55 protein-coding genes, 4 pseudogenes and 1 riboswitch (1 of these 60 only partly in view) are annotated in these 55452 nt (G+C 60.5%); of the genes and pseudogenes, 29 read left to right on the forward strand and 30 right to left on the reverse strand.

The window, feature by feature from the left end:
* Positions 1–928: pseudogene (locus BLO50_RS17120) on the reverse strand (IS3 family transposase); the annotation flags it as partial.
* Positions 929–1561: 633 nt separating this feature from the next.
* Positions 1562–1675: pseudogene (locus BLO50_RS21715) on the reverse strand (IS5/IS1182 family transposase); the annotation flags it as partial.
* On the opposite strand from BLO50_RS21715, the pseudogene BLO50_RS17130 reads away from it, so the two are divergent.
* A pseudogene (locus tag BLO50_RS17130) lies at positions 1675–2091 on the forward strand (integrase core domain-containing protein); the annotation flags it as partial. The pseudogenes BLO50_RS21715 and BLO50_RS17130 overlap by 1 nt on opposite strands.
* Before the next feature lie 356 nt (positions 2092–2447).
* Here the strand turns inward: BLO50_RS17130 and BLO50_RS17135 are convergent.
* The 6 genes from BLO50_RS17135 to BLO50_RS17160 form a co-directional block, all read right to left on the reverse strand.
* Positions 2448–2876 carry a TetR family transcriptional regulator C-terminal domain-containing protein gene (locus BLO50_RS17135; protein ID WP_090255195.1) on the reverse strand — a complete coding sequence of 143 codons (429 nt, stop codon included), beginning with the start codon at positions 2874–2876 and terminating at the stop codon, positions 2448–2450.
* Positions 2873–4771: a site-specific integrase gene (locus tag BLO50_RS17140; RefSeq protein ID WP_090255197.1), complete on the reverse strand. Its 1899-nt coding sequence runs from the start codon at positions 4769–4771 to the stop codon at positions 2873–2875. The genes BLO50_RS17135 and BLO50_RS17140 overlap by 4 nt, the downstream gene beginning before the upstream one ends.
* The gene (locus BLO50_RS17145; RefSeq protein WP_090255199.1) at positions 4768–6444 is read right to left on the reverse strand and encodes a hypothetical protein; all 1677 of its coding nucleotides are present in this window, start codon (positions 6442–6444) and stop codon (positions 4768–4770) included. The genes BLO50_RS17140 and BLO50_RS17145 overlap by 4 nt, the downstream gene beginning before the upstream one ends.
* Positions 6444–7592 (reverse strand): tyrosine-type recombinase/integrase, encoded by a 1149-nt coding sequence (locus BLO50_RS17150; protein ID WP_090255201.1) that lies wholly within the window; start codon positions 7590–7592, stop codon positions 6444–6446. The genes BLO50_RS17145 and BLO50_RS17150 overlap by 1 nt, the downstream gene beginning before the upstream one ends.
* Before the next feature lie 139 nt (positions 7593–7731).
* A complete protein-coding gene (locus BLO50_RS17155; RefSeq protein WP_090255203.1) occupies positions 7732–8184 on the reverse strand; it encodes a type II toxin-antitoxin system RatA family toxin in 453 nt (150 codons plus the stop codon).
* 34 nt (positions 8185–8218) lie between these two features.
* Positions 8219–9622 carry a sodium-dependent transporter gene (locus tag BLO50_RS17160; protein WP_090255205.1) on the reverse strand — a complete coding sequence of 468 codons (1404 nt, stop codon included), beginning with the start codon at positions 9620–9622 and terminating at the stop codon, positions 8219–8221.
* Positions 9623–9788: 166 nt separating this feature from the next.
* Between BLO50_RS17160 and smpB the strand changes: the two genes are divergently transcribed.
* The gene (gene smpB, locus BLO50_RS17165; protein WP_090255207.1) at positions 9789–10271 is read left to right on the forward strand and encodes an SsrA-binding protein SmpB; all 483 of its coding nucleotides are present in this window, start codon (positions 9789–9791) and stop codon (positions 10269–10271) included.
* A 62-nt stretch (positions 10272–10333) separates the two neighbouring features.
* Here smpB and BLO50_RS17170 read toward each other — a convergent pair whose 3' ends face one another.
* Positions 10334–10963 (reverse strand): LysE family translocator, encoded by a 630-nt coding sequence (locus BLO50_RS17170; RefSeq protein WP_090255209.1) that lies wholly within the window; start codon positions 10961–10963, stop codon positions 10334–10336.
* A gap of 82 nt (positions 10964–11045) precedes the next feature.
* Here BLO50_RS17170 and BLO50_RS17175 point away from each other — a divergent pair, with 82 nt between their 5' ends.
* The 4 genes from BLO50_RS17175 (at position 11046) to BLO50_RS17190 (ending at position 14417) form a co-directional block, all read left to right on the forward strand.
* Complete coding sequence (locus tag BLO50_RS17175) at positions 11046–12011, forward strand: 2-hydroxyacid dehydrogenase (RefSeq protein ID WP_090255211.1); 966 nt, start codon at positions 11046–11048, stop codon at positions 12009–12011.
* Positions 12012–12039: 28 nt separating this feature from the next.
* The gene (locus BLO50_RS17180) at positions 12040–13038 is read left to right on the forward strand and encodes a class I SAM-dependent methyltransferase (RefSeq protein ID WP_090255213.1); all 999 of its coding nucleotides are present in this window, start codon (positions 12040–12042) and stop codon (positions 13036–13038) included.
* Positions 13039–13068: 30 nt separating this feature from the next.
* Positions 13069–13207: riboswitch (yybP-ykoY riboswitch) on the forward strand.
* Positions 13208–13283: 76 nt separating this feature from the next.
* Complete coding sequence (locus BLO50_RS17185) at positions 13284–13868, forward strand: TMEM165/GDT1 family protein (protein ID WP_090255215.1); 585 nt, start codon at positions 13284–13286, stop codon at positions 13866–13868.
* Positions 13869–13973: 105 nt separating this feature from the next.
* Positions 13974–14417 carry a ketosteroid isomerase-related protein gene (locus BLO50_RS17190; protein ID WP_090255216.1) on the forward strand — a complete coding sequence of 148 codons (444 nt, stop codon included), beginning with the start codon at positions 13974–13976 and terminating at the stop codon, positions 14415–14417.
* Positions 14418–14471: 54 nt separating this feature from the next.
* Here the strand turns inward: BLO50_RS17190 and BLO50_RS17195 are convergent, their stop codons facing one another.
* The gene (locus BLO50_RS17195; protein WP_090255218.1) at positions 14472–15284 is read right to left on the reverse strand and encodes a M48 family metallopeptidase; all 813 of its coding nucleotides are present in this window, start codon (positions 15282–15284) and stop codon (positions 14472–14474) included.
* Between the two features lie 1291 nt (positions 15285–16575).
* Here BLO50_RS17195 and BLO50_RS22365 point away from each other — a divergent pair.
* Both BLO50_RS22365 and BLO50_RS22370 read left to right on the forward strand, forming a co-directional pair.
* Positions 16576–16740: pseudogene (locus tag BLO50_RS22365) on the forward strand (HAMP domain-containing protein); the annotation flags it as partial.
* A 15-nt stretch (positions 16741–16755) separates the two neighbouring features.
* Positions 16756–17598 carry a methyl-accepting chemotaxis protein gene (locus BLO50_RS22370; RefSeq protein WP_372239961.1) on the forward strand — a complete coding sequence of 281 codons (843 nt, stop codon included), beginning with the start codon at positions 16756–16758 and terminating at the stop codon, positions 17596–17598.
* 63 nt (positions 17599–17661) lie between these two features.
* On the opposite strand, the gene BLO50_RS17205 is transcribed toward BLO50_RS22370, so the two are convergent.
* The 3 genes from BLO50_RS17205 to BLO50_RS17215 are packed head-to-tail and all read right to left on the reverse strand — an operon-like array spanning position 17662 to position 18781.
* Positions 17662–18279: an SOS response-associated peptidase gene (locus BLO50_RS17205; RefSeq protein ID WP_090255222.1), complete on the reverse strand. Its 618-nt coding sequence runs from the start codon at positions 18277–18279 to the stop codon at positions 17662–17664.
* Between the two features lie 59 nt (positions 18280–18338).
* The gene (locus tag BLO50_RS17210; protein WP_090255225.1) at positions 18339–18599 is read right to left on the reverse strand and encodes a putative signal transducing protein; all 261 of its coding nucleotides are present in this window, start codon (positions 18597–18599) and stop codon (positions 18339–18341) included.
* Complete coding sequence (locus BLO50_RS17215) at positions 18599–18781, reverse strand: CPXCG motif-containing cysteine-rich protein (protein WP_090255227.1); 183 nt, start codon at positions 18779–18781, stop codon at positions 18599–18601. The genes BLO50_RS17210 and BLO50_RS17215 overlap by 1 nt, the downstream gene beginning before the upstream one ends.
* A 128-nt stretch (positions 18782–18909) precedes the next feature.
* Between BLO50_RS17215 and BLO50_RS17220 the strand changes: the two genes are divergently transcribed.
* Complete coding sequence (locus BLO50_RS17220) at positions 18910–20076, forward strand: 1-acyl-sn-glycerol-3-phosphate acyltransferase (protein ID WP_167354477.1); 1167 nt, start codon at positions 18910–18912, stop codon at positions 20074–20076.
* A 63-nt stretch (positions 20077–20139) separates the two neighbouring features.
* Here BLO50_RS17220 and BLO50_RS17225 read toward each other — a convergent pair whose 3' ends face one another.
* Complete coding sequence (locus tag BLO50_RS17225; RefSeq protein WP_090255232.1) at positions 20140–20427, reverse strand: hypothetical protein; 288 nt, start codon at positions 20425–20427, stop codon at positions 20140–20142.
* Positions 20428–20700: 273 nt separating this feature from the next.
* Here BLO50_RS17225 and BLO50_RS17230 point away from each other — a divergent pair, with 273 nt between their 5' ends.
* Complete coding sequence (locus tag BLO50_RS17230; protein WP_090255234.1) at positions 20701–20907, forward strand: hypothetical protein; 207 nt, start codon at positions 20701–20703, stop codon at positions 20905–20907.
* 65 nt (positions 20908–20972) lie between these two features.
* Here the strand turns inward: BLO50_RS17230 and BLO50_RS17235 are convergent, their stop codons facing one another.
* Entirely contained in the window at positions 20973–21557 is a 585-nt protein-coding gene (locus BLO50_RS17235; protein ID WP_090255237.1) for a YajG family lipoprotein, read from the reverse strand.
* Between the two features lie 231 nt (positions 21558–21788).
* Here BLO50_RS17235 and BLO50_RS17240 point away from each other — a divergent pair, with 231 nt between their 5' ends.
* Positions 21789–22022, forward strand: a complete 234-nt coding sequence (locus BLO50_RS17240; RefSeq protein WP_090255238.1) for a hypothetical protein — start codon at positions 21789–21791, stop codon at positions 22020–22022.
* Between the two features lie 454 nt (positions 22023–22476).
* Entirely contained in the window at positions 22477–23979 is a 1503-nt protein-coding gene (mqo, locus tag BLO50_RS17245) for a malate dehydrogenase (quinone) (RefSeq protein ID WP_090255240.1), read from the forward strand.
* A gap of 85 nt (positions 23980–24064) precedes the next feature.
* On the opposite strand, the gene BLO50_RS17250 is transcribed toward mqo, so the two are convergent.
* The 3 genes from BLO50_RS17250 to BLO50_RS17260 form a co-directional block, all read right to left on the reverse strand.
* The gene (locus tag BLO50_RS17250) at positions 24065–24427 is read right to left on the reverse strand and encodes a PilZ domain-containing protein (RefSeq protein WP_090255242.1); all 363 of its coding nucleotides are present in this window, start codon (positions 24425–24427) and stop codon (positions 24065–24067) included.
* A gap of 60 nt (positions 24428–24487) precedes the next feature.
* Complete coding sequence (locus BLO50_RS17255; RefSeq protein ID WP_090255244.1) at positions 24488–24910, reverse strand: DUF4124 domain-containing protein; 423 nt, start codon at positions 24908–24910, stop codon at positions 24488–24490.
* Between the two features lie 210 nt (positions 24911–25120).
* The gene (locus tag BLO50_RS17260; RefSeq protein ID WP_090255246.1) at positions 25121–25495 is read right to left on the reverse strand and encodes an outer membrane protein assembly factor BamD; all 375 of its coding nucleotides are present in this window, start codon (positions 25493–25495) and stop codon (positions 25121–25123) included.
* Positions 25496–25644: 149 nt separating this feature from the next.
* Between BLO50_RS17260 and BLO50_RS17265 the strand changes: the two genes are divergently transcribed.
* Positions 25645–26442, forward strand: a complete 798-nt coding sequence (locus tag BLO50_RS17265; protein WP_090255248.1) for a tetratricopeptide repeat protein — start codon at positions 25645–25647, stop codon at positions 26440–26442.
* Positions 26443–26530: 88 nt separating this feature from the next.
* Positions 26531–27982: a pyruvate kinase gene (gene pyk / locus BLO50_RS17270; protein ID WP_090255250.1), complete on the forward strand. Its 1452-nt coding sequence runs from the start codon at positions 26531–26533 to the stop codon at positions 27980–27982.
* Positions 27983–28043: 61 nt separating this feature from the next.
* Here pyk and BLO50_RS17275 read toward each other — a convergent pair whose 3' ends face one another.
* Genes BLO50_RS17275 through BLO50_RS17285 form a run of 3 tightly spaced genes read right to left on the reverse strand, consistent with a single transcriptional unit; the run spans position 28044 to position 30925 of the window.
* Positions 28044–28817 carry an enoyl-CoA hydratase gene (locus BLO50_RS17275; RefSeq protein ID WP_090255253.1) on the reverse strand — a complete coding sequence of 258 codons (774 nt, stop codon included), beginning with the start codon at positions 28815–28817 and terminating at the stop codon, positions 28044–28046.
* Between the two features lie 46 nt (positions 28818–28863).
* Positions 28864–29805 (reverse strand): iron-sulfur-binding ferredoxin reductase, encoded by a 942-nt coding sequence (locus BLO50_RS17280; RefSeq protein ID WP_090255254.1) that lies wholly within the window; start codon positions 29803–29805, stop codon positions 28864–28866.
* A complete protein-coding gene (locus BLO50_RS17285; protein ID WP_090255256.1) occupies positions 29798–30925 on the reverse strand; it encodes a GGDEF domain-containing protein in 1128 nt (375 codons plus the stop codon). Before BLO50_RS17285 ends, BLO50_RS17280 begins: the two co-directional genes overlap by 8 nt.
* 287 nt (positions 30926–31212) lie before the next feature.
* Between BLO50_RS17285 and BLO50_RS17290 the strand changes: the two genes are divergently transcribed.
* Complete coding sequence (locus BLO50_RS17290; RefSeq protein ID WP_090255258.1) at positions 31213–32736, forward strand: fumarate hydratase; 1524 nt, start codon at positions 31213–31215, stop codon at positions 32734–32736.
* Between the two features lie 60 nt (positions 32737–32796).
* Here the strand turns inward: BLO50_RS17290 and BLO50_RS17295 are convergent, their stop codons facing one another.
* Complete coding sequence (locus BLO50_RS17295) at positions 32797–34515, reverse strand: cation:proton antiporter domain-containing protein (RefSeq protein ID WP_090255260.1); 1719 nt, start codon at positions 34513–34515, stop codon at positions 32797–32799.
* 539 nt (positions 34516–35054) lie between these two features.
* Between BLO50_RS17295 and BLO50_RS17300 the strand changes: the two genes are divergently transcribed.
* Positions 35055–35708 carry a TIGR04211 family SH3 domain-containing protein gene (locus BLO50_RS17300; RefSeq protein ID WP_090255262.1) on the forward strand — a complete coding sequence of 218 codons (654 nt, stop codon included), beginning with the start codon at positions 35055–35057 and terminating at the stop codon, positions 35706–35708.
* Between the two features lie 85 nt (positions 35709–35793).
* Here BLO50_RS17300 and BLO50_RS17305 read toward each other — a convergent pair whose 3' ends face one another.
* The 3 genes from BLO50_RS17305 to BLO50_RS17315 form a co-directional block, all read right to left on the reverse strand.
* Positions 35794–36828 carry a sensor domain-containing diguanylate cyclase gene (locus tag BLO50_RS17305; protein ID WP_090255264.1) on the reverse strand — a complete coding sequence of 345 codons (1035 nt, stop codon included), beginning with the start codon at positions 36826–36828 and terminating at the stop codon, positions 35794–35796.
* A 124-nt stretch (positions 36829–36952) separates the two neighbouring features.
* On the reverse strand, positions 36953–37294 hold the full coding sequence (locus BLO50_RS17310; protein ID WP_090255266.1) for an FKBP-type peptidyl-prolyl cis-trans isomerase: 342 nt from the start codon (positions 37292–37294) through the stop codon (positions 36953–36955).
* A 51-nt stretch (positions 37295–37345) separates the two neighbouring features.
* Positions 37346–37858: a MarR family winged helix-turn-helix transcriptional regulator gene (locus tag BLO50_RS17315; protein WP_090255268.1), complete on the reverse strand. Its 513-nt coding sequence runs from the start codon at positions 37856–37858 to the stop codon at positions 37346–37348.
* 82 nt (positions 37859–37940) lie between these two features.
* Here BLO50_RS17315 and BLO50_RS17320 point away from each other — a divergent pair, with 82 nt between their 5' ends.
* Both BLO50_RS17320 and BLO50_RS17325 read left to right on the forward strand, forming a co-directional pair.
* Entirely contained in the window at positions 37941–38876 is a 936-nt protein-coding gene (locus BLO50_RS17320; RefSeq protein ID WP_090255270.1) for a DMT family transporter, read from the forward strand.
* A gap of 5 nt (positions 38877–38881) precedes the next feature.
* Positions 38882–39892: a DUF4917 family protein gene (locus tag BLO50_RS17325; protein WP_090255272.1), complete on the forward strand. Its 1011-nt coding sequence runs from the start codon at positions 38882–38884 to the stop codon at positions 39890–39892.
* Here BLO50_RS17325 and BLO50_RS17330 read toward each other — a convergent pair.
* The 3 genes from BLO50_RS17330 to BLO50_RS17340 all read right to left on the reverse strand — a co-directional run bounded on the left by BLO50_RS17330 (position 39889) and on the right by BLO50_RS17340 (position 41564).
* Entirely contained in the window at positions 39889–40191 is a 303-nt protein-coding gene (locus BLO50_RS17330; protein ID WP_090255274.1) for a ribbon-helix-helix domain-containing protein, read from the reverse strand. The genes BLO50_RS17325 and BLO50_RS17330 overlap by 4 nt on opposite strands.
* A 188-nt stretch (positions 40192–40379) precedes the next feature.
* Positions 40380–40961 (reverse strand): DJ-1/PfpI family protein, encoded by a 582-nt coding sequence (locus BLO50_RS17335; protein WP_090255276.1) that lies wholly within the window; start codon positions 40959–40961, stop codon positions 40380–40382.
* Between the two features lie 189 nt (positions 40962–41150).
* Positions 41151–41564 (reverse strand): hypothetical protein, encoded by a 414-nt coding sequence (locus BLO50_RS17340; protein WP_090255278.1) that lies wholly within the window; start codon positions 41562–41564, stop codon positions 41151–41153.
* Between the two features lie 212 nt (positions 41565–41776).
* On the opposite strand from BLO50_RS17340, the gene BLO50_RS17345 reads away from it, so the two are divergent.
* Genes BLO50_RS17345 through BLO50_RS17375 form a run of 7 tightly spaced genes read left to right on the forward strand, consistent with a single transcriptional unit; the run spans position 41777 to position 48215 of the window.
* Positions 41777–42466, forward strand: a complete 690-nt coding sequence (locus BLO50_RS17345; protein ID WP_090255280.1) for a thermostable hemolysin — start codon at positions 41777–41779, stop codon at positions 42464–42466.
* Positions 42450–43922: an AMP-binding protein gene (locus BLO50_RS17350; RefSeq protein WP_090255282.1), complete on the forward strand. Its 1473-nt coding sequence runs from the start codon at positions 42450–42452 to the stop codon at positions 43920–43922. The genes BLO50_RS17345 and BLO50_RS17350 overlap by 17 nt, the downstream gene beginning before the upstream one ends.
* A complete protein-coding gene (locus BLO50_RS17355) occupies positions 43922–44575 on the forward strand; it encodes an iron-containing redox enzyme family protein (RefSeq protein ID WP_090255284.1) in 654 nt (217 codons plus the stop codon). Before BLO50_RS17350 ends, BLO50_RS17355 begins: the two co-directional genes overlap by 1 nt.
* 9 nt (positions 44576–44584) lie before the next feature.
* Positions 44585–45376 carry an SDR family oxidoreductase gene (locus BLO50_RS17360; RefSeq protein WP_090255286.1) on the forward strand — a complete coding sequence of 264 codons (792 nt, stop codon included), beginning with the start codon at positions 44585–44587 and terminating at the stop codon, positions 45374–45376.
* A gap of 13 nt (positions 45377–45389) precedes the next feature.
* A complete protein-coding gene (locus tag BLO50_RS17365) occupies positions 45390–46040 on the forward strand; it encodes a tetratricopeptide repeat protein (RefSeq protein ID WP_090255288.1) in 651 nt (216 codons plus the stop codon).
* A gap of 44 nt (positions 46041–46084) precedes the next feature.
* Positions 46085–46741 carry a response regulator gene (locus BLO50_RS17370; RefSeq protein ID WP_090255290.1) on the forward strand — a complete coding sequence of 219 codons (657 nt, stop codon included), beginning with the start codon at positions 46085–46087 and terminating at the stop codon, positions 46739–46741.
* A 1-nt stretch (position 46742) separates the two neighbouring features.
* Positions 46743–48215, forward strand: a complete 1473-nt coding sequence (locus BLO50_RS17375) for a sensor histidine kinase (RefSeq protein ID WP_090255293.1) — start codon at positions 46743–46745, stop codon at positions 48213–48215.
* Here the strand turns inward: BLO50_RS17375 and BLO50_RS17380 are convergent.
* Complete coding sequence (locus tag BLO50_RS17380; RefSeq protein ID WP_090255295.1) at positions 48212–48982, reverse strand: FCD domain-containing protein; 771 nt, start codon at positions 48980–48982, stop codon at positions 48212–48214. The two genes, BLO50_RS17375 and BLO50_RS17380, sit on opposite strands and share 4 nt — an antisense overlap.
* A 325-nt stretch (positions 48983–49307) precedes the next feature.
* Here BLO50_RS17380 and BLO50_RS17385 point away from each other — a divergent pair, with 325 nt between their 5' ends.
* The 4 genes from BLO50_RS17385 to BLO50_RS17400 all read left to right on the forward strand — a co-directional run bounded on the left by BLO50_RS17385 (position 49308) and on the right by BLO50_RS17400 (position 55372).
* Positions 49308–51002, forward strand: a complete 1695-nt coding sequence (locus tag BLO50_RS17385; protein WP_090255297.1) for an L-lactate permease — start codon at positions 49308–49310, stop codon at positions 51000–51002.
* Between the two features lie 75 nt (positions 51003–51077).
* The gene (lldD, locus tag BLO50_RS17390) at positions 51078–52232 is read left to right on the forward strand and encodes an FMN-dependent L-lactate dehydrogenase LldD (protein ID WP_090255299.1); all 1155 of its coding nucleotides are present in this window, start codon (positions 51078–51080) and stop codon (positions 52230–52232) included.
* Between the two features lie 14 nt (positions 52233–52246).
* A complete protein-coding gene (locus tag BLO50_RS17395) occupies positions 52247–55054 on the forward strand; it encodes an FAD-binding and (Fe-S)-binding domain-containing protein (protein WP_090255301.1) in 2808 nt (935 codons plus the stop codon).
* 72 nt (positions 55055–55126) lie between these two features.
* On the forward strand, positions 55127–55372 hold the full coding sequence (locus tag BLO50_RS17400; protein WP_090255302.1) for a hypothetical protein: 246 nt from the start codon (positions 55127–55129) through the stop codon (positions 55370–55372).
* Positions 55373–55416: 44 nt separating this feature from the next.
* Here BLO50_RS17400 and BLO50_RS17405 read toward each other — a convergent pair whose 3' ends face one another.
* Positions 55417–55452: the 3' end of a hybrid sensor histidine kinase/response regulator gene (locus BLO50_RS17405; RefSeq protein WP_090255304.1), read on the reverse strand. Its footprint extends 2880 nt past the window's final position; 36 of the gene's 2916 nt are visible here — the last part of the coding sequence; its start codon lies off the right edge, out of view; the stop codon is at positions 55417–55419.

Consider the following 55452-nt stretch of genomic DNA (forward strand, 5'->3'; position numbering starts at 1 on the left):
CGGCTCATGCTTCCAAGCAAGTTGTTGGCTTTTAGGAAACTCTGCCAGTCACCACTGCTGAACTGACTACCCTGGTCTGAGTGAATCATCACTTCCTGCTTGGGCTTACGCCGCCAAACGGCCATCAGCAATGCATCAATAGCCAGATCGCTGGTCATCTGCGGCTTCATCGACCAGCCAATTACCTGCCGTGAAAACAGATCGAGCACCACCGCCAAAAATAACCAACCCTCATAGGTGCGGATGTAGGTTATGTCCGTGACCCAGACTTTGTTGGGTTCGGTGACGTTGAATCGACGCTCAAGATGATTCGGCGAAGCGACTGGAGGCTTGCCACCATAACGACCCGGTCGACGCCGGTAACCCGTCTGCGAACGCAGTCCTTCCTGACGCATTAATCGAGCAACTCGGTGCCTGCCGCACTGTTCGCCAAGCTCACGCAGATCGTCATGGATTTTTCGGTAACCGTAGATGCCACCGCTCTCTAGCCACGAATGCTTGATCAGGCCTAGCAGCCGCTGATCATCCTTGGCTCGCGCCGACTTCGGCTCTGCCAGCCAGGCGTAGTAACCGCTGGCATGTACTTTTAGAGTCAGGCACAGACGGCGAACCGGATAGTCTGCGGATAGATGATTGATGAAGGCGTACTTCAGCCGCACTCCTTGGCAAAGTACGCGGCGGCCTTTTTTAAGATGTCTCGCTCTTCGGTCACGCGCTTGAGTTCAGCACGCAAACGACGCAGTTCAGCATGCTGGTCGTCTTCTTGCGCCCGCTGCTCTTGAGGCTTGCTGTAGCGCTTCACCCAGGCATAAAGGCTGTGTGTCGACATGCCCAAACGAGCAGCTACCTCAGCCACCGGAAGACCTCGCTCGGTCACCTGTTTGACTGCTTCGATTTTGAATTCTTCGGGATAACGCGGGTTGCTCATGGCACCTCCTAATGGGCCGTATTATGAGGCCTAGAGGTGTCTACGAAACTAGGGGCGATTCAGTTCTTGCACTGTTAGTGGGGGCAAAGTCACGACATGAGATTGTTCAATAGGCGCAGGAGAGGCATACCAAAGGGCTGCATAGGCAGCCACTAAAGCAGAAGCAAGGGAGACAATGAGGTAGCGAAGAATAGGCATGATCGAGTTCCTTTCGAAAGTCTGGCCGTCCTAGCCAGCTGTAATGTGAGTGCAGAAGTGACTGTAGCCTAGGTTAAACCGAAATTCATGCAGGCACTGTGGCCGGTACCACAGCACGCCACCGGCCTTTATCTACCAAGGTGAAAACTCAGTGGCAGTGAACACTCCCTGCCTTGTTGTCCATGTGACAGCACTGCCCTGGCGGAGAGCTTTTGCGGCAGCCACCGCCGTGCTCAACAATCACGGTTCCGCCTTGCGACAAACCATGACTCGCTGAGCTGGCCGCTAGGGATGGTCTGAAGTAGCCATGTATTTCTGGCTGACTTCAGCCCCCGCCGATTTTGAAAGCGGCAACTCGATCAAAAACGATCAGGTCATCCGCTCATTTCTGTGTTTTTCGCCGTCGCGAGCACCTCGCGGCAGCCATTCCCCGCACTACAGGCGCACCTCTCCCGTATTGCTCAGTAAGTATCGGCGTGCCATCCACAGATTCGACAGCGCAAACAGTGTCACCAGTTGCGCGGTGTTCTTCGCCAGACCACGGAAGCGCGTCGACCATGCTGGCGGCCATGCAGAACCTGGGTGTGATGCCCTCGTTCAGCCGCCCGCGGGTGAGCAATGACAACGCCTATGCCGAGGCCTTGTTCCGCACGGCGAAGTACTGCCCGCTGTGGCCGGAGCGGCCCTTCGACACGCTGGAGCAGGCCAGGAACTGGGTGAACAGCTTCGTGGCCTGGTACAACCATGAACATCGCCACAGCGCCCTGAAGTTCGTGACCCCGGCGCAGCGACATACTGGCCAGGCGGAAGAGTTGCTGCGCAAGCGTATCGAGCTGTACGAGGCGGCGCGTGCACGGCACCCGGAGCGCTGGAGCGGCAACATCAGGAACTGGGTGCTGGCACCAATCGTGTGCCTGAACCCGGAGCGGGAAGCGGTACTGCAGCAAACATCAAAGGCAGCGTGACACGCTCACGCGACAACTACCTTGAAAATCGCCGGGCGCAGCGGAACTTTTTCAAAAGAATCGGCCAAGAGCGGTCATCGACTATACGCCAGGGCCTGATCAGACAGCATTCACAGCAACAGTTTTTGAGGCTGATAATGCCGCATAGAGCCGTCTTCGATTACCAGGCGTTCGCCCCTCGTTGCCTCTACCAAGCGAACAAACCAAAACCAGCAATCCTCACGGCTATGTGGTGCGCTATCAATAATTTGGAGACTCATCAAGTGAGTCTGCAGGTTAAGTCAGATGCTATTAATTACCTGCAAAGTGAAAGTGACTGTTCTGATAGTTCCACTTGCGCACCATGCGAAACCAATTTATTTAATCGACTTCTTAGTAGCCAGATCGACTATTTTGAGATCGCTCAGCTTATCTTTAAGTACACGCACTTCGTCCAGCAGCACTTCGTTGATAGACGCGAGATTGGCGATCCTGGCTCGCAACTCCTCGAGCTCGTGACGGTACGCTGAGGACTTCTTGCGCTCGGCAATTAAGTCTTGGCGCTTGCCATCGCGTGAGGCACGGCTCGAGCGCCCCAGAACCTCTCGTATCGCCTCGGCGATGAGGGGATAGTGGTTGTGGATCAGGGCAGTCGAGACGCCTGCCTCCCGCGCGACAGCGGCAATGGTGACCTTAGTCTCCCCTGAGTGAGCACGGCCTTTCTGGATGCGGAAAAGCGCGAGCCGTAGGTCTTTTTCACGATCCTCAGCCGGCTTATAGTTGGCTTTCTTATCGGTTGGCTTCATGCGATCAGAGTCTCTGGCGCGATCCCCAGCTGGGCTAACACATCCCGACATCGATTCAGGTCACGTTCAAGACGCTGTCGGCCACCTTCGCCGATATCTGGGCAATGCAGTAGTTCCTTTAAATTGTTATAAAGATGATGATAGATGCGTGCATGGCCGCGACCGATCACAGCATTGTCACAGTCGCCGCAGCGGGTGCGCTCAAGTGTATTACCGATGCAGCCGTCATTGTCGGCCGTGCACCAAGCGTGACCGTTGCTGCGAATCGCTGTGCTCTCAGCGATGGATTTCAGCATCGATCCGCGGTCCTTGAAAATAAGCAGGTTCTGGGGCTCGCGCTGCCATTCCTTGAGCGAGCGGCCATAGCCACCCGAGAGTGGTTCGTTGCCCAGCCAAGTATCGACGACGCCAAGTTTGATGTCCTCCAACTCGTCCTGAATGTCCATGAAAAGGTCAGTATCCAGGTGCTGACCCCAAGTCTCATCCATCCCATAACCCAAGGTCATATCCAGCGACCAGTGGGCAAAATGCTCCTTGAGGTAGCGCAGGTCACCGAACTTGCTGTGCGCGGCGTAGTTGGCGAACTTGCGGCGAAACTGGTGGCTGCTGAGGCTCCAGCTCAGCTCGCAGTCCTGAGCGAATGACTTGAGGTTTGAGTTCCATGCCCAGCCGGAAAGCGTGCGTACCTGATTGCCGTCTCCCGGGCTCACACCCAGAAAGAGCGCATGGCGGTGCTTTTGCGCCTCGGTGATCTGCGGATCATGCGGGTTGGCGCGGCGCCGCCTCCCAATTTCGGAGGCGATCATGGCTTGATAAGGCACGGCCCAGCGCCCCATCAGGCGCAATGCCCGCACGGAGGCCTCGGGGATCATCCAGTCGTGCACGCCTATATCTGTCTTGTCCGAACACGAGCGCATCCAGTGGTACACGTTGCCATCATCATCCTCGGTGCGGTGGTGCGCATTGGATTGCAAGTTAGCCAGCTCGTGGTTGCGGCACCCGGAGGTGCTGGCCAGTACGATGTAACAGGCCGTGCGAAGGTCGCCCAGCGCCTTGTTGAATGCCCTGAGACCGCCCGCCCAACCAAGGGAGTTCAAGTAACATCTCTTCGCATGAACAATGGATGATACCGACTGTCCATTCCGCTGCGACGTGACAGCACCTAGAGCATCCCGCAGATCAAGCAATTGCGGGCCACTCTCGACATGCAGGGAGGCCCGCTCGAACAGGGTGCAGAACACATCGTCCGGTATCAGCAGCGTCTTGCCGCCCTGCTTACGGTGGGAACTGCTGCCCGTAAGCCCCGCCATCGCCGCTGCGGAAGTCTCGAGCCACGGGGGCTGTGGCATTGGGTCGTCGGTGTACTGGCTGAGTTCGTATAGTGCTTCGACGCCCCTGAAACGGTTATGTAGCCCAGCCTGCGACAGCAGCTTCCCCTTGTGCTGGCGCGTCTGACGGTGTTCCTTACAGGCCGCAACATAGGTCGCGCAGACCATCGGCGTCACCTCCCCAAGATGGTCGAGCTTGAGCGCCTCCAAGTAGTGTAGGAATGGCAATACATTACTAAAACAGTTTTTCACTGCCCCGCCTTTCGGCCTGCCCCACCCGTGATTCCCACGGTTTAGGTAGCGGTAAAGAATGGCCTTCATCACCGCCCGAAACGCCGGCGGCACTTTGCTGAAGTTCAGCCGCTTCTTGCTAGTCTGAATGTTGCTGGTAAAGCCGCTGAGCTGCCAAGTGTCTTCGCCATAGTGGCTGAGGATGACCCACTGCCCATCGACCTTTGTGGCGCTGACGATAAGCGTGTCACGTTCGGTTGCGGGCAATCCACGCACATCGTCGGGCTGACCGTTAAGGTACGCCAAGGGTAGTGCTGCCAGAGTATTGTCGCTCATGCAAAGACCTCAAGGGTGGAGACCAGGTCAACCGACCAGAACGGGTGCGGTTTGCTGCGTGCAAGCTCGCGCGCGGCCTCCACGGCAGCCGCCTTGAAAGTTTTCCGCCGCAGCCCCTCGGCCACAATGTAATGGTCAATCAAGCGGGGGATGTGAGCGTACTCCCGCGCCCAACGCCGCTTGTCCATGCGCGAGCGTTCGGCCAGCACACGAAAGTAGAAGCTAAATAGCTTGTGCAGGTCCTCGGCGGTCACCGCGTAGTGCTTGCAGCGCAGGCAGTTCATGAAGTTCATGCAGGTCGCTCCCTCGCGCTTCGGCGCGTACTGGCCGTTCATCGGGTCGGAGCAGCGACCCATGGGGGTCTTCCAGTAGGTCGCTCCGATGCTCCGAGTCAGCAACTCCTTCACCAAAACCTCGCCCATGAACCGCCAGTTACGGCGGGCGTCCTCGCCGGGTGCCAAGTAGTTGCGGTCGACTACTTGTGGGGTATTGCCGAGTGCGGCAGCGGTGGTGACCAAGTCACCCTCGGTCAGTTCGAAAATGCGATTGGCGAAGGTCTTGCGCAGGCGAGAGATGTTAATCCGCAACGGCTTGCCGTCGGTGTTGGTCAGACCATGCTCGGCCACGAGGCGCTCTATCACCAAGAACAACATGGAGCTACTCAACCCCGTGACTTGACCGACAACCTTGCTTCCGCTGCAGCGGTACAGCCACACGCGACCCTTGAGGTCTTCAGGGGCGTCACCTTGCAGCGGGTCAGTGAGAGCCATCACGCGGCGGATAAGACGCTCCACGCTCACTCTCACGCTCGGCGTGGATTCCAGCAGGCGCTCGACGTCCGAATCGGCGCGCAGGGCCACTTTGTTGGAGTTGTAACCGCGGCGTTTCCAGAGCACTAAGAATACGGTGTTCTCTTTGGGGTGGGGCCGCAGGCAGTAGCGATCCATTTCCAGCAGCGGCGTTGTGTTGCACCCGGTGTGCAGCGCCACGATCAGCAGGGCGACGGCCAACAATTCACTGGTCGGTGACGCATCGTCGGCCCAGAGCGGCTTAATCGCCTGCCGCAGCGCCACGACGAACGCCTGCCGCTCGCGCTTGGAAAGCGCCGTTTCACCCTTGTGTTTACGGCCAATGTTGGGGAAAGGGTTGCTCGGAAAGGTGGCGGCATCACCGGATGCGATCAGGGGGAACAACCCACGCCGTCCCAGAGCAAGCAGCGTGGGTTTGGTGTGCGAGTAGAATGACTTCTGAGCGGTAGTCGCCACGTTCAGCCCGGCTAGATGGCCGAGATAGCCGTCGATCAGTTCGCGATTCAGGTCGGCTAGGGCCAGTTCACGGCCAAAAGCCGTCGCCCGGAGCATACAGTAGTCGAGGAAATAGCCCAGCCCATTGCAGTAGCCAGCAACCGTGCTGAGCGCAACCGCGCCCTCCTGGCCGGCAAGGAAGCGTTCGATCTGACGCTGGCATGCATAAGTAATGGTATCGATGCCGGCACCATACCAGCGAGCAAAGTCGCAGAATCGCCGTAAAGTGGCGTTACGTCCGAACTCGACCCTGGTTCTCTTCGGGGGGATGGCCTCGGGCAGAACGACCACATTCCCCGCTGCGTCATGGCTGTGCTCGACCATTGGGACGCTGAGATCTGTCCGAGCGAATATCTTGCGCTTGCCCATCAGACCAGCCCTGCCAGTGCGTTCAGCTCGTCGTCATAGGCTAGCACCGCCTCGTCAGCAAGCTCGTTGACCAGATGCAGGTACACCATGGTCGTCTGAATCGAGCTGTGGCCGAGCTGCCGCTGAACGAACACCAATGGCTCTATCCCGGTGACCCGGTTGCGCTGAAGGCTGACCAGCGTATGGGTGGCGTAGCTGTGCCGGAGCATGTGGGTATGAACCTTGATTCCAGCCCGTTTACCAGCATTACTGATGATCCGGTTGAGGCTCTTGCCGCCCTCGCCATAGGACTCACCGAGCTGATTGAGGAACAGCGCCTTTTCCGGGGTCTTGCTCAACGAGGCACGCGCGCCGCGCACTTTCGACACATAGCGGTAGAGTTCGGCCATAAACCGACGGCTTACGTATATGTTTCGCGGCTTGCTGCCCTTGGTCACCATACCGGTGCCATCGAACGGATCAAGGTGAATGCGCAGGTTCAGCTCGGTTCGTACCGGCTTGGCCGGGTCAAAGACATAGGTCACCGGGAAGGTGGCGATTTCCTCACGGCGTAGCCCCATATGCAGTGCCAGGCGCATCATCATCTGGTGGTGGGGGTTCTCTGCAGCGGCCAGGAGCGCCTTTATCTCGGCCATGCTCAGGAATTTGGGCAGAACCTTGCGGACGCGCGGCATGACATCGTTTGCCATGACCTTGCCGCCACTGGCATCGATATGAGCGAAGAAGCCTGTTTCGCGCTTCACTCTGCGCTCTTCATAACTGAAGGGCAGGCGGTAAACCCATTTCTGGCTCAGGGCGTACTCGTAGAATTTGCAGATGAAATGCAGGCGCTGGCGAGTAGTGCTAGGGGCTAGCTGGGACTCTCCCAGGCAGTAGTCTCGATAAGCCGCCACAAGACTCTTGGCCTCGCCACGATCAACGTCGCGCCAGTCCAATTCATGGGCCTGAAGAAAGCTGAAAAAGTCGAATAGAGCACGTCCGGTGCTGGGCCAGGATCGTTTTGAACCAATTGCCCCGCGAAGAAGATAGTGACGAAAGAACTGGTTGGCGGGGCCACAGCTTTCCATCGAAGCCCAAAGCAGAATCGGGAACCCCGGATAGGGTTGCCCGGAGATCACCAAATCTTCAGTAGCCCACACAAGCTCCATCTGACTTCCCCTGCACTGACCAGACGCCCAACCCCTTTGTCTGCTCTTACAGAGTGAGGGCCTTAAGATCGGCCCAAGGGCACCTTCTCGGCACCATACCTATGATTTTATAAGGGCTTGTTTCTACTATAGATTCAATCTAACGCTTGCCAAGCACCGGATCATAGAGTTGCTTGGCCCTTTGGCAGAAAGCATCGACCAGAGTATTGGTGGCCTGATTGAACAGCGGCCCGAGGGTCGCGCGCACCAGAGGCCCGGCGTAGTCGAAGGTCAGATCCAGGCTGATCTTGCATGCCTTGTCGCCCAGCGCCTTGAACTCCCAATGCCCATATAACTGGGTGAACGGCCCCTCGACCAGAGTCAGCTTGATCAGCTCGCCCGGCACCAGGGTGTTGGCCGTGACAAAGCGCTGGCTCAAGCCACCTTTAGCCACCGCAAGGCTGGCGCGCATATGCGTATCGCTGACCTCAAGCACTTCACTGGCCGAACACCAGGGCAGAAACTGCGGGTAACTGGCCACATCATTGACCAGATCAAACAGCGCCCGCGCGGGATAAGGCAACAGCGCCGAACGCTGAATATGAGTGCTCATAACCCAACCACTTGGTTAAACAGGATGCAGGCGATCATTTGCTCAGCTCTGCGACAAACACGATCAGCACGCCAATTGGCGCGACCACACGAATCAACCAGTACACCACGTTGAACAGTAGCGGGCTTTTTATCGCCAGCTCTTCGCGCACGGCTTCACGCTTAAGCACCCAGCCGGCGAATAGGGCGAACGCCAGGCCACCGAGCGGCAACAGAATACGACTGGTCAGGTAGTCGATGGTGTCGAAGAAATTCCGCCCACCTTCGGCGCCCCATTGGAATAGGTGGAAACCATCCTCGCCAAAAACAAAGAACTTAGCTTCAGCCCCCAGGTTAAAGGACAGCACCGTACCCATACCGACTACCCAGCAGAGGAACGCCAGCACGCTGGTGACCAGCACCCGGCTGCGCTTGGTGCGCTCGACCAAATAGGCCACCGCCGGCTCCAGCATGGAGATCGATGAGGTCCAGGCAGCGATCAGCACCAGTATAAAGAACAGCGTGCCCATCACCTGGCCAAAAGCGATATTGCCGAACGCCACCGGCAAGGTGACAAACATCAGACCCGGCCCTGCGCCAGGCTCCAGACCACCGGCGAAGACGATGGGGAACAGCGCCATACCAGCAGTGAGAGCTACCAGGGTATCGAGAATACCGACGGTGAGAATTGTGCCGCCAATCGAGGCGTTCTTCGGCATATAAGCGCCGTAGACCATGATCGAACCCACACCGACGCTTAGGGTAAAGAATGCATGGCCCATGGCGGCCAGCACACCATCGAGCACGCGGTCCGGCTGGAAATCGAAGAGAAAGTGAAAGCCCTGCATAAAGTGCCCGGTGGTCATGCTGTAACCCAGCAGCACCAGTAGCAGCACGAAAAGCAGCGGCATCATGATGCGCAGGCTGCGCTCAAGGCCGGCCACCACGCCACGTGCGATGACAAAGCCGGTCAGCAGCATAAACAGCGTATGCCACAGAGTCAGCCGCCATGGGTCCGCCGTCAGCGCACCAAACGCCGCGCCAGCCCCTTCGGCACTCACGCCAGCAAACTGCCCGCCGCCCATGCTGAGGATGTAATCCAGCGACCAACCGGCGACCACACTATAAAACGACAGAATCAGCAACGCCGCGATCATGCCCATCAGCGCTGCCCAGGACCATTTCGGCGAAGCACCCGACTCGATGGCCAGGGTCTTGAGGGTATTCACCGGGCTCTGCCGGCCGCGCCGACCGATCAGGGTTTCGGCGAGCATGATCGGCAAGCCGACCATAAAAATGCACACCAGGTACATCATCACGAAAGCCCCGCCGCCGTACATGCCGGTCATATAGGGGAACTTCCAGATATTGCCCAAGCCAACAGCCGAACCAGTCGCAGCCAGAATAAACACCCAACGGCTGGCCCAGGCGCCGTGTATCGAAACCTTATCGTTCGCCATGTTCGGCTAGCCTGCTCTATTGAAAAAAGATCGCGCATTGTCGGGGATTCGCCAGGGCGGCTCAAGCACAGCCGACACCGCGCAGAGCCCAGCCTCTAAGCAGAGCCGATTTTGCCCTGCCGTACACATAGCGCCCGCGCCAGTGACTCCCTATAATGCGCGCCCTATGGCTAAACAAAAGAAACACCCGCAAGGCACCATCGCGCAAAACAAAAAGGCGATGCACGACTACTTCGTCGAATCCAGGTTCGAGGCAGGCTTGGTCCTGGCTGGCTGGGAAGTGAAAAGTCTGCGCGCCGGCAAAGCTCAGTTGGTCGACAGCTATGTGCTGCTGAAAAACGACGAAGCCTGGCTGATGGGCTGCCACATCACCCCTCTGACGGCAGCGAGCACCCATGTGATCGCTGACCCGACGCGCACCCGCAAGCTGCTGCTGAATAAACGCGAGCTGGACAAGCTGTTCGGCGCCGTCCAGCAGAAAGGCTACGCTTGCGTGGCCATGTCGATTTATTGGAAGGCGCACCTGATCAAGTGCGAAATTGCCCTGGCCAAAGGCAAGAAGGACTTCGACAAGCGCCACACCGAGAAAGAGCGCGACGCCGACCGCGAAGTGCAGCGCGCGATGCGCAGCAAAGGCAAAGACGAGTAAATCGACTCTGCACTAATGAAAACGCCCCGCAATGCGGGGCGTTTTTTGTTACTGCGCTCGACTCAGCGCAACTCGCTAAACGCCAGTTTAACGCCCAATCCCACCAGCACCGCCCCCATCAACCGATCAAACCAGTGACCCATCCGCGCAAAACCGGCACGCACCCGCTGATGACTGAACAACTGAGCGACCATGCAGAACCACAGCGCCGTGGCCACCGCCAGATAAACGCCGTAGCACGCCTGTACCGGCAGCGGCGTATGAGGGTTGATCACAACGGTAAACAGCGAGAGGAAGAACAGCGTGGCCTTGGGGTTCAGGCCATTGGTTACAAAGCCCGCCACAAAGGCTGCACGCGGCGAGCGCTCACCTTCATCCAGGCTCAACTCGGCATCGCTCGGGCTTGCCGGTTTGGCCCGCAATGCCCGAATACCGATATACAGCAGGTAAGCCGCGGCCAGCCACTTGAGGGCGTTGAACAGCACAATCGACTGCGACACGATCAAGCCGATACCCAGTAGCGAATAGGCCACATGGATAAAAATCCCGCAGCCCACGCCAATCGCACTGAAGATGCCGGCACGCCGCCCGTGCGCCACACTTTCGCGCACCACAATCGCGAAATCCGGGCCAGGGCTGGCTACGGCCAGCAAGTGGATCAGGGCCACAGCTAAAAACTCGGTCCAGTACATGGGGCGGCTCCGCGACGTCGAAATGATTCTGTTAGGCTCGCCACCTTACTCCCCGCCCAAACCCGCAGGATAGATACAGCTGATGAGTTACAGTCACCGCGCCGTCTTTCTCGACCACAGCTCACTCGACCTGGGCGACCTCGACCTGTCCAGCCTGAGCGCCTGCTTTGCCGACCTGCAGCTGTATCCACACAGCACCCAGGCGCAAACCATCGAACGCCTGCAGGGCGCGCAGGTGGCGATCAGCAACAAGGTGCCGCTGAATGCCGAAGTGTTCGCCGCCTGCCCGGAGCTGAAGCTGGTGTTGGTTGCCGCCACCGGCACCAACCCGATTGACCTGACTGCCGCACGCGCCCACGGCGTCAGCGTGAGCAACTGCCAGGGTTACGGCACGCCCTCGGTGGCGCAACACACTCTTATGTTGCTACTGGCGCTGGCCACCCGCCTGCCCGATTACCAACAGGACGTTCGCTCCGGCCGCTGGCAGCAGGCGCAGCAGTTCTGCCTGCTCGATTACCCGATCGTCGAACTGCACGGCAAAACCCTCGGCCTGCTTGGCCATGGCGAGCTGGGCGGCGCAGTGGCCAAACTGGCCGAAGCCTTCGGCATGAGAGTACTGCTCGGCCAGTTGCCCGGCCGCCATGCGCGTGCCGACCGTCTGCCACTGGATGAGCTGCTGCCTCAGGTCGATGCGCTTACCCTGCATTGCCCACTGACCAGCGACACCCTGAACCTGATCGGCGCCCGCGAACTCAGCCTGATGAAGCCCACGGCCTTTCTGATCAATACTGCCCGCGGCGGCCTGATCAACGAACAGGCCCTGGCCGACGCGCTGCGCGCCGGCCACCTGGGCGGCGCTGCAACCGATGTGCTGACCCAGGAGCCGCCGAAAGATGGCAACCCCTTGCTTGCTGCCGATATCCCTAGGCTGATCATCACCCCGCACAGCGCCTGGGGCAGCCGCGAAGCGCGGCAACGCATCGTCGGCCAGCTCAGCGAAAACGCGCTGGCCTTCTTCAACGGCGCAGCCATCCGCGTAGTCAGCTAAGCTACGCGACTTTTTTCGAGGAGCGCTTATGGACCCGCGAAGCGAAGTACTGCTGCGCCAGGCCGATCTATTCAACGGCCCACTGCTGCTTGCCGGCTTGCCGGCGGATGACTTGCTCGGTCAATTCCCCGAGGCCCACGGCTGGAGCTGGCATGCCGGCGAACACGCGCTGCTGGACGCCCGCTTCAGCAATCGCTGCCACTTTGGCACCCAGCCTGGTGAGCGTGCCTTCCAGGCAGCCGTGCTGTTTCTGCCGAAGTCCCGCGAGCTGACCGAATACCTACTCAATGCCCTGGCGGCGCGCCTGAATGGCCGCGAACTGTTTCTGGTCGGTGAAAAACGTGCCGGCATTGAGCGCGCCGCCAAGCAGCTGGCGAACTTCGGCCAAGCACGCAAGCTAGACAGCGCGCGGCACTGCCAGCTCTGGCAAGTACGGGTTGAGTACGCACCCGCCGCGCCGGACCTGCACAGCCTGGCACAACGCTACGAACTGGCCCTGACCGACGGACCGCTGCAAGTCCTTAGCCTGCCGGGCGTATTCAGCCATGGTCGCCTGGACGTAGGCAGTGCGCTGCTGCTTGAACACCTCGATGGCTTGCCCAGCGGACATATTCTGGATTTCGGCTGTGGAGCCGGCGTACTCGGCGCGGCGCTGAAACGCCGCTACCCAGACAGCCAGATCACCCTGCTGGACGTGGACGCTTTTGCCGTCGAAAGCAGCCGCCTGACTCTTGCAGCCAATGGCCTGCAGGCTGACGTGATCAATGGCGACGGCATTGATGCGGCACCCACGGGCCTGAGTGCCATCCTCAGCAACCCACCCTTTCATCAAGGCGTACACACCCACTACCAAGCCACCGAGCACCTGCTGCGCCAAGCCCGCCAGCATCTGGCTACGAATGGCGAATTGCGCCTGGTGGCCAACAGTTTTCTCAAGTATCCACCACTGATCGAACAGCACCTCGGCCCCTGCCAGACCCTGGCCGACGCCAAAGGCTTTCGCATCTACCGCGCCAGCAACAGCTAAACGGGACTTGCCCTATCAAGGATGCGCGGGCAAAATGCGCGCGTCCTAGGGGAGTAGTCTCCCGCGAGCGCCAGCTCGCCCGGCACGCGTCAACATACTTGCTCAGCAGAGCATGGCGCGTGCGACCCAAGGCCCACCCAGTGGTGGCCTGCGGTTTGACAAGACCTATGACACGCACACCTTACCCGGGGCGGGAAGGCTGTACGTGTCATAGCCATGTTGACCCGCCCCTTTAGGAAAGCCTGATGCTCGAATCCCTGTTTGTCCCCACCTTTATCGTGGCCTTGGCCGAAATCGGCGACAAAACGCAGTTGCTCGCCTTACTGCTGGCTGCGCGCTTTCGCAAACCGTGGCCCATCATTTGGGGCATCGTGGTCGCCACCCTGGCCAACCATTTTGCGGCCGGCGCCATCGGCAACTGGGTTGCCAGCTTCTTCTCCCCCGCCACCTTGAGCTGGATTCTCGCCGCCAGTTTTGTAGCTGTGGCCCTGTGGACACTGATCCCAGACAAACTGGATGACGACGAAAGCTCCAAGTTCAAGCGCTACGGACCGTTCCTGACCACCCTGATTGCCTTCTTCCTCGCGGAAATGGGCGACAAAACCCAGGTCGCTACGGTGATGCTGGCCGCGCAGTACCCGTACTTTGTTCTGGTGGTCATTGGCACAACCCTGGGTATGCTGATTGCCAACGTGCCAGTGGTACTGGCCGGCAACTTCGCGGCGGAACGCCTGCCACTGACACTGATCCGCCGTGTGGCCGCCTGTGCATTTGCGGCGTTGGCGGTGTATGCGGTGTACCAGGCACTGAAATTCAGCGGATTTGTCTGACAGCTAGTTGACGCCAGGAGACTGGCGTTTCGGCCAATACCTCGGCTTCCAGGCGGCTGCTACAGTGCGCAACATTCTGCCCACACAGCCGTCAGGGAGACGCACATGTCACTGGATGATCGGAAAAAACTGGTCCGCCACCATATCGACCTGTCCTGGAACAAAGGCCGCACGGCGCTGGCGGAACAACTGCACAGCAAAGACTTTCTCTATAAGAGTTCGTTTATTGGCAGACCGCTGACCAGCTCTGCCTTTGCCCAGATGGTGCAGGACATCCGCCATGCCATGCCGGACCTGCAGGTGGTGATCGAGGAGTGCATCGCCGAAGGCAACAAAGTGGTCACCTGGAGCACCTTGATCGGCACCATCCAGAAACCCGCACTCGGCTACCCGCCCAGTGACAAGGTGCTGAGCATCTCAGCCATGGCCTTCTGGACCATTACCTCCACTAATGAAATTCAGGAAATCTGCACCATGTTTGACATGGAGAGCTTCCGCTCACAATTGGGCCTGGCCACCCAACCCTTTGCGGCCAAAGCCTTGCCCTGATCAACAAACACCCAATAAAAAGCCTCCATTTGGGGGCTTTTTGCTTAACGCGGATTAGCGTGCCTGCTCATACAGCGGCATCACCTTGGGAATAGCTGCCTGCAGAGACGCGATACGGCTATTGGATGACGGGTGCGTGCTCATGAACTCAGGTGGCGAACCTTCACTGGCGGCGGCCATCTTCTGCCACAGGCTGACCGCAGCATTGGGGTTGTAGCCACCCCGGGCTGCGAGCTCCAGGCCAATCAGATCCGCCTCGTTCTCATTGCCACGGCTGTTTGGCAGCATCATGCCGTACTGCACGGCGGCGTCGGCGAGCGCCAAACTGTCGGAACCCAACCCCAGCAAAGCACCGGCGCCCTGCTTGGCCAGTTCAACACCATAGGCTTTGGACATGGACTCACGGCTGTGCTCGCGCAGTGCGTGGGCCATTTCGTGCCCCATGATCGCGGCGATTTCATCGTCAGTGAGTTTGAGCTTTTCGATGATCCCGCTGTAGAAAATGATCTTCCCACCTGGGCCGCAGTTGGCGTTCAGCTCAGGGCTTTTGATCAGGTTGACCTCCCACTGCCACTGCGCCGCATCCGGGCGAAACAACGGGGCATGCTTGATCAAACGGTCGGCAATGGTGCGCAAGCGCTTGGCATTGTTACTGGTTTTATCCAACACACCATTACTGGAGGCTTCACCCAGGGTCTGCTGATAGGACTGCGCATACATCTGATTGACTTCTTGGGTCGAGAGCATGCTGAACATGTACTGCTTACGCTCGACACCGACAGCGCCGCCGCTGGTGGTGTTTACGGCCTGGCAGGCCGTCAGCAGACTGCAGAGCGCCAAAGCGGCCAGACGAAATGGGGTATTCATGTCAGTTCTCCTTCACGACAGGGACCGTATGCTAGGCCGTGCACCTGGGCAACACAACCCGCAGGCGCTGCAGAATAGGCCGCCGCACACGTTGCTAAATCACAGAATCGAGCTAATGCTTTGAAGCTACACAGCCGATATACCAGGGACAGGTGTAACCCGTAGTTGAGGAGTCCCTATGCGATTCAAATCGATCCAGTCTTCCGTTGCGCTTATGGCGGGGGCCAGCATCCTGGCTGTTATCGTCGCATTGGTACTCTACGCCCTGTTCGCCGGGGGGCGCACCCAGACCCAGGTGCAAGAGCGCACCCAGGCGCTGCTCGAAACAGTGATCGATCAGCGCCTGAACGCTCTGGCTCAAGCCCAGGTTGGCCAACTGCAGCGCCAATTCGAACGCCCCATGACCGTTGCCAAATCCCTGGCCACCCTCAACAGCCAGATGGCCAGTGCCGATGGCAGCCCCGGTATCAGCCTGACTCGCGAGGAACTGAGCAAACTGGTCAGTGAGTACCTGAAGGTCAACCCAGAACTCATCGACCTCTATATCGGCTGGGAACCGAATGCGTTCGACCAGGACGACGACCTGTATGTTGACCAAAAAGAGAATGGGTACGACAACACCGGCCGTTTCATGCCCTGGTGGTACCGAGAAGGTAACCAAATCAAGCTCGACGCACTGACTGTTGAGCAAATGGAAAGTGAAGAAATTCAACCCACCGGGGTGCGCACAGGCGAGTATTACCTGTGCCCCAAGGAAACTGGCAAACCCTGCGTAATTGACCCAGCCTCCTACGATTTTGGCGGCAAGCAGGTGCTGGTTGCCGCCTTCAACGCGCCGATCATGGTCAATGGCCAATTCCGCGGCGTTGCTGGCAACGACCTGGCCCTGGACTTTATTCAGGAGCTGCTCACAACCGCCAAGGCCGGGTTGTATGACGGCGCCGGGGAACTGGCCTTGATTGCATCCAACGGCACCCTGATCGCCGCAACCCAGGACGCCACATTGATTGGCCAGCCGGCAAGCAAGGCGATTGATGCCGAGCTGCTGAGCCAGCTCAAGCAGAGCAGCAATGAGCAGCCGATCAACAAACTCGACGAAGAGCGCCAACTACTCCAACTGCTGCTGCCGTTCCAAGTGGCTGGCACCTCAACACGCTGGACCCTGGCCATCGTTCTGCCAACCAGTGCCGTGTTTGCGGACCTGAATGAGCTGCAGGCCGGCCTCACTGAGCAGGCCGAAGCAGATACATTGGGCATGGCATTGGTGGGTTTATTGGTTGCAGGCCTTGGCATGCTGGTGATCTGGTTCGTCGGCTATGGCATCGCCCGCCCACTGAGACAGATGGTGGTCATGCTTGACGACATTGCCCAGGGCGATGGCGATTTGACCCGCCGCCTGGACGTGAACCGCAGCGATGAACTGGGCGATATCGCCAGGGGCTTCAACACCTTCCTCGGTAAGCTACAAAGCATGATTACTCAGGTGGTCAGTTCGGTGCAGAAAGTCAGCGACTCTTCCGAACACACCGCCGACATCGCCATCCGCACCAACACGGGCGTGCAGAAGCAGCTGGCGGAGATCGAGCTGGTCGCCACCGCCGTACATGAAATGACCGCGACCGCCCAGGACGTGGCACGCAACGCCACCCATGCCGCCGAAGCCGCCAACCATGCAGACCGCGCCGCCAATCAAGGCAAACAGACAGTGCAACACACCGCCGAGGCAATTGCCGCCCTGGCACAAGAAATTGGTCGCGCGGTCACCGTGGTGCAAACGCTGGCCAAGGATAGCGAGAACATCACCGCCATCCTGGTCGCCATTCGAGGGATTGCCGAGCAAACCAACCTGCTGGCACTCAATGCTGCCATCGAGGCCGCCCGTGCCGGCGAACAGGGTCGCGGCTTTGCCGTGGTAGCCGATGAAGTGCGCAATCTGGCGCAGAAAACTCAAAAGGCCACCGAAGAAATCCAGACCATGATCCAGCAACTGCAACAAGGCACTCGCGATGTCGTCACGGTCATGGAAGACAGCCAGAGCAAGACCGAGGTCAGTGTGCAGCAGGCCAGCCAGGCCGCTGAGGCACTGGAGTCCATCACACAGGCGGTCTCGGTGATCAATGACATGAACACGCAGATCGCCAGCGCCGCCGAGGAGCAAAGCGCGGTGGCCGAAGACATCAACCGTAACGTCACCAACATTGGCCAAGTGGCCAATGAAGTGGCCGGTGGCGCTGATGAAGCCAGCCAGGCCAGCGCCGAATTGACCCAACTGGCCGAGCAGCAACGTCGCTTGATCAATCAGTTCAAGGTTTGACTACGCGTAAGCAAAAGGGCGGACTGCTATGCAGTCCGCCCTTTTTTGCACCTTGTTAATAATCTAGGCTGGCGTCAGACACTCCGGCGCATCCAGCTTGGGATCATTGATCAGATTGGCCAGCACCCGCTCACGCAGCGCCGGTTGCGGGCTCACCAATAAAGCCTGCAACTCAACAGCCGGTGTGTCGGCAGCTAACCAGGCCGCCTGACCCGCGTCATCGAGAATCAGCGGGCGGCGCTGGTTAGCAGCCGCCTGAGTCACCACTGCGGCGCTCAAATAGACACACCCCTCCACCGGATAGGCCTCCCATAAAGCGGCGAAATACAGCGGCGTGGCATCACCCGTAAGCCAGTACGGGCGCTTACGCGCGGTGCCACGCCACTCATAAAAACCGTTGGCTGGGAGTAGGCCGCGGCGCAGACGAAACGCCTCACGAAACATCGGCTGTTCCGCCAGGGTTTCCGCTCGCGCCTGGGCTGGGGTCTTGGTCAGATCCGTCAGCCAGGGTGGGGTCAGCCCCCAGCGTGCACGCGTCAACTGGCGCTCGCCCTCGACATTGCGCAGCAGCAACACCTGACTATGCGGCGAAATACTCCAGTGCGGTAACTGATCAGAAGGAAAACCGGGAATCGCCGCAAATGCAGGCGTCCAACGGAACAGCGCATAACGTCCACACATGGGGAAACTCGATAACACTTGAAGGAAAGGCCGCAGGGCAGAAGCGCTGCAGACCGCAATCAGCAGAGCAACGTACCTTGTAGGACATCCGGCTCATCGCCGGGCAGCGGCAGGGCAGCATTGTACGCGGCGATCAGCTGATGCGCGCGGTGCGCGTGGTCATCCTCCACCATCACACCAAGCAGACCACAGGCCGGCAATTCGCCCACGGCGCCGGCCAAGTGCTGCCCCGTGAGGTAGGCCTCGATTCCTTCACTGGCCAGCATACCCAGCAGCAGTTCGCCCTCCATCAGGTCTTGCGGCTCGTAGATTCGCTGCATCAATCATTCTCCCCGCGCACGTCCAGGCTCCAGTCCTCGCCATCCGTCAGCAGCGAAAACACAATCGGCCGGCAGCACACCGGACAGTCTTCGATGTACTCCTGATCGCCTGCCGACAGGTCGAGCAAAGCCTCAGCCTGCTCACCACAATAAGGACATTGGTAGTCCTGACTTTCCAGCATCGCTGCCTCCTTGTGACTTGGCGTTATAATCGCCGGTCTATAGCTGGCCCTGCAGTCGCGTGTTATTCAATCTCACGCCCGACGTTCAGCGCAGTGAGCATCTCCACAGCCACCCACAACAAGAGAGCATGATGGGCGAATTCGATGCCATCCGACCTTACGCCGACGCCGAAGTCCCTGCCGTGTTGGCGCGCCTGCTGGCCGACGATGCATTTCTCGGCATTCTCACTCAGTTCCGCTTCCCGCGCCTGGCGTCTTCGCTAGGCTGGCTGCTTAAACCACTTATAGCCTATCGCCTGCGTCTTGAGTTTCGCGACGTGAGTTCAGTGGCGCAATTACAGACGCGCATCGAGAGCTATGTCGATCGCACCATCGAGCAGGCCACCGATGGCGTGAGCTATTCCGGCATCGAACACTTGCAAGCCGGCAACGCCTATCTGTTCCTCGCCAACCACCGCGATATCGTCATGGACCCGGCGTTCGTCAATTACGCGGTGTACCACGCTGGCCTGCCCACGCCGCGCATCGCCATCGGCGACAACCTGCTGCAGAAGCCCTTTGTCAGCGACCTGATGCGCCTGAACAAGAGTTTTATCGTGCACCGTTCGATCAGCGGACGGCGCGAGAAGCTGGCGGCTTACCAATTGCTGTCGGCATACATCAATCACTCGATCCGCAATGATGGCGAGTCGATCTGGATCGCCCAGGCCGAAGGCCGCGCCAAGGATGGTGATGACCGTACCGATTCGGCGATCCTCAAGATGTTCCATATGAGCCGCAAGGGTGAGCCATTCGCCGAAGTGATCAATGCCCTGCGCCTGACGCCGGTGTCGATCAGCTACGAGTACGACCCCTGCGACCAAGCCAAGGCTCGCGAGCTGTTTATCCGCGCCAGCAGCGGCAGCTACACCAAAGCGGCGGGCGAGGATGACCAGAGCATTGCCCTCGGCATTACGGGCTACAAAGGTCGCGTGCATGTGCACTTCGGTGCGCCGGTCAGCCAAGGGATTGAAGACAGCAAACTGCTGGCTGCAGAAATGGACAGGCAGATTCTCACCGGCTACCGGCTATTTCCTGTGCATTACCTGGCCTACGCCATGTGGGCGGATCGCGACCCGGAACTGGCCGTACCCAGCGCCGCAGACGTATTTCCTGCCGAGGAGCTAAGTGCGGCCAAGAGTGAATGGCAGCGGCGCCTGGCCAACTGCCCGAGCGAGCAGCAGCCCTATCTGATTCTGCAATACGCCAACCCGGTGCGTAACCAGTACCGGATCAAGGCTGGCCTGCCGCTTTAGGCAAACCGCAGCAATAAAAACGGCAGCCCATGGCTGCCGTTTTTTATTGCTGCGGAGGGCGTGTTACAGCCGCGTGCTAAGCCAGGAAAGCAGCAAGGCGCACCCCAGGCAGACAGAGCCAAACCGGACGAAAAACTGATTCAGCCGCCATGTAGGTTCATCACAGGCGTAGGCCTGCTCCGCCAGCTCATTCAACTCATTACCCGCCAACACGCGGGCCTGTGCACGCTGCTCACGCAGACGGGTAGCCAACAGCAACCAGGCGCCGGCCAAGGCAAAAAACAGCGCCAGCCCATTAAGCCACTGCCCAGGCTGACCTTCGATCAGCAACCAAAGCGCTTGCAACGACATCCTCGACCTCTACTACGTCTATAAGGCATGCGACCAACATCGCGCCTAATTAGCAGCACACCCGATGCACGATCGGGCAGCCCAAATACGGTCGCGGAGTCTACCGAAGGTTGCAGCACTCGCGGATCGATTCCGACGAATCGCAGTCACTATGACCAAGCGGTCTAAACACTGTCATCTTCGTAGACTATGGTCTAACACTCGTCCCAACGCTCTGGCCAAAAAGGCTTCAAGCACGGCGACAGGTTTTAAACATCCATGGAGGAACACACCATGCTGCATGCCCAACCGCAAGACCGCGATTACCTGATCGACTCGCTGGATGAGGTGGACGATGTCGTAAACGGGCTATCTTTCAATGTGCAGGACGACCACTGGCTGATCTATTGCGCCATGGGCGGCCACGAGCATTACGCCCTGCCAGACATCGACGCACGCACGGGCATGAGCCTGCCCGAGTTCTATAGCGAAGCCGCCTGAAAGTCAGCAGCACAGATATAAAAAAGCCCGGATCAATCCGGGCTTTTTGATTACAGCGATATGGCTTACTGCCCGAGCATCTGGCCGATGGTCGGGTCCTTGAAGGCGCGGGTCAGGGCGTCGCTCAACACATCGCCAACCAGCTTGGTATTGGTCGCCTGATTCGGCGCCATGCCGAAGCGCTGGTTCAACGAGGCGCCGTAACGGCCGCTGTAGCGACGGCTGCTGTTCTGCACATCAACGCGGAAAGTCGCGGTCATGTCAGCTTCGGTTACGTACATGCCTTCTTTCGGTGACTGGTATTTCAGTTCGGCCAGGGTCAGGGTCAGCTGCGGCGCGTTGTAGGCATTCGCGCTTGGGGTAAAGCCGAGCAAGCGTACAGCCGCTTCAGCCTGGGCCTGCAGCTTGGGCAGGATATCCTGGCCGCTCACGCTGATGGCGCTGGTTTCCGGGTAGAGACCACCGCGAGTTCCCAATACTGGCGAAGGACGGCCATCGGCTACGCGCACCACCACCGGCTGGCCTTGGCCAACAGCGGTCAGCGGGCTATTGAGCTTGGGTTGTGGGCTGAGTTGTTGCGGGCTGTGGGCACAACCCACCAGAGTAAGGCTGGCAACAGCCACCAGACCAAACAGCAGACGATGCAGCATGCTCAACTCTCCATACATAAGGGGGTAGAAGTGGCGCGCAGTATAACCAGCGCGGCAAATGCCTGACAGCGCTGCTTGCCAGGGTCTGCTGCCATTTCTCACAGCAATGCGGCTCGCGATGAAACGGCGACAGAACCTAGGACGCTTATCGCGCTTACTGGTTCCCGTAACACCCCTGTAACCCACGTCAGGCATAAGACTTTAGTCTTCCCTGTTCGTGAGTGATTCGCCATGTTCTCACTGCGCAACCTGCTCGCCCCACGCCCTTCGATGCGCTCATTTGCCCTGGTCGATGCGCAAGGCATCTGCCGCGCACTGCGCCAGTCAGCCCAGGCGCCACAAGGCTCCGGCTGGATTGAGGTGCAACACAGCTGCCTGAGCTGGCTCAATCGACCGCTGCCCGCTAGCGCCAGAACTGCCCAGGTCACGCCATGCCTGCGCGTGCGGCAAACGCTGGCAGCCTGACCGGCGGAAGAAGAAAAGTCACACTAGGCGATCAATTTTCCTGCTTTGCCCTTATAATCTCGCCCCGATTATAAGGACGCCTCCTGTTCGGGCCTTGCCGTATCGCTGATGCTCCATTGCACCAGCTCCGCCCCAGAGAGTCGCCCACTTCGCGCTGCCTTCCGGCTGCCGCTTACTCCCACGTATAGCGCCTGCAATCGCTGCATGGCCGTCCTATGTCGTAGAGAAGCGTGCCCAGCAGACGTGTTTTGAGGTTCACGACTCCAAAAGAGCGTGGAAAGAACGGTTTGGAAAACTTCACAAGAGTGTGGCGAAAATGAACGATCTCGCGGTTGGCATATGCTTCCAGAAGCCTGCTTCCCTCAACCCTGAGCGTCTCGCCGACTGCTGATTGGCTGTGTGCATACATAAGCTGACGAACGTCTATTGAGTGCTGGTTTGCGGAGAAGTGGTAATGGCGCAAAACGATTACGAAACAATGGATGTGGTGCTGGTGGGTGCCGGCATCATGAGTGCGACCTTGGCCGTACTGCTGAAAGAGCTCGATCCGGCGATCAAGCTGGAAGTGCTCGAAATGATGGAATCGGGGGCAATTGAAAGCTCCAACCCCTGGAACAACGCAGGCACCGGCCACGCCGGCCTGTGTGAGTTGAACTACACGCCGGAGTCGGCGGACGGTTCGATCGACATCAAGAAGTCGGTAACCATCAATACTCAGTTCGAAGAGTCCAAGCAGTTCTGGGCCTACTTGGTCGAGAAAGGCCGCTTTGGTTCGCCCAAATCGTTCATCAATCCAGTGCCACACCTGAGCTTCGTTCGCGGCCAGAAAGGTATCGATTACCTGAAGAAGCGCTTCCAGGCGTTGACCGTGCACCATGCCTTTGCGGACATGGAATACACCGAAGACAAAGCCACCCTGGCGGAGTGGATGCCGCTGATGATGCCGGGCCGCGACCCGAACGAGCCAATCGCAGCCACTCGCGTCATGGCGGGCACCGACGTCAACTTCGGCAACCTGACCACGCACCTGCTCGCACACCTCGGCCAGCAAGCTGATGCCAAGGTTTCCTGCAACCAAAAAGTGGTTGGCCTGAAGCGCAGCGGCCAAGGCTGGCGGGTCAGCGTCAAGGACCTGCAAAGCGGCAACAACCGCGAGATCCAGGCTAAATTCGTCTTCCTCGGCGCTGGTGGCGCGGCGCTGCCGCTGCTTCAGATGTCTGGCATCCCGGAAGGCAAAGGCTTCGGCGGCTTCCCGGTCAGCGGCCAGTGGCTGCGTTGCGACAACCCGGACGTGGTCAAACAGCATCAGGCCAAGGTCTATAGCCAGGCAGCTGTGGGCTCGCCGCCGATGTCGGTACCTCACCTGGACACCCGCGTGGTAGACGGTAAAACCTCGCTGCTGTTCGGCCCCTATGCCGGCTTCACCACCAAGTTCCTCAAGCGTGGATCGTTCCTTGATCTGCCGCTGTCGATTCGCTTTAACAACATCGCCCCAATGCTGGCCGTGGCGCGCGACAACTTCGACCTGACCCGCTACCTGGTCAAGGAAGTGCTGCAATCCGAAGCCCAGCGCCTGGAAACCCTGCGCGGTTTCTATCCACTGGCCAAGGCCGAGGACTGGAGCCTGGAAATCGCCGGTCAGCGCGTGCAGATCATCAAAAAGGATGCGAAGAACGGTGGCATCCTGCAGTTCGGGACCGAACTGGTCGCGGCCGAAGACGGCTCCATCGCCGCGCTGCTCGGTGCCTCGCCAGGCGCTTCGGTCACGGTGTCAATCATGCTCGACCTGATCCAGCGTTGCTTCGGCACGCAGGCCAAATCAGAGCAGTGGCGCAGCAAGCTGAACGAGATATTCCCAGCCATGGGCGCAGTGCTCGCCAGCGATGCCGAGCGCTACCGCGAAGTGCAATCGCGCTCCGACGCGTTGCTGCAGTTGGAACAAACCGTCAGCGCCTAAACCGTACTGCAATAAAAAACCGCCTCTCGGGGCGGTTTTTTATTGCCTTTCATTCGCTGAAGGCCGTTTCAGGCTAATCGCGTATTTAAGCGGATGCGGGCATCGGCCGGAAACTGAAGTAATGCCGCAAGGCATCAACCATCTCGACGTAATCACCTGGGGGCGCGACCAGGGCGAAACCCGAGTCATAACTGCCGGGCGTTACATCCTCTCGGGACCATTGGCAGGTGGCCGAAAAGTCGATGTAGTGCGGGGCATCGTGCCCAGGAATTTTCAGACGCATATCAAAACGCGCGCCCACTAACAGGGGTAGCTGACTGATTAACATCAACCCGTCCAATGAGACATTACCGATATAGCCCATGGGCTTGTCGGTGATGCGATTGAATACCTTCAGGTAGTAGGGCAGTTGATGGCGTTCGATGCTGCGCTGAATATGCTTTTGCATAGTGGCAAATCGCTATTGATGGCCATTGAGTATGGCCTCACTACTGCGCTTAAACCAGTTTCAGGAACAGCGTTCAGACACCCGACTCTGGAGTTGCTGACGGGCGGTATCAACCTGCTCATCGCTGTAATAGCTGCGCTGACCATCCGCCTCGGTGCGGTAATAGCTACGCCCCTCAGGGATCGAGGCCAGTTTTTTGCGCAGCTCGTGACATTCCTCGGCGCGTTTGGCCTGTTTTTCCGCAGCCACAGCCGAAACCTGCGCCTGCTCGTCGCGGCGTGCATCGTAAAAACGATTGGTACGCTCTTCGCGCTCACGGGTCAGCTGATCGCGTTCGACCACCTGCGGTTTGACTTCGACCTTTTCGGCCCCCACCGCCGCTGGACGCTGACCGAAATGCACCTGGCCATTGGCATCGGTCCAGCGATAGATTTCCGCAGCCGCCAGCCCCGGCAATAACAACAGGCACAACAAGACGCGCATGGATTCCCTCCCTAAGAACCTGTTTACGATCTCGCGAGCTAGAGCCATACAAGGCAAAAACAGGCGAGGAAGCGGAGTTTACTCGCTGTAAATGAGCATTCCGAGCCTGTTTTTAACGCAGTAGGGCCGACGCGCAGCAGATCGTGAGCAGGTTATAAAACCTCAGCTTACTGCCGAGTAGAGCCTTCTATGGCCTGTAACGACCAGCGGTCAGGGCTTGACCGGGGTGACCTTGACCGCCGCACCGGCGCCTTCATGTCCCAGCTCGCGCAGAGTATCCATGCGTGCGCGGGCGCGATAAGCGTACTCGCTGGCCGGGTAATTAGTGACGATGAACTGGTAGGTATGCATGGCATCAACAAACAGCGCCTGACGCTCCAGGCATTGGCCGCGCAGCAGGGATATTTCCGGCTGCATGTAACGCCGTGAACGGCTGTTGCGCTCGGCCTTGGACAGCGACAGGATCGCTGCTTCGCACTCGCCACGGTCATAGGCCTCATAGGCACTATTGAGGTGGTGATCAAACGAGTAACGGTTGCACCCCGCCACCCCCAACACCAGCAGAACAATAAACAGTATGCGCATAAGCCTCTCCTCCGATGAGCAGTGTATCGACTGCTCAGGAAAATTCTGCAGCAACATATCCTCTGATGGGTAATGCCGCCAGCCACTTGGCCGCCGCACACACGCCTGGCTAGACTGGCGCGCAACGGCCATTGCGCCCAGGAGCTGTCATGTCGTCGTCACCTCGCCTGTTAGTGCTGCTGTGTACCGTTCTGTTGAGCGCCTGCTCGCCCACCACGCCGCTGTTTATTGCGCAGATCACCACCAACGAAGTGGTGGAATACAAAACCCTGAAGAACAACCGCATGCTCGCTGCCATTGAGGATGAAGGCGACCTGCTGACCTACAGTGCCCAGGCCATACGCGACGCCAAAAGCGAACAAGCCGAGCAGCTGTACCTCACTGGTTACCGTGACGAGAAGCTCAGCGATGAGGTGCGTGCCATCTCGCTGTACCAGATCGGTCTGCTCTATATGAACCGCTTCAACGATCAGCGCGACGACAATAAAGCGCTCAACTACTTCTATCAGGTGCTTAACCAGTTCCCATCCAGCCGGGCTGCCGAACGGGCCGAGGCGCGGATTGTGATGATCCGCGAGCGCGCAGACGAGCCCGTACACAAGACCTCGCGCGAACTGCTGGCACACTGGAAGCCCAACCAGCAACTGGACCTGTACAAGCCCAGCCTCGATACCGACATGACCCTGCTGTCGCGCCGCGCCGTACTGAAAAATCGCGTCGGTGAAGCTGAAGAGCTGTACCTGCTGGCCTTGAGCGACCCCGGCATCCCTGCAGACATCAAGGAAAAAGCCCTGTACCAACTCGGTCTGATGTACCTGGCACCAGACAACCCACAGGCCAGCCGCGACAAGGCCATCACCTACCTGCGTCGTCTACTGGTGCAATTCCCCAATAGCGACCTAAACACCAAGGCCGCCCGTCATCTGGATCAGGCACTTAATCGCTAGCAGGTGGGCCAAGGTAGTACAGAGGAACAATGACTACAGGGTTGCGGCATAGTAGCCTCATGCGCAGCTGCCACTCAGGAGTCTGTGCATGACCTTTCGCCGCACCAAAATCGTCGCCACCCTCGGCCCCGCTAGCAACAGTCCAGAGGTGCTTGAACAACTGATCATCGCTGGTCTAGATGTCGCCCGCCTGAACTTCTCCCACGGCTCGCCCGATGAGCACAAAGCCCGCGCCAAGCTGGTGCGCGAATTGGCGGCCAAACACGGCCGTCACGTAGCGCTACTGGGTGATCTGCAAGGCCCAAAAATCCGTATCGCCAAATTCGCCAACAAGCGCATTGAGCTCAAGCTGGGCGACCGCTTCACCTTCTCCACCAGCCATCCGCTGACTGCCGGTACGCAAGACATCGTCGGCATCGACTACCCGGACCTGGTCAAGGATTGCGGCGTCGGTGATGAGCTGCTGCTCGACGACGGCCGCGTGGTCATGCGCGTGATGGAAGCCACCGCAGATGCCCTGCACTGCGAAGTGATCATCGGCGGCCCGCTGTCCGACCACAAAGGCATCAACCGCCGTGGCGGCGGCCTGACTGCGCCGGCGCTGACCGAGAAAGACAAGGCAGACATCAAACTGGCTGCCGAGATGGAGCTGGATTACTTGGCCGTGTCCTTCCCGCGCGATGCCGACGACATGCATTACGCGCGCAAGCTGCGCGACGAAGCCGGCGGCACCGCCTGGCTGGTGGCGAAGATCGAGCGCGCCGAAGCGGTAGCCGACGACGAAACCCTCGACGGCCTGATCCGCGCCAGTGATGCGGTGATGGTTGCTCGTGGTGACCTGGGTGTGGAGATCGGCGACGCCGAACTGTGCGGCATCCAGAAGAAAATCATCCTGCACGCGCGCCGCCACAACAAGGCAGTGATCACCGCGACGCAGATGATGGAGTCGATGATCCAGAACCCGATGCCGACCCGCGCGGAAGTCTCCGACGTAGCAAACGCCGTGCTCGACTACACCGATGCGGTGATGCTCTCGGCGGAAAGTGCCGCCGGTGCCTACCCGCTGGAAGCCGTGCAGGCCATGGCGCGCATTTGCCTGGGCGCGGAAAAGCACCCGACCAGCAAGAAATCCAGCCACCGCATGGGCACCGAGTTCGAGCGCTGCGACGAAAGCATTGCCCTGGCAGCCATGTACACGGCCAACCACTTCCCCGGTGTTAAAGCGATCATCGCGCTGACCGAAAGTGGCTACACCCCACTGATCATGTCGCGCATCCGTTCTTCGGTGCCGATCTTCGCCTTCTCTCCGCACCGCGAAACCCAGGCCCGCGCGGCCATGTTCCGCGGCGTCTACACCGTGCCGTTCGATCCAGCCGCCTTGCAACCGGCGGAAGTCAGCCAGGCCGCAGTGGACGAACTGCTTAAGCGCGGCGTGGTGCAGACTGGTGATTGGGTAATCCTGACCAAGGGCGACAGCTACCACACCATCGGCGGCACCAACACCATGAAGCTGCTACATGTGGGTGAAGCGCTCGTGTAACTGTTTCGCCGCAACGTAAAAGGCCGCTCAATCGAGCGGCCTTTTTGTTTGCCTCAAGGCATCAGGCGAACTTGCTGAAGTCGGGCGTGCGCCGCTGCATAAAGGCGGTCAGCGCCTCGATGGCTTCCGGCGAGCGCAGACGCTGGCCGAACAATGCACCCTCCTCCTCGATAACCCGGCGCAGTTGCTCGCGATCCGGCGCACGCATCAGGCGTTTGCTGTCCGCCACTGCAGCCGGTGCCAATTGCTGGAAGCGCAGGGCCATTTCGCGGGCCTTGGCCAGGGTTGCCGCGCCGCTATCCAGCGCCTGATTAGCGATGCCCCAGGCGGCGGCCTGCTCACCGGTAAAGCTCTGCCCGAGCAGCAACAGTTCGGCAGCGCGGGCGTGGCCAAGCAGGCGCGGCAGGATCAGGCTAGAGCCGTATTCAGGACACAGGCCCAGGTTGACGAAGGGCATCTTCAGCGTGGCATCACGGCTGACATAGACCAGGTCGCAGTGCAGCAGCATGGTCGTGCCGATACCCACCGCCGGACCGTTGACGGCGGCCACCACTGGCTTGCTGAACTCGAACAGCGCCTGCATAAACTGGAACACTTCGCTGTTCAGCCCGGTGGGCGGCGCCTTGATAAAGTCGGCGACATCATTGCCGCTGGTAAAGCAGCTGTCGCCGCCGGTGATCAGCACGGCGCGCACGCTTTTATCCTGATCGGCCTGCACCAGCACTTCGGCCATACCGCTGTACATGGCGCGGGTCAGGGCATTCTTTTTGTCAGGGCGGTGCATGCGCAGAGTCAACAGCCCTTGTTCACGCTCTACCAGCAGGTGCTCGCTCATCATCAATCCTCACGGCAGGCCACCCGCGAGCTGAGAACCTGAACGGCTAGCGCGCGTGGGGCAAAAAGACGTCAGCGAAAACCTGGCTGCGCGGTAAACCCGCCAGATACAGGCGGCGCGCAAAAGTTTCGACACTGTCGGGGTGGCCGCAGAGTAAGGCGATGGTTTGCCGTGAAACAAGGCGCAGTTCGGCCAAAGCAGCCGGCAACTCGGCCGCCACCAGCAGCTCGACCTGCACCTGCGGATGGCTGGCAGCCAAAGCCTGCAAGGGCTCAGCCAGATAATGTGCGGCCGCATCATGGGCCAGGTGAATAATCCGAATGACGCCCTGATGCTCCTGACGTATTGCCTCACGCAGCACCCCATAGAGCGGCGCCAAGCCGGTGCCAGAGGCCATCAGCCACAGCGGGCGGGCTTGCCAGTCCGGGTCATAGTGCAGCGCCGCACCGCGCAATTCGCCCAATCGTAGGCTGCCACCCGGCTGAAACGCCCGCGCTGCCGTGGCAAAGGCACCGCCGTGTCGACAGTCAATATGAAACTCCAGCCAAGGATCGTCGCCCGGCAAGCTGGCCAGCGAATAGGGTCGGGCTATACCGTCCTCAGTCCAGAGTTGCAGGTGCTGGCCGGCACTGTAGCGCAGCGGCCGCTGTGGGGTCAGACGCAGACGCAGCACATCGCTGCTGAGCCAATCGCAACTGTGAATAACGGCAGGGACCGCATCGCGCAGCGGGTCGAATACCTCGATGCTCACGTCCTCGACCACACGACACTGGCAAGCCAGGCGCCAACCCTGCTCACGCCGCGCATCGTCCAGGGCTTCCGGCTTGCCATCGAGCAACTCGCCGCCCACGCAACGCACCAGGCAGGCATGACAACTGCCGGCGCGGCAGCTGTAGGGCACGGTAATGCCGGCAGCCAGTAGGCTGTCCAGCAGGTTACTGGCGGGGGCGACATCAAGGCAGCGATCAGCGGCCCGTAACTCAGGCATCCACATCCTCCCAGGTCGCCGCGCAACGGTTACGGCCGTCGCGTTTGGCCTGGTACAGCGCCTGATCGGCACGTTGCAGGGCTTCGTCGAGATCATCGTGCACGGTCAGCAACGTCATGCCGATGGACACGCTCAGGCTGGCCACCTTCACGCCCAGCGGCTCGGCGCGGCTAAAGGCCTCACGCAAGCGCTCGCAGCATGCGGTGAACTGATCGGCTTCGGTATTGGGTAACAACAACACAAATTCCTCACCGCCGTAGCGGGCTACCACATCGCCGTCGCGCAGACAGGCGCGGGCGACAGCAGCGAACGTTTGCAGAACGCGGTCCCCGGCAGCGTGACCATGGATATCGTTGATCCGCTTGAAATGATCCAGATCGAGCAGCGCCAGACCATGCTGACGCCCATGATGCAGCCCTTCCAGTTCACGACTGGCAAGACGCAGGAAGTGCCGGCGATTACACAGGCCGGTCAACTCGTCCGTAGCGGCCAGGTCTTCCAGTTGACGCATCATGCCACGCAGCGTGTCCTGATGCGCCTGCAGGGCAAAACGCCGTTGGCGCATTCGCTGACGCATAGCTTGGGCGTAACTGGCAAACAGACACAGCCACACCAGCACTACGGCCAGCACACACGCCTGCATAAAGGCCGCAAGTGGCTCATTCAACTGCAGGGTATAGGCTTCATACAGGTTGAGGCCGGCAAAGCCGAAGAAGGCAAACAGCGCGCAACGAGCGAAGACCCGCGGCGGCAACTGAAACACGCCGAATAGCATGATCAGCAGGTAAATCACCAGCATGCTGCCGCGCCCTTCGCTGAACAGTGACAGCAGCACCGTCAGCCAGGCCAACGCCACCAGCACCTGCGGTTCAGTCAGGCTGGGGTCGGACAATCGCAGGTTGAAGTGGGACAGAAACAGCACGAGGAACACCAGCTGGCTAGCGGCGGCCAAGGCAGTGATGGTCAGCGCCGTAAGAGGCGAGGCATGAAACAGCCCAGCGAATATAGCGGCCCAGCACAGCAGCCCAGTCATTGCATAGGTCGCCACTGCCATGCCGAAACGCTTCAGCAGCAGGCTTTGCAGAGATCGCTGGGTTACCCGCTGGCTACTTAGGCTCATGGGTTTATGGGCTCCGTCCCATGCTGGCATCTAGCCGCCACTCTACCCTTGTGATCACAGAATGCCTAGGCCGCTACCGCGTCATTAGTCGGCTCAAATAGCCGACCAGCGACCATGGTCTGGGCCGCCACAGGTGTCCGCCTGGCGGTGTGCGCGGTATACTGCCGCGCCTTTTTATCTTGTGCTTTGGCTATGTCCTTTGACCTTGATAGCACTGCGCAGGGCCGTGACCCTGCGCAGTTCGAAGTTCCTGCCCTACTCCTCCCCTACAAAAAGGAGCGCCAAGCATGACCGTGATCAAGCAAGACGACCTGATCCAGAGCGTCGCCGACGCCCTGCAGTTCATTTCCTATTACCACCCCGTGGATTTTATCCAGGCCATGCATGAGGCCTACCTGCGCGAAGAGTCCCCCGCCGCGCGCGACTCCATGGCGCAGATCCTGATCAACTCGCGCATGTGCGCCACCGGTCATCGGCCGATCTGCCAGGACACCGGCATCGTCACCGTCTTTATCCGCGTCGGCATGGACGTGCGCTGGACCGGCGCCACCATGAGCGTCGACGACATGATCAACGAAGGCGTACGCCGCGCTTACAACCTGCCGGAAAACGTCCTGCGCGCCTCGATCCTCGCCGACCCAGCTGGCGCGCGGAAGAACACCAAGGACAACACCCCGGCCGTCATCCACTACTCCATCGTCCCCGGCGACAAGGTGGAAGTGGACGTCGCAGCCAAAGGCGGCGGCTCCGAGAACAAATCGAAGATGGCCATGCTCAACCCGTCCGACTCGATCGTCGACTGGGTACTCAAGACCGTTCCGGAAATGGGCGCTGGCTGGTGCCCGCCGGGCATGCTCGGCATCGGCATCGGCGGCACCGCCGAGAAAGCCGCGGTAATGGCCAAGGAAGTGCTGATGGAGCACATCGACATCCATGAGCTGAAAGCCCGCGGCCCGCAGAATAAGATCGAGGAAATGCGCCTCGAACTGTTCGAAAAAGTTAACCAGCTGGGCATCGGCGCCCAGGGCCTCGGCGGCCTGACCACCGTGCTCGACGTGAAGATCATGGATTACCCAACCCACGCCGCCAGCCTGCCGGTGTGCATGATCCCCAACTGCGCCGCCACCCGTCACGCCCACTTCGTGCTCGACGGCAGCGGTCCGGCCGAGCTGGAAGCGCCGGACCTGTCGGCCTACCCTGAAATCGTCTGGGAAGCCGGCCCGAGCGCACGCCGCGTCGACCTCGACACCCTGACCCCGGAAGATGTGCAGAGCTGGAAGCCAGGCGAGACCGTGCTGCTTAACGGCAAGATGCTCACCGGCCGCGACGCCGCGCACAAGCGCATGGTCGACATGCTGAACAAGGGCGAAGAGCTGCCGGTGGACCTCAAAGGCCGCTTTATCTATTACGTCGGCCCGGTTGATCCGGTACGCGAAGAAGTCGTCGGCCCAGCCGGCCCGACTACCGCCACGCGGATGGACAAGTTCACCCGACAAATCCTCGAAAGCACCGGCCTGCTGGGCATGATCGGCAAGTCCGAGCGCGGCCCGATTGCCATCGAAGCGATCAAGGACAACAAGGCCGTGTACCTGATGGCTGTCGGCGGCGCTGCTTACCTGGTCGCCCAGGCGATCAAGAAGTCGCGCGTGGTGGCCTTCGCCGAACTGGGTATGGAAGCCATCTACGAGTTCGACGTGAAAGACATGCCAGTCACCGTGGCGGTCGACACCAAGGGCGAGTCGGTGCATATCACGGGGCCTGCGATCTGGAACAAAAAGATCCACGACAGCTTGGCCGTCGAGATCAAGTAAGCCCTGCGGCAAATACAACAAACCCGGCCATGTGCCGGGTTTGTTGTTCAAGAGGTCGGTTTAATGGGCCTTGCTCGCCGCCTCAGCCGGTGGCGATAAGCGCGACAGAATGTGCGCCTTCATTCCGCGGGCCAGCTCTTCCTCATCAAAGAACACCTGCCCCAGACCGTCTTTGCGGAACATCTCCACCGCATCCGGGCTGTGAGTACGGATCACCACGTCGATATCCGGGTTCAACGCCCGCGCCGTTTCCACCATGCGCTGTACGTTCATCGGGTCCGGGGTGGCGATGACCAGCATCGCGGCATCGGCGATATGCGCCTGGATCAGTGTATCGGGCTCGGCTGAGTCTCCCGTTACAGCCACCAAGCCCTGTCCACGAATCTGTTCAACGCGCTCACGGTTCTGCTCAACCACCACGAAGGGGATATTGCGCTCGGCCAGGCTGCGGGTAATCCGCCGCCCAACCCGGCCATAGCCGACCACCACGACCTGCCCTTTGAGGTACTTGTGCTCGGTGCTCATCGGCAGCACGGCCAGTGGGTCTTCGCGGTGCTCGAGTTTGCGCGCCAGAGCCGAGCGGCGCAGCGCCAGTTCCTTGAGCGGCTTGATCAGGGCAAACAGCGCTGGGTTCAGGGCAATCGAAATCAGCGCACCGGCCAGCACCAGGCTCATGCCCTCCTGCGGCAACAACCCTAGCGTCATGCCCAATCCGGCCAGGATGAAGGAGAACTCGCCGATCTGCGCCAGGCTCGCCGCCACGGTCAGCGCTGTATTCAACGGGTAACGAAAGGCCAGCACCAAGGCCGCCGCCGCCAGGGTCTTGCCGATCACGATAATGCCGACCACCGCCAGCACATGCAGCGGCTCCTTGATCAGTACCAGCGGGTCGAACAGCATGCCAACCGAGACGAAGAACAGCACCGCAAAGGCATCCCGCAGCGGCAGTGACTCTTCCGCCGCGCGGTGGCTGAGGTCAGACTCGCGCATCACCATGCCGGCAAAGAATGCACCGAGGGCAAAGGACACCTGGAACAGCGCCGCCGCGCCGTAGGCAATCCCGATCGCTGATGCCACCACCGACAGGGTGAACAGCTCACGCGAACCGGTCTTGGCCACCTGCATCATCATCCAGGGCAGAATGCGCCGCCCGGCCACCAACATCACCACGATAAACACCACCACCAGCAGCAGGGTCTTGCCAAGGGTGTACCACAGCGGATCGCTGCCCATCTCGGCGGTTGGCGTACCACCCAGCACACCCGCCAAAGGCGGCAGCAAGACCAGCACCAGCACGGTCACCAGGTCTTCAACCACCAGCCAGCCGACGGCGATGCGCCCATTCATGGACTCAAGAATGCCGCGCGACTCCAGCGCTTTGAGCAGCACCACGGTACTGGCACATGACAGTGACAGGCCGAACACCAGCCCGGCACCGAAACTCCAGCCCCACCAGTGCGCCACTGCCATACCAAGCACCGTGGCCAGGCCCATCTGCACCACCGCTCCGGGCAAAGCGATCTTCTTTACCGACAACAGATCATCGAGGGAGAAGTGCAGACCCACGCCGAACATCAGCAGCATCACGCCGATTTCTGAAAGCTGCGCGGCCAGCTGAATGTCCGCGACAAACCCAGGGGTTGCCGGTCCCAGCAGAATGCCCGCACAGAGATAACCGATCAGCGCCGGCAGTTTTATCTTCTCGGCAATAAAACCGAAGATCAGCGCCAGACCAAAACCACCTGCCAGGGTGGTGATCAAGGAGATGTTGTGTTCCATTCAGAATCCTCTGCAATGGGTGATTGGGGCGGTTTGCCAGCCCTGCACATGGCAAACACAAGCACCTCAACGGGACGCAAACGCTCCCCACAATGGCGCACGCAAACGGCAGGCGAACTGCCAGACCATCCATGGCCTCGGTGCTGTTTATCGCTGGCAGGGCAAACAGCACAGATAATCGCTACTAATGCTTTTAGTGAATAATAAAAATATCCTTTAGATCAATAAAAAATTAGCCGCACGACCACTGCCATGACGAATGGCAATACGTTCTACCGCTATAACGCACAAATTATCTGCATGAATCGTTCCTCGATTGCTGGCCACTCATCCCTATCCGCGATTACGCAGTGAACTCCCCGCACGTCGTACGGGTCTGTCTGCTGTCGGCCACTGAGGGTGGATCTGCTGGCCATTTGCCCAGCAGGCCACTGCATAGCAGCGCCCCAGATCGCTCATCTGTCCACGGCAATGCGCCTGACCGACCGCTATCGCACCTGCCTGCAGGGTTTCATTCAATCGCTATATGAAGACAGCCCATGTCCCTATCCCATTACCTCCCCTCATGTACCCGCCCGCTGCACAACCTCGTTCTGAGCGCTTGCCTGCTAGGCAGCTTGACTGCATACGCCGAAGAGCCCGTCAGCAACACACGCTGGGTCAGTGACAGCCTGAACACCTATGTACGCAGCGGCCCAACCGACGGCTACCGCATCGTCGGCACCCTGGTTTCCGGGCAGAAAGTCACCCTGCTGCAAACTTCCGGCGACTACAGCCAGGTGCGTGGCGAAAACGGCAGCGCGGTATGGATTGCCAACCGCGACCTACAAGACGTGCCCGGCCAGGCCGAACGCCTGCCACAGCTGGAACAGCAAGTGGCGCAGCTGAGCAGCGAACTGGAAGGCATCAACGACACCTGGAAAACCCGCGTACAAGGCATGCAGGAAACCCTCGACTCACGCAAAAGCCTGATCGACGAACTGCAAACCGCGCGCTCGGCGCTGGATATCGAACTGAGCCGAGCCAACTCTGAGTTGCGCGAACTGCAAGCGCAGCTAGGCGAGGAAAACCAGCAGGTGCTGATGCGCTATATGGCCTACGGCGGCGGCATCGCCGGTGGCGGACTGCTTGCTGGATTGATTCTGCCGACCATGCTGCGGGTAAGACGCAAGCGCAATGATCAGTGGGTCTAGTGCCTCGGCTCTGAGACACGCACAGACAGGGCCATACGCCAATGTTTGCAATGGCTATAGCGACCTGTAGTGATAGACCTCGCCCCTACAACCTTTGACGTTTACGCTGCTGTTTCACCTTGTACATCTCGCGGTCTGCCAGCATGACAGCCTCGTCCGCAGTCATGCTGCCCGGCAGCACCGCCGCCACCCCAACACTCGCGCCGGGATAGTCGATATGGCCAAGCCCATTACCCAACTCATATCGGCCTACCGTCGCTTGGGTCAGGCGATCCTGCATGAGATGGACGGCAGTTTGCATATCACTTGCCAGGTCGAGATGTTTGGCTGGCGTGCTCACCGCAATCACGATGAACTCATCGCCACCGACGCGCCCGATGGTGTCGCTGCTCCGGAGGCGCTGCTGCAGTTGGGTGGCTACCCCACGGAGAAACTCATCCCCTGCCTGGTGGCCATAGGCATCGTTGATGAGTTTGAAACCATCCAGGTCAATGACCCCGACGAGCACGTACGAATGTTCGCGCTGGGCCTGGACTAACAAACGAGCGACATCGTTGAGGATGGCACGCCGGTTGGCCAAACCCGTCAGGGCGTCTGTCAGCGCCAGAGTGGCCAACTCGGCATTGGCAACCTGCAGCTGCTCAACCAGCACTTCACGCTCAAGGGAATAACTCAGCAGTCCAGAGAGCAGCATCAGCAATGGTTCCACATCCGGCGCACGGGCCACCTGATCCGAACTCGCGGCACAGACGGTGCCCAGTACCCGGCCATCCACGGATCTGATTGGCGCGCTCACATAGGTTCTGATGCCCAGAGCGGCGGCGGCCTCCGAGTCACCCCAGCATTCGGCAACGTTGTCCGAGTACATACGGTTTTCGTCCAGTGCCCGCTTGCACAGCGTATCTGCCCACGGCACGACCAACCCTTCGGGAATCAACATGCCGCCCACGTTACGGGCGAACTCGACCCGCTGGACACCTTCCTCGGTATCAATGGTCGTCAAATATGTCGATTCCATTCCGGTGACCTGACTGAGCAAGGCCAGCAAGGGACGCGTGAGTTGCTCCAGCGTTCGCGCTTTGGGGATGGTTTCAGACAGCAGGGAAAGTATTTGATCCATGTGGATACGCCGGCAGCTATGAGGGCAACTCGATTGTCGACCAATCGGCGGTTTACTGAACAGTGTTGGACTTCACCAAACTAAAAAGACCCGCGGCAGAAACGCATTGCAGATTCACAGTTATCTAGTCATCGCGCGTCAGCACTTCCAGCAGCTCAATCTCAAAAATCAAATTGGAATGCGGCTTGATATGCGCGCCGAACTGACGCTCGCCATAGCCCAGGTGCGACGGAACAAAGAGTTTGCGTTTGCCACCGACTTTCATGCCCATTAGGCCCTGGTCCCAGCCCTTGATCACCCGGCCGGTGCCGATCACGCACTGGAAGGCTTTGCCGCGATCATAGGATGAGTCGAACTTGCGGCCATCTTCGAGGAATCCGTTGTACTGGGTGGTGATCAGCGCACCTTTGACCACTTCCTTGCCGTCACCCAGTTGAATATCTTCAATCACCAGTTCGTTGCTCATTACTCACCTCGTCTATTCGCCAGGCCTGCTTATGGCCGGGTTTGCAGAAAATCACTCGCCAGTCGGCTCCAGCACCGCCAGCAGCTCGGATAGCCGCGCTTCCAGTTGCGCCAACTCGCTGGCGGCAATCGGCGCCAGCAGGCGCGCTTCATTGGCGACATGCGCGGTTACCGCGCGGTCGATCAGTTCCAGGCCGGCCGGAGTCAGTTGCACCAGCAGGCTGCGCGCGTCGCTGGGGTTGGCCTGGCGGCTGACCCAACCTGCGGCTTCAAGCTGCTGCAACTGCCGGGTCATGGTGCCGGAGGTGACCATCAGGGTCGAGAACAGTGTGGTCGGTGCCAGGCGGTAAGGCTCGCCGGAGCGACGCAAGGTGGCCAACACGTCAAACTCCCAGGCGGTCAGGCCAAAGCTGCTGAACAGTTTGTCCAGCTCACGCCGCAACAATGCCGCACAGCGCCCGAGCCGGCCGATCACGCCCATCGGGCTGACATCCAGATCCGGCCGCTCGCGGTGCCACTGCTGAAGAATTGCATCGACCGCATCCATCTGTCGCTGAATTGCCATTGGCTTACCTTTGGAAATTTATCTTGAACTCAAGACAAGTCGCTATTAGCTTCGCATTTTATCTTGAATGCGAGACAAATGCATGGACCACTCAACATCGCGTAGCTCCTGGCTGGATGTGTTGATCACGGCTTTAGCGCCGGCCATCTGGGGCTCGACCTATATCGTCACCACCGAGATTCTGCCACCCGATCGGCCGTTTACCGCCGCGCTACTGCGCGCCCTGCCTGCCGGTCTGCTGCTGGTGCTGTACAGCCGCTACCTGCCCCGGCCCAGCGAATGGCCGCGTTTGCTGGTGCTGGCAGCGCTGAATATCGGCTTCTTCCAGGCGCTGCTGTTTGTTGCCGCCTACCGCTTGCCCGGCGGACTGGCGGCGGTGGTCGGGGCGATTCAACCGCTGCTGGTGATGGGCCTGGTGTGGTCGATGGATGGTCAACGTCCAGCATCTGTGGCGGTAGCCGCCAGCGTTGTGGGTATCGCCGGGATGGCTGCCCTGCTGCTGGTACCTGACGCGAGTTGGGACCCAATCGGGATTGCCGCCGCCTTTATCGGCACTGCCTGCATGGCGAGCGGCACCTACCTGACGCGACGCTGGCGACCGACTGTGCCGCTGCTGGCCTTTACCGGTTGGCAACTGCTGATTGGCGGTTTGTTCCTGCTGCCGGTGGCCTGGCTGATCGACCCGCCGCTGCCGCCGCTAAGCCTTATGCAGTGGCTGGGCTATGCCTACCTGTCGTTGTTTGGCGCATTGCTGGCTTATGTGCTGTGGTTTCGCGGCATCGCTCGCCTCGCGCCGGTGGCGGTGTCGTCATTGGGGCTGCTCAGCCCGCTGGTGGCAGTGATTCTCGGCTGGGCATTGCTCGGGCAGAGCATCACCGGTGTGGCGCTGCTGGGCTTGGTTGCGGTGCTGGGCAGCATTCTGGCGGTGCAATGGGCCGCAGCGGCCAAGCCGGCAGTTGTCGCGCCCCATGTTAAAGTCGCGCGCTGCACAACCCCGACGGCCCAAGGCGACAACTAGCGACCATGCAAACCCCGGCATTTACTGGCGATCTGGAAGACTGGAACACCCTGAACAGCAGCATCGGTTTTTCCGAGTTGCTGATCGGCAATGGCGCAAGCCTGGCGGTATGGCGCAAGTTTGCCTACTTCTCGCTGTTCGACGAGGCGCAGACCACGCGCAATCGCCCGCTCAGCCCGACCGAACTCAGCGTGTTCCGCGCCCTGGATACCAGCAATTTCGAGCAGGTGCTCAGCGCGCTGAAGAACAGCATCCGGGTCAATGCCGCGCTGACCATCAACTCCTCGTCGCCGCGCCATCGCTACTTCGCCATCAAGGAAGCGCTGATCCACGCCGTGCGTGCGGTGCATATCCCCTGGAGCCAGATGCAGGCCGCCAGCCTGGCGCAGATCAACAGCGCGCTGAGCCAGTACCAGACGGTGTATTCCGGCAATTACGACCTGCTCAACTACTGGGCCGTGATGCAGGCACCGGACGCGTTTGAAGACCTGTTCAGAGGTGCGGATTCAACCTTCGACCCAGGCAACAGCCAGCGCCAAGACCATGCTACGCGCCTGCTCTATCTGCATGGCGGCATGCACCTGGTAAAGAACATCGACGGCAGCACGCGCATTCTCAATTCATCGGAGAGCACCCTGCTGGCCAGCTTCGCCATTAACCAGCTGGGCGATATTCCGCTGTTCGTTAATGAAGGCAGCAGCGCGGACAAGCTCAAGGCCATCCGCAGCAGCGATTACCTGGCGTTCTGCTACAGCCAGTTGGCACAGCCCAAGGACCGGCTGTGTATCTTCGGCCACAGCCTGTCGGCGCAGGACCAGCACCTGACCCAGGCACTGCAACAGGCCGGAGTGAAAACCCTGGCCATCTCGATCTACCCGCACAACCCGCTGTTTGTCGCCCAGCAGAAGCAGCACTACGCCAGCCTGTTCGCCGAACAGCAAGTGGAGCTGCGCTTCTTCGATGCGCTCAGCCACCCGCTGGGTGACCCTGCGCTGCGCATCCCCACTGACGCTTAAGCCTGGATCGAACGCACCAGGCTTAGCTCGGCCGGCGCACGGCGCTGGCTGAGGTAACGGGTGCAGCTGACGCGCAGGAATGAGGCGAAATTCACCACCTCACCGCGATAGTCCATCACCTCGTCATACAGTTTGGTGATCAGCTGATTGGTGGTCATGCCATCGACTTCGGCGATTTCGCGCAGGATGTCCCAGAACTGGTTTTCCAGGCGTAGGGTGGTGACCACGCCACGGATGCGCAGCGAGCGGGAACGGGATTCGTAGAGAATCGGATCGGCTTTGACATACAGCTCGCACATGGCGGCTCACCTCCCTAAATGCGGGGCCTGACTGGCCCCGGCAGTTTAGAACCTGTTTACGATCTGCTGCGCGTCGGCGCTACTGCGTTAAAAACAAGCTCGGAATGCTCATTTACCATTCGTAAACTCCGCTTCCTCGCTTGTTTTTGCCTTGTATCGCTCTAGCTCGCAAGATCGTAAACAGGCTCTTACAGCGTGATCTGTGTACCGAGCAGACCAAGGAATGCGGCCAGCCAGTTGGGGTGCGCTGGCCAGGCCGGCGCGGTGACCAGATTGCCCTGCACATGGGCCTGGTCCACAGCGATATCGATATAGCGCCCGCCAGCCAGGGTGACTTCCGGGCCACAGGCCGGGTAGGCGCTGCATTCGCGGCCTTTAAGCACGCCCGCAGCGGCGAGCAATTGCGCGCCATGGCAAACCGCCGCAATCGGTTTGCCAGCCTTGTCGAAGGCCTGTACCAGCGCCAACACCTGAGCGTTCAGGCGCAGGTACTCCGGGGCGCGACCACCGGGGATCACCAGGGCGTCGTAATTTTCAGCCTTGACCTGAGCGAAGTCGAAGTTGAGGGCAAAGTTATGCCCCGGCTTTTCGCTGTAGGTCTGCTCGCCTTCAAAATCGTGGATGGCGGTGCGCACGCTCTGTCCGGCGCTCTTGTTCGGGCATACCGCGTGCACCTGATGGCCGACCATCAGCAGTGCCTGAAACGGCACCATCACTTCGTAGTCTTCGACGTAGTCGCCGACCAGCATGAGAATCTTCTTCGCTGCCATGTGCCTACTCCCTTTCTGGGTTGAGAAGCACAGAGTGTTATCCCGATCAGCCGGCAGCGGGTAATAGCCCGGTACTACAGCGCTCGCGACTGCGAGCAAGCCAACGTTGCGTAGGGTGTGCCATGCACATCAATGCAGGCTGCTGGTGCGCGCGGCGCACCCTACAACGACAGGCTAGTGTGCCCTCAGCTACTCCAGCACTTCCTCATCACGTAGCAGCACATAGGTGCAACCGCTGTCATCTTCCAGGTAGTCGTGCACATAGAACATCACGACTTCACCCAGGCCGGGCTGGGCGGCCACGTAGTCACCGATGTCCACGGTGAAATGGCCTTTGGAACCCGGCTTGGCTTCACACTCGATGCGCGCATTGACGAACAGCTCCGGCGCGCTGTCGCCGAAATAATCTTCACGCTCTGCAGCATCCCAATCGGCCGGGGCTTCGAACGGGCCGCAGAACAGCACCTTGGCATCACCCAGATCCACTTCCTCGGCTTCCGGATCCTGGTCATCCGCGCGATACACCGTGCAGTCCTGCGCGTCAGGGTTTTCCAGAATGGCCAGACGGGCCGCCAGTTGTTGCTCAGTATCCATAGGGGGCATAGCTATCTCCGAGCGTTTTGGCGATTAAGAGCAGGGCAAATCCAGCCGGCAGTCCATCTGCCGGCAAGGCCTAGCAGGCTATGGGCTGTTGCGCTTGCAGTGCAAGCGATGAAATGCCCGCAGCCACCTTACGCAGAATATTTTGCGACTTAATTTGGCGTTAAGTCTGCAGGCAAATACTCACTCCCAAGTTCACAGACGAGGTTCCGTTTATGGAGCTGCCTTGGGTGTATCAAAACACTGCACTTGCACAGATCGGCCGCGAGCAACCGCTCAGCCTGTACCTGGCCAATCACGAAAGCCCACGCCGAGCGGGGATTGAAGCCTTTATCGGCGAGCGCTTCGCCGCTCAGCATCAAGCGCGAATCCGCCATTTCATGCCCTGCCTGCTCAGCCTGGAAGATCGCGACGGGCAACTGCTCGGCGCGGTAGGCCTGCGCGGTGCCGCCAGTGGCCCGCTGTTTCTTGAGCGTTACCTGCAGCAACCGGCGGAACAGGTGATTGCCGCCCGGCAGGTGGCCAATGCACCACAGCGGGCACAACTGGTCGAGGTCGGTAACCTGGCAGCGGGCAGCCCGGGCGCTGCGCGTTTGCTGATCGTCGCCCTGACCGATCTGCTGGTGGCGCTGGGTTATCGCTGGGTGACCTTTACCGGCACCCTGGCCCTGCTCAACAGCTTCCAGCGCCTGGGCCTGACGCCCGTACCGCTGGGCCCGGCCAATCCGGATTGCGTGGGCGACGAACTGGCCGACTGGGGCAGCTACTACGCCAACCAACCGCAAGTGATGGCCGGCGACATCTACGCCGGTCACCAACGCCTGCTGCAACTGGGTGCTTACCCGCGCCTGGCTCACCACGCTTTCTATGCCCTGGAGGACATGCCCGATGTGGCCTGCCGCTGAATCACTGTTCAACCGCCTGGCCGCACTCGGCGATGCCAGCGCCCTGCGTGAAGGCCCGTGGCAACTGAGCTACACCCAGTTGCTGAATGAGGTCGAGCAGCGCAGTGCACTGTTGCTGGAGAGTGGCGCGCGGCGCGTTGCCCTGGCGCTGGACAATGGCATCGACTGGGTACTCTGGGACCTGGCCACCCTGCATGCCGGGCTGGTTTGCGTGCCGCTGCCGGGCTTCTTCTCCAGCGGCCAGCAGGCCCATGTGCTCGACAGTGCCAGCATCGACTGCCTGATCGGCCCGAACACTGCACTGTTCAGCGCACTGGGTTTCAACCCTAGCGCGGCCGGCATGCTGCAACGCCCACGGGCGCAGGTCAGCACGCTGCCAGTCGGTACCTGCAAGATCACCTACACCTCCGGCACCACCGGGCAACCCAAAGGCGTATGCCTGGATATCGCCACACAACTGGCGGTGGCTCGCAGTCTGGTGCAGGCCAGCGCCAGCTGCGCGGTCGAACGCCACCTGTGCGTCCTGCCGCTGGCCACCCTGCTGGAGAATATCGCCGGGGTTTATGCGCCCTTGTTGGCCGGGGCGCGGATTGAATTGATGCCGATGGCGCAGATCGGTCTGCTCGGTGCCAGCCAGTTCGATCTGCCGCGCTTTCTCGGCGCCCTGGCTCAGGCGCAGCCCAATAGCCTGATCCTGCTGCCACAACTGCTGCTGGCGCTGGTCAGCGCCGGCGAAAATCACCTACCCCTGCCGAGCAGCCTGCGTTTTATCGCCGTCGGCGGTGGCCGCGTCGCCAGCCAATTGCTGCAACGTGCTGACGCCCTGGGGCTGCCGGTGTTCGAGGGCTACGGCCTGTCCGAGTGCGCCTCAGTGGTGTGCCTGAACACCCCGGAAAACCGCCGTATCGGCACCGTCGGCCAACCGTTGCCACACCTGCAGGTACGCCTGGCTACAGACGGCGAGGTGATGGTCCAAGGCCCACGCCTGCTTGGTTACCTGGGCGAACCATGCCCTGACGAGGAGTGGCTGGGCACCGGTGATCTGGGCCATTTCGACGGACCATTCCTAGTACTGCACGGGCGCAAGAAACACCAGTTCATCACCGCCTTTGGCCGCAACGTAAACCCGGAATGGGTCGAGGCCGAGTTGGTCCAGCAACTGCCAATCGCCCAGGCCTGGCTGCATGGCGAAGCACTGCCCGGCAACATTGCCGTGCTGGTGCCGCGCTTCCCGAATACCCCTGACAGCCAATTGGCCGAAGCCGTGGCGACGGCCAACCAAGCCCTGCCCGACTATGCCCGCGTGCACCACTGGCTGCGCGCCGAACAACCTTTCAGCAGTGCCAATGCGCTGGCCACCAGCAATGGCCGCCTGCGGCGTACAGCCCTGCTTAACCACTACCAGCACGCCATCGAGCAATTGATGGCCACCGAATCCTGCTATGGAGATGCCTGATGAGCTTCTACGAATCCCTGCTTGAACACACCAGCGCTGAGCGCAATTACCTGCTCAGTGCGCCGATCATTGCCCAGGCCATGGCTGGCACCGTCAGCCTGAACAGCTACGTGGCCTTTCTCACCGAGGCCTATCACCACGTTAAACACACCGTGCCCTTGCTGATGGCCTGCGGCGCGCGTTTGCCAGAACGGCTGGAGTGGTTGCGCGAAGCTATCGGCGAATACATCGAGGAAGAAACGGGCCACCAGGAATGGGTGCTCAACGACATCGCCGTGTGTGGTGCAGACAAAGAAGCGGTGCGCCACGGCACGCCCAAGCTGCCGACCGAGCTGATGGTCAGCTACGTCTACGACCGCATCGCGCGGCACAACCCGGTGAGTTTCTTCGGCATGGTCAATGTGCTGGAAGGTACCAGCATTGCCTTGGCTACCCAGGTGGCCGGAGTGATTCAGGACAAGCTGCAACTGCCGAACAAGGCCTTCAGCTACCTGAGTTCCCACGGCAGCCTGGACCTGGAACATATCGAATTCTTCAAAAAACTGATGAATCAGCTCGACAACGACGACGACAAAGCTGCCGTGGTGCACACCGCCAAAGTGGTCTATCGCCTCTACGGCGATATGTTCCGCAGCTTGCCGCTGAGCGCCTGAGGACTAGCGATGAATATTCCTGAATGCCGCGCCGTGATCACCGGGGCCAGTGGTGGGATTGGCCAAGCACTGGTCGCCGAACTGCTGCGCGACGGTGCCCACCTGCTGCTGGTTGGCCGCCAGCCCGAACCCCTGCAAGCGCTGGCCGAGGCCCATGCCGGCAAAGTCACGCTGGTGACTGCGGACATCCGCGAACGCAGCGGCCGTGAAGCCGTGGTCGCCGCCGCTCAGCGCTTTGGCGGCATCAACACGCTGATCAATGCTGCGGGGGTCAATCACTTCGGCCTGCTGGAGCAGCATGATGAAACCGCCATCGCCGAGCTGATCGAACTCAACGTAACCGCCACCTTGCAGCTGACTCACCGCCTGCTGCCACTGCTGCGGCAACAGGGCCGAGCCCTGGTGGTCAACCTGGGCTCGACGTTCGGCTCCATCGGTTACCCCGGCTTCACGGCCTACTGCGCCAGCAAGTTTGCCCTGCGCGGGTTTTCAGAAGCACTGCGCCGCGAGTTGGCCGACACCCTGATCAAGGTTCTCTACTTCGCCCCACGCGCCACTCAAACCCGCATGAACGGCGCCCAGGTGGTGGCCATGAACGACGAGCTGAACGTCGCCATGGACGACCCACACAGCGTTGCTTTGCAATTGCTGGCAGCCATACGCCGTGAGGAAGAGGAGCGCTACCTGGGCTGGCCGGAGAAACTCTTCGTGCGCCTCAACAGCCTGCTGCCGCGCCTGGTCGATCAGGCCCTGCGTAAACAACTGCCCATCATCCAGCGCTTTGCGCGCAGCAAACCTTAAGAGGACACACCCCATGACGCTTTTCCGCACCGCCGCCTGCACCCTGCTCTGCCTCATCAGCCTGCCCAGTTTCGCCTTGAGCGAACAAGGCCAGGCGCAGCTGCAAAGCCTGCAAGACCGCTGGGCCGAGATCAATTATCAGCTGCCCAAGGAACAACGCGAGAAAGCCTTCGCCAGCCTCAGCGAGCAGGCGCAAAAAGCTGTCGCCGCCGAGCCTAACGCAGCCGAACTGCAGATCTGGAACGGCATCATCCTCAGCACCTACGCCGGTTCCAAAGGTGGCCTGGGGGCGCTGGGTCTGGTCAAGGAAGCCAAGGCCAGCCTGGAGCAGGGCCTGGCGCTCGACCCCAAGGCGCTGTCCGGCTCGGCCTACACCAGCCTCGGCAGCCTGTACTACCAGGTGCCTGGCTGGCCGGTAGGCTTTGGCGATGACGAAAAGGCCGAAGCCATGCTCAAGCAGGCCTTGGCGATCAACCCGGACGGCATTGATCCCAACTATTTTTACGCGGACTATCTGACCCGCGCCAAACGCTACGCTGAGGCAAAAGTGGCACTGGAAAAAGCCTTGCAAGCGCCTGCACGGCCTAATCGCCTGTCTGCCGACGCAGGGCGCAAAGCGGAAATTCAAGCGCTACTGGCCAAGGTCAACGCCGAATTGGAGTAATCTCGCCCACGCGAGTTTGGATAGAACACACCGGGAATCACTGCATGCGCATTCTGCTGGTCGAAGACGACAACGCCCTGGGCGAAGGTATTCGCACCGCCCTCAAACCCGAGGGGTACACCGTCGACTGGGTACAGGATGGCAGCAGTGCGCTGCATGCCCTGACCAGCGAGAGTTTTGAACTGGCGATCCTCGACCTGGGCCTGCCACGCATGGACGGCCTGCAGGTGCTCAAGCACCTGCGCGCGGCCGCCAACCCGGTGCCCGTGCTGGTACTGACCGCCCGTGACTCCACCAGTGATCGCATCGCCGGGCTGGATGCCGGCGCCGACGATTACCTGGTCAAACCCTTTGATGTGGCTGAACTCAAAGCCCGCTTGCGCGCACTGCTGCGGCGCAGCTTCAACCGTCCGCAGCCGGCGCTGGAATACCGTGGCATCAGTCTTGACCCGGTCAGCCAGGCCGTCAGCTATCAAGGCCAGGCGGTCAATCTGCCGCGCAAGGAATTCCTCCTGCTGCACGAATTACTCGCCCAGCCGGGCCGGGTGATGACCCGCGACAAGCTGCAACAGGCCCTCTACGGCTGGGACGAAGAGTTGGAGAGCAACGCCCTGGAAGTGCATGTGCACCACCTGCGCAAAAAATTCTTTCCCGAGCTGATCCGCACCGTGCGCGGCGTCGGCTACCTGGTGGATAAATAACATGCCGAAGGTGTTGCGCTCGATCCGTGCGCGTTTGCTGGTCCTGCTGCTGTCACTGTTGAGCGTCGCCCTGGGGCTGATCAGTCACAAGATCTACAGTGATGCCAGCCATGAAGTGGAAGAGCTGTTCGACGCCCAGCTGGCGCAGACCTCCCGGGTGCTTATGGGCCTGGTCCGTCATGAGCTGTCGGCCGACTCGCGCCGCGACCTGCAGACTGCGCTGGATGAAGCCCTGCTGCTGAAAAACAGCCCGCGTAACCTCGACGGTCTGCTCGGGCACAGCTACGAAAGCAAGCTGGCCTTCCAGATGCTTAACGACAACGGCGAGCTGGTGTTCCAATCCGCCAGCGCCCCGAAAGGCCTGCTGATGGAGATGATCGCCCAGCTCGGCCTCAATCTGCCGGCCGACTCACAGCCGATCAGTGAACGTCTCAATCGACTGGCCAAATACCTCAGCGGCTATCACACCCTGACCTTGGGCGAGCACCGCTGGCGGGTGTTTGTGCTGCACGACAACGTCGATCACCACTGGGTACTGGTGGGTGAGCGTGAAGACGTGCGCGGCGAACTGTCTGGCAAGATTGCCCAGCGCACCCTGCAACCGCTGCTGATCGGTTTGCCGCTGCTGGCTCTGCTGCTCTGGCTGGCCGTAGGCTTTGGCTTGCGCCCACTGCAGCGCATGGCCGAATCGATCAAGGCCCGCGCCCCTGACAACCTCGCGCCGCTGACTTTTGGCCCGTTGCCACACGAGCTGGAACCCATGGGCGCTTCGCTCAACCGCTTGCTGATGCAGGTCAACCACCTGCTCGACCAGGAAAAACGCTTTATCGCTGATGCGGCCCACGAGTTGCGCACCCCCTTGGCGGTGCTGCGTATTCACGCCCAGAACGCCCTCGACGCGCCTGACCCGCAAGACCGTAACGATGCCCTGCGCCAGCTCGGCAGCGGTGTCGAACGCGCCACGCGGGTGGTGGCTCAACTGCTGACCCTGGCGCGCCTGGAACCCAATGTGGCGCAACTGGCCATGCGCGAGCTGGACCTGCTCGGGTTTGTGCGCAACGAACTGGCAGAGCTGATTCCACTGGCACTGGAGCGTCATCAGGAACTTGACCTGGATGCCCTGGAGCCAGCGGACTATCAGTTGCTGGCGGATGGCCCAAGCCTCGGCACCCTGCTGCAAAACCTGATCAGTAATGCCGTGCAATACACCCCTGACGGGGGCCGTATTCGGGTTCAGCTAGAAGCTCAGGCAGATGCCATCGTGCTGCGCGTGCAGGACAGCGGACCCGGCGTCGCACAGGCGCAGCGGGAAAAACTCTTCGAACGGTTCTATCGCCTTGGCGCCGGACAGGGCGCGGGCCTTGGGCTGTCCATCGTGTTGCGCGTAGTGGAACTGCACCGCGCCAGCATCAGCCTGGGCGACTCCCCCCTCGGCGGCCTGGAAGTCGCGGTGCGCCTACCCAGACGACGCTAGCGCGCAATGCCTCGGCGCTGCGCCCGCTCTTCGCGGCGGGCCTGCTGCTGCACGTCAGCCAGCACTTCCTGCACGTAGTCGATGTGCCGGTTGGACAGCGCACGGGCGTCCTCGGCACGGCCTTCGATAATGGCCTGGAACAAGGCGCGGTGCTGCTCAATCAGCATGTCGCGGGTTTCATCACGCTGGGCATACATGCCGCCGATGTTGGTCACCACGTTGCGCTTGAGCAGGTCGAACAGCCCACGAATGGTGTGCAGCAGCACGGCGTTATGGCTGGCCTCGGCAATCGCTAGGTGAAAATTGGCATCGGCAGCGCCTTCTTCGGCGCGGGTCACCTTGCCACTGCGGCTGTAGCAATCCTGCAGCGCGGCGAAGGCGTCAGTCAGGCGCTGGCGATCCAGTTCGGTGGCGCGCTGGGCGGCATAGAAAGCGCAGGAACCTTCCAGGGTGTGGCGAAACTCGAGCAGGTCGCGCTGCGCTTCGGGGTTGCTTTCCAGTAGGTGCAACAGTGGATCACTGAAAGTTGAGCCGAGGGTTTCCGCCACATAGTTGCCGCCGCCATGCCGGCTAACCAACAAGCCCTTGGCCGCCAACTTCTGGATCGCTTCACGCAACGACGGCCGCGACACACCGAACTGCTCGGCCAATACGCGCTCTGCCGGCAAGCGTTCGCCAGCCTTGAGCGTGCCTTCGAGGATCAGGGTTTCCAGTTGGCTAACGATATCGTCCGACAAACGGCGTTGCCGTACCGATCCCACTTCCATAGCCCGCACTCCACTGGTTTGACCACCTGCCATGGGCCTTTGCGGCCCGCTGCCGGCAAGCCTATCGCCGCCATCACAGCCAAGCAAGACGCACCCTTTCGACCAAAGTCGTAAGGCAGCTAATTGACAGGCTGGAGGCCGCACTTTTACCCTGACCGCGCAGTCTTGTAAATTGGTATTACCAATTAACCAAACTAAAACAATTCCAAGAATCCAACGAGGTCTCCCCATGCCGGCTCTATTGCTTATACCCGCCGCAACGCTGCATCACGATGCGCACCCGCATTCACCCATGCGCAACGCGCAGCGTTAAGGGGAGACCACCATGTCGACAGGTCTTCTTGCTCTACTGGCGTTCTCGCCCATCCTGCTCGCCGCTGTGCTGCTGATCGGCCTGCGCTGGCCGGCCAAACATGCCATGCCCCTGGTCTACCTGCTGACCGCCAGTGTCGCACTGTATGCCTGGGATATGAGCTTTAACCGCGTACTCGCCTCCACCGTGCAGGGATTACTGATCACCCTCGGTTTGCTCTGGATCATCTTCGGCGCGATTCTGCTGCTCAACACGCTCAAACACTCCGGCGGCATCACCGCGATTCGCGCCGGTTTTGCCACCATCAGCCCGGACCGGCGCATTCAGGCGATCATCATCGCCTGGCTGTTCGGCTGCTTTATCGAGGGCGCTTCCGGCTTCGGCACGCCTGCAGCCATTGCTGCACCACTGCTGGTAGCCATCGGCTTCCCGGCCATGGCTGCGGTAATGCTCGGCATGCTGGTGCAGAGCACGCCGGTATCCTTCGGCGCGGTGGGTACACCGATCATCGTCGGCATCAACACCGGATTGGATAGCGCCACCATCGGCGCGCAGCTGGTTGAACAGGGTTCGTCCTGGGCGCAGTTTCTACAGCTGATCACCAGCGAAGTAGCGATCATCCACGCCATTGTCGGCACCGTAATGCCGCTGGTGATGGTGCTGATGCTGACGCGTTTCTTCGGCGCAGAGAAAAGCTGGAAGGCTGGCTTTGAAGTGCTGCCTTTTGCCATTTTTGCCGGCTTGGCCTTTACCGTGCCTTACGTGCTGACCGGGGTGTTTCTCGGCCCGGAATTTCCGTCGCTGGGCGGCGGTTTGATTGGTCTGGCAATTGTGACCAGCGCCGCGCGCATGGGTTTTCTGCTGCCCAAAACCACCTGGGATTTCGCCCCGGCGGACAAATGGCCCGCTGAGTGGCTGGGCACCGTGGAGATGAAACTCGACGATCTGACCGCAAAACCGATGAGCGCCCTGCGCGCCTGGCTGCCCTATGTGCTGGTCGGCGTGCTGCTGGTGATCAGCCGGGTATTCCCCGAAGTGGGTGCGGCGCTGAAGAGCGTGGCACTGAAATTCCCCGACCTGCTTGGCGAAACCGGTATCGGCGCCAACTTCGACCCGCTGTATCTGCCGGGCGGGATTCTGGTGGCCGTGGTAATCGCCACATTCTTTTTCCATGGTATGAAACTGCGTGAGCTGGGCAGCGCCGTGAAGGAGTCGTCCAACGTGCTGCTCAGTGCCGGCTTCGTGCTGCTGTTTACCGTGCCGATGGTGCGCATCCTGATCAACTCCGGGGTTAACGCCGCCGAGCTGTCGAGCATGCCGATCCTGATGGCGCGCTGGGTGGCTGACAGCGTCGGCGGTATTTACCCGCTGCTGGCGCCGAGCGTGGGTGCCCTGGGCGCCTTTATTGCCGGCTCCAACACCGTCAGCAACATGATGTTCAGCCAGTTCCAGTTCGGCGTGGCCAGCAGCCTGGGTATTTCCAGCGCGCTGGTGGTCGCGGTGCAGGCGATCGGCGCCGCTGCCGGCAATATGGTGGCGATCCACAACGTCGTCGCAGCGTCGGCCACGGTTGGCCTGCTGGGCCGCGAGGGCAGCATCCTGCGCAAAACTGTCTGGCCTACCCTGTACTACGTGCTATTTACCGGCCTGATCGCACTGTTTGCCGTGTATGTGCTGGGCGTTAGAGACCCGCTGATGGCAGGCTGATAACCGCTCGGGCGCGCAAACCGAACTGCGCGCCCGAGCGTTGTAACAACCCTTCTTCTCCACCTGGGTGATTCCATGATCATTTCTGCCTCCACCGACTACCGCGCCGCCGCCCAACGCCGGCTGCCGCCGTTTCTGTTTCATTACATCGACGGCGGCGCCTACGCCGAGCACACGCTCAAACGCAACGTCGCCGACCTGGCGGACATTGCCCTGCGCCAGCGCGTGCTGCGCAATATGTCGGAACTGAGCCTGGAAACCCGCCTGTTCAATGAGACCCTGAGCATGCCGGTGGCCCTGGCCCCGGTCGGCCTGACTGGCATGTACGCCCGTCGCGGTGAAGTGCAGGCCGCCAAGGCCGCCGCTGCCAAGGGCATCCCCTTTACCCTGTCCACCGTTTCGGTGTGCCCGATTGAAGAAGTCGCGCCGGCCATCGACCGGCCGATGTGGTTTCAGCTGTATGTGCTGAAAGACCGCGGTTTTATGAAAAACGCCCTGGAGCGCGCCAAAGCCGCCGGTGTCACCACCCTGGTATTTACCGTCGACATGCCGGTGCCCGGCGCGCGCTACCGCGATGCCCACTCCGGCATGAGCGGCCCGAACGCCCCCCTGCGCCGCATGTTGCAAGCCATGACCCACCCACGCTGGGCCTGGGATGTCGGCCTGCTCGGCAAGCCCCATGACCTGGGCAATATCTCCGCCTACCGTGGCAACCCCACCGGTCTGGCTGATTACATCGGCTGGCTGGGCAACAATTTCGACCCCTCGATTTGCTGGAAGGACCTGGAATGGATTCGTGAATTCTGGGACGGCCCAATGGTGATCAAGGGCATCCTCGACCCCCAGGACGCCAAGGACGCGGTGAGCTTCGGTGCCGACGGCATCGTCGTCTCCAACCACGGCGGCCGCCAGCTCGATGGCGTGATGTCCAGCGCCCGCGCCCTGCCGGCGATTGCCGATGCAGTGAAAGGCCAGCTGGCGATTCTCGCCGACTCCGGCATCCGCACCGGCCTGGATGTGGTGCGTATGATCGCCCTCGGCGCGGACACGGTGATGCTCGGCCGCGCCTTTATCTACGCCCTGGCCGCTGACGGTGGCGCAGGGGTAAGCAACCTGCTGGATTTGATCGAGAAGGAAATGCGCGTGGCCATGGTGCTGACCGGGGCCAAATCGATCAGCGAGATCACTGCCGACTCACTGGTGCGCGAACTGCACCACGCCGCATCCTGACTTTCGGAGCCTGCATGAGCCTGCCTGCCGCCTTTCTCACCGCCGTCGAACGCCTGATCCCTGCCGAGCGGCGCTTCGACGACCCGCTGTCGACCCTGGCTTTTGGCACCGATGCCAGCTTCTACCGGCTGATTCCCAAACTGGTGGTACGCGTCGAGGCGGAGCTGGAAGTGGTTGACCTGCTCAAGCTGGCCAGCGCCAATAAGGTACCGGTGACCTTCCGCGCCGCCGGCACCAGCCTGTCCGGCCAGGCCATCAGTGACTCGGTGCTGATCGTGCTGGGCGATAACTGGAACGGCCGGGAAATCCGTGGCCAGGGCAGCCAGATCCGCCTGCAACCCGGCGTAATTGGCGCTCAAGCGAATGCCGTACTGGCGCCCTTCCAACGCAAGATCGGCCCTGATCCGGCGTCGATAAACGCCTGCAAAATCGGTGGCATCGTCGCCAACAACGCCAGCGGCATGTGCTGCGGCACGGCGCACAACACCTACCACACCCTGGCTGGCATCCGTCTGGTGCTGGCCGACGGCACGGTGCTGGACACCGAAGATCCGCTCAGCGTCACACTTTTTTTCGCCACCCACGCCGACCTGCTGGCACAGCTGAACGAGCTGGGCAAACAGACCCGCGCCAACAGCGAACTGGCGGCAAAAATCCGCCACAAATACCGCCTGAAAAACACCACCGGCCTGTCCTTGAATGCACTGGTGGACTTCGACCAGCCCATCGACATCCTCAGCCACCTGCTGGTCGGCTCCGAAGGCACGCTGGGCTTTATCAGCGCCGTGACTTACAACACCGTGCCCGATCACCCGCACAAGGCCAGCGCCCTGCTGGTGTTCCCCGATGTCGAAAGCTGCTGCCGTGCGGTAACGGTGCTCAAGCAGCAGCCGGTATCCGCCGTTGAGCTGCTGGATCGCCGCAGCCTGCGCTCGGTGCAGAACAAGCCCGGCATGCCGGAATGGGTCCAGGGCCTGTCCGACAACGCCTGTGCATTGCTGATTGAATCGCGCGCCGCCAGCCAGAGCCTGCTGCATGAGCAGCTGCAGCTGATCATGGCGTCCATTGCTGACTTCCCGCTGGAAAAACAGGTAGATTTCAGTGATGACCCGGCCATTTACAACCTGCTGTGGAAGATCCGTAAAGACACCTTCCCGGCCGTCGGTGCCGTGCGCCAAACCGGCACCACGGTGATTATCGAGGACGTGACCTTCCCCATCGAACAACTCGCCGAAGGCGTCAACCGCCTGCTCGCGCTGTTCGATAAGCACGGCTACGACGAGGCGATCATTTTCGGCCACGCCCTGGAAGGCAACCTGCACTTCGTGTTTACCCAGGCCTTCGAAACGCCTGAGCAGATCGCTCGCTACTCGGCCTTTATGGACGACGTGGCGCAGCTGGTGGCCGTGGAATTTGGCGGCTCGTTGAAAGCCGAGCACGGCACCGGGCGCAATATGGCGCCCTTTGTCGAGCTGGAGTGGGGCAATGACGCTTACCAGCTTATGTGGCAGATCAAGCGCCTGCTCGACCCACAGGGCATTCTTAATCCGGATGTGATCCTCTCTGAGGATCGCGACATCCATCTGAAAAATCTCAAGCCGCTGCCGGCCGCCGACGAGATCGTCGACAAGTGCATCGAGTGCGGTTTCTGTGAGCCGGTGTGCCCATCGAAAGGGCTGACCCTGAGCCCACGCCAGCGCATCGTGATCTGGCGCGATATTCAGGCGAAAAAGCGCGCCGGCATCGACACCCGCGAGTTGGAAGCGGCCTACCAGTACCAGGGCATCGACACCTGCGCCGCCACCGGCCTGTGCGCCCAGCGCTGCCCGGTGGGTATTAATACCGGCGATCTGGTGCGTCAACTACGCGCCCGCGACGCTAACAGCCCACGCAGTGCCGACTGGCTGGCCAACAACTTCCACCGCGCCATGCAGGGCACGCGGGTAATGCTACATGTGGCCAACGGCGCACGCATGCTGATGGGCGCACCGCTGCTTAGCCGCACCTCGGCGGCGCTTAGCAAGGTCAGCCAGGGTCGCGTGCCGCAGTGGACGCCAGCGATGCCGCAACCGGTGCAGCGCCTGCAACTGCCCAAGACGAATGATGATGCGCGGCCACGGGTGGTCTACCTGGCAGCCTGCGTATCCCGCGCTATGGGTCCGGCGGCCAGCGATAGCGAGCAAATGCCATTGCTCGACAAGACTCGCGCCCTGCTGGAGAAAGGCGGCTTTCAGGTGGTGTTCCCGGATGACCTGGACAACCTCTGCTGCGGCCAGCCGTTTGCTTCCAAGGGCTATGCCGAACAAGCCGAGCGCAAGAAGCAGGAGCTGATCGACGCCCTGCTCAAGGCCAGCCGTGGCGGCCTTGATCCCATCTACTGCGACACCAGCCCCTGCACCCTACGCCTGCTGCAAGACGGCCTGGATGCACGGCTAAAACTGCACGACCCGGTGAAATTTATCCGCGAGCAGTTGCTCGATCGCCTGCACATCACCCCGCAGTACAAACCCGTCGCGGTGCATGTGACCTGCAGTACCCAGCATCTGGGTGAGGCGCAAGGTTTGATCGATATCGTCCGGCGCTGTTCGTCAGAAGTGGTCATCCCGGAAGGCATTCACTGTTGCGGCTTTGCCGGCGATAAGGGCTTCACTACGCCCGAACTGAACGATCACGCCCTACGCAGCCTGAAGTCAGCCGTCCAGTACTGCGCGGAAGGCATCAGCACCAGTCGTACCTGCGAAATTGGCTTGAGCCAGCACGGCGGCATTGATTACCACGGGCTGGTATACCTGCTGGATAGGGTGAGCATCGCCAGGCCTTGAGTGACCAATGGCCTCATCAATGAGAGAGGGCTTTCTATACTGAATGCCCTACTCACTCGCTGGAGAAACGCCATGCGCCGTCTTGCCACTTTCCTTGCTACCGCACTCCTCAGCACCTCGCTCTGGGCCATGCACTGCCCAGCGGATATGGCCAAGATTGATGGCCTGCTGAAAACTGACCCGCCGAGCGATGCCGCAGTACTCGCGCAAGTACAAAAGCTACGCGCCGAAGGCGAAACCCTGCACAAGGCCGGCAATCACGGTGAGTCGGTCAAGGTGCTGGGTGAGGCTTTGCAATTGCTCGAAGCCAGCGAATAGTCCGGGTAGCTCAATGCCTTCGGCAGAACTGCCGAAGGCACTTTTTAGAGCGCCTGCCCCAGAAGACTGAGCGCCACGCG

The organism is Pseudomonas peli, from assembly GCF_900099645.1.
Classification (GTDB): domain Bacteria; phylum Pseudomonadota; class Gammaproteobacteria; order Pseudomonadales; family Pseudomonadaceae; genus Aquipseudomonas; species Aquipseudomonas peli.

Coding starts and splice junctions, on each gene's coding strand:
- BLO50_RS17135 (WP_090255195.1), bottom strand. CDS start 2,876: ATGAAGCCAACCGATAAGAAAGCCAACTATAAGCCGGCTGAGGATCGT.
- BLO50_RS17140 (WP_090255197.1), bottom strand. CDS start 4,771: ATGAGCGACAATACTCTGGCAGCACTACCCTTGGCGTACCTTAACGGT.
- BLO50_RS17145 (WP_090255199.1), bottom strand. CDS start 6,444: ATGGGCAAGCGCAAGATATTCGCTCGGACAGATCTCAGCGTCCCAATG.
- BLO50_RS17150 (WP_090255201.1), bottom strand. CDS start 7,592: ATGGAGCTTGTGTGGGCTACTGAAGATTTGGTGATCTCCGGGCAACCC.
- BLO50_RS17155 (WP_090255203.1), bottom strand. CDS start 8,184: ATGAGCACTCATATTCAGCGTTCGGCGCTGTTGCCTTATCCCGCGCGG.
- BLO50_RS17160 (WP_090255205.1), bottom strand. CDS start 9,622: ATGGCGAACGATAAGGTTTCGATACACGGCGCCTGGGCCAGCCGTTGG.
- smpB (WP_090255207.1), top strand. CDS start 9,789: ATGGCTAAACAAAAGAAACACCCGCAAGGCACCATCGCGCAAAACAAA.
- BLO50_RS17170 (WP_090255209.1), bottom strand. CDS start 10,963: ATGTACTGGACCGAGTTTTTAGCTGTGGCCCTGATCCACTTGCTGGCC.
- BLO50_RS17175 (WP_090255211.1), top strand. CDS start 11,046: ATGAGTTACAGTCACCGCGCCGTCTTTCTCGACCACAGCTCACTCGAC.
- BLO50_RS17180 (WP_090255213.1), top strand. CDS start 12,040: ATGGACCCGCGAAGCGAAGTACTGCTGCGCCAGGCCGATCTATTCAAC.
- BLO50_RS17185 (WP_090255215.1), top strand. CDS start 13,284: ATGCTCGAATCCCTGTTTGTCCCCACCTTTATCGTGGCCTTGGCCGAA.
- BLO50_RS17190 (WP_090255216.1), top strand. CDS start 13,974: ATGTCACTGGATGATCGGAAAAAACTGGTCCGCCACCATATCGACCTG.
- BLO50_RS17195 (WP_090255218.1), bottom strand. CDS start 15,284: ATGAATACCCCATTTCGTCTGGCCGCTTTGGCGCTCTGCAGTCTGCTG.
- BLO50_RS22370 (WP_372239961.1), top strand. CDS start 16,756: ATGATTACTCAGGTGGTCAGTTCGGTGCAGAAAGTCAGCGACTCTTCC.
- BLO50_RS17205 (WP_090255222.1), bottom strand. CDS start 18,279: ATGTGTGGACGTTATGCGCTGTTCCGTTGGACGCCTGCATTTGCGGCG.
- BLO50_RS17210 (WP_090255225.1), bottom strand. CDS start 18,599: ATGCAGCGAATCTACGAGCCGCAAGACCTGATGGAGGGCGAACTGCTG.
- BLO50_RS17215 (WP_090255227.1), bottom strand. CDS start 18,781: ATGCTGGAAAGTCAGGACTACCAATGTCCTTATTGTGGTGAGCAGGCT.
- BLO50_RS17220 (WP_167354477.1), top strand. CDS start 18,910: ATGATGGGCGAATTCGATGCCATCCGACCTTACGCCGACGCCGAAGTC.
- BLO50_RS17225 (WP_090255232.1), bottom strand. CDS start 20,427: ATGTCGTTGCAAGCGCTTTGGTTGCTGATCGAAGGTCAGCCTGGGCAG.
- BLO50_RS17230 (WP_090255234.1), top strand. CDS start 20,701: ATGCTGCATGCCCAACCGCAAGACCGCGATTACCTGATCGACTCGCTG.
- BLO50_RS17235 (WP_090255237.1), bottom strand. CDS start 21,557: ATGCTGCATCGTCTGCTGTTTGGTCTGGTGGCTGTTGCCAGCCTTACT.
- BLO50_RS17240 (WP_090255238.1), top strand. CDS start 21,789: ATGTTCTCACTGCGCAACCTGCTCGCCCCACGCCCTTCGATGCGCTCA.
- mqo (WP_090255240.1), top strand. CDS start 22,477: ATGGCGCAAAACGATTACGAAACAATGGATGTGGTGCTGGTGGGTGCC.
- BLO50_RS17250 (WP_090255242.1), bottom strand. CDS start 24,427: ATGCAAAAGCATATTCAGCGCAGCATCGAACGCCATCAACTGCCCTAC.
- BLO50_RS17255 (WP_090255244.1), bottom strand. CDS start 24,910: ATGCGCGTCTTGTTGTGCCTGTTGTTATTGCCGGGGCTGGCGGCTGCG.
- BLO50_RS17260 (WP_090255246.1), bottom strand. CDS start 25,495: ATGCGCATACTGTTTATTGTTCTGCTGGTGTTGGGGGTGGCGGGGTGC.
- BLO50_RS17265 (WP_090255248.1), top strand. CDS start 25,645: ATGTCGTCGTCACCTCGCCTGTTAGTGCTGCTGTGTACCGTTCTGTTG.
- pyk (WP_090255250.1), top strand. CDS start 26,531: ATGACCTTTCGCCGCACCAAAATCGTCGCCACCCTCGGCCCCGCTAGC.
- BLO50_RS17275 (WP_090255253.1), bottom strand. CDS start 28,817: ATGAGCGAGCACCTGCTGGTAGAGCGTGAACAAGGGCTGTTGACTCTG.
- BLO50_RS17280 (WP_090255254.1), bottom strand. CDS start 29,805: ATGCCTGAGTTACGGGCCGCTGATCGCTGCCTTGATGTCGCCCCCGCC.
- BLO50_RS17285 (WP_090255256.1), bottom strand. CDS start 30,925: ATGAGCCTAAGTAGCCAGCGGGTAACCCAGCGATCTCTGCAAAGCCTG.
- BLO50_RS17290 (WP_090255258.1), top strand. CDS start 31,213: ATGACCGTGATCAAGCAAGACGACCTGATCCAGAGCGTCGCCGACGCC.
- BLO50_RS17295 (WP_090255260.1), bottom strand. CDS start 34,515: ATGGAACACAACATCTCCTTGATCACCACCCTGGCAGGTGGTTTTGGT.
- BLO50_RS17300 (WP_090255262.1), top strand. CDS start 35,055: ATGTCCCTATCCCATTACCTCCCCTCATGTACCCGCCCGCTGCACAAC.
- BLO50_RS17305 (WP_090255264.1), bottom strand. CDS start 36,828: ATGGATCAAATACTTTCCCTGCTGTCTGAAACCATCCCCAAAGCGCGA.
- BLO50_RS17310 (WP_090255266.1), bottom strand. CDS start 37,294: ATGAGCAACGAACTGGTGATTGAAGATATTCAACTGGGTGACGGCAAG.
- BLO50_RS17315 (WP_090255268.1), bottom strand. CDS start 37,858: ATGGCAATTCAGCGACAGATGGATGCGGTCGATGCAATTCTTCAGCAG.
- BLO50_RS17320 (WP_090255270.1), top strand. CDS start 37,941: ATGGACCACTCAACATCGCGTAGCTCCTGGCTGGATGTGTTGATCACG.
- BLO50_RS17325 (WP_090255272.1), top strand. CDS start 38,882: ATGCAAACCCCGGCATTTACTGGCGATCTGGAAGACTGGAACACCCTG.
- BLO50_RS17330 (WP_090255274.1), bottom strand. CDS start 40,191: ATGTGCGAGCTGTATGTCAAAGCCGATCCGATTCTCTACGAATCCCGT.
- BLO50_RS17335 (WP_090255276.1), bottom strand. CDS start 40,961: ATGGCAGCGAAGAAGATTCTCATGCTGGTCGGCGACTACGTCGAAGAC.
- BLO50_RS17340 (WP_090255278.1), bottom strand. CDS start 41,564: ATGCCCCCTATGGATACTGAGCAACAACTGGCGGCCCGTCTGGCCATT.
- BLO50_RS17345 (WP_090255280.1), top strand. CDS start 41,777: ATGGAGCTGCCTTGGGTGTATCAAAACACTGCACTTGCACAGATCGGC.
- BLO50_RS17350 (WP_090255282.1), top strand. CDS start 42,450: ATGTGGCCTGCCGCTGAATCACTGTTCAACCGCCTGGCCGCACTCGGC.
- BLO50_RS17355 (WP_090255284.1), top strand. CDS start 43,922: ATGAGCTTCTACGAATCCCTGCTTGAACACACCAGCGCTGAGCGCAAT.
- BLO50_RS17360 (WP_090255286.1), top strand. CDS start 44,585: ATGAATATTCCTGAATGCCGCGCCGTGATCACCGGGGCCAGTGGTGGG.
- BLO50_RS17365 (WP_090255288.1), top strand. CDS start 45,390: ATGACGCTTTTCCGCACCGCCGCCTGCACCCTGCTCTGCCTCATCAGC.
- BLO50_RS17370 (WP_090255290.1), top strand. CDS start 46,085: ATGCGCATTCTGCTGGTCGAAGACGACAACGCCCTGGGCGAAGGTATT.
- BLO50_RS17375 (WP_090255293.1), top strand. CDS start 46,743: ATGCCGAAGGTGTTGCGCTCGATCCGTGCGCGTTTGCTGGTCCTGCTG.
- BLO50_RS17380 (WP_090255295.1), bottom strand. CDS start 48,982: ATGGAAGTGGGATCGGTACGGCAACGCCGTTTGTCGGACGATATCGTT.
- BLO50_RS17385 (WP_090255297.1), top strand. CDS start 49,308: ATGTCGACAGGTCTTCTTGCTCTACTGGCGTTCTCGCCCATCCTGCTC.
- lldD (WP_090255299.1), top strand. CDS start 51,078: ATGATCATTTCTGCCTCCACCGACTACCGCGCCGCCGCCCAACGCCGG.
- BLO50_RS17395 (WP_090255301.1), top strand. CDS start 52,247: ATGAGCCTGCCTGCCGCCTTTCTCACCGCCGTCGAACGCCTGATCCCT.
- BLO50_RS17400 (WP_090255302.1), top strand. CDS start 55,127: ATGCGCCGTCTTGCCACTTTCCTTGCTACCGCACTCCTCAGCACCTCG.